Raw genomic sequence first — 54,818 nt, 5'->3', positions numbered from 1 at the left:
GCCATGTGACGGCAGGGCCCGGCCATCGGCGTGCGCGCGGGTCCGGCGTCTAGGCGTTTGGCCCGGCGGCTCCTACGATGGGTCCGCCATGCGTGTCCTCCTCGTCGAAGACGACAACCGGTTCGCCGACGCCCTCATGGTGGCGCTGCGCCGGCAGGGCTTCGACGTGCATCGGGTCGCCACCGCCGCCGAGGGCCTGGCGGCTCCTGCGGCCGATCTGGTGCTGCTCGACCTGGGGCTGCCCGACATGGACGGGATCGAGGTGTGCCGCCGCCTGCGCGGCGCCGGGGAGACCGCGATCATCGCCGTCACGGCGCGGGGCGAGGAGCGCGACCGGGTGATCGGCCTGCGCTCGGGCGCCGACGACTACCTGGTCAAGCCGTTCGGGATCGCCGAGCTGATGGCCCGCATCGACGCCGTCATGCGGCGGGTCCGGCCGGTGGCCCACCCGGTCGTGACCGCGCGCGGGCTGCGCATCGACCTCGACCGGCGCGAGGTCACCGGCGCCGACGGCGCGGCGGTCGCCCTGGCCCGCAAGGAGTTCGAGCTGCTCACGGCGCTCGCCCGGCAGCCGGGGACGGTGGTGGCGCGCGAGCGCCTCCTGCTGGAGGTGTGGCAGAGCGTGTGGCCCGGCGCCCAGCGCACGCTGGACGTGCACGTGGCGACGCTGCGCGCCAAGCTCGGCGATCCCCGGGTGATCCGCACCGTCCGCGGCGTCGGCTACCAGCTCGCCGTCGACGAACCGGCCCGGCCCGGGGACGGGGCGTGACGGCGGCCCGTCCGCGCCGCGTCCCGGCGCGGCCCGCGGCACGCCCCGCGGCACGGGGGTGAGGGCCGATGCTGCGGCGGCTGCTCGCGGTGTACGTCTCCCTGCTCGTGATGGTGCTGGCGGCGCTGGAGATACCGCTCGCGGTCACCTTCGCCGCGCACGAGACGCAGGCCATGTTCATCGACCGCCTGAACGACACCTCCCGCTTCGCCTCGCTCGCCGAGCCCGCGCTGTGCAGCGGGCGGACCGACAGCCTGCGGGCCGAGCTGGTCCGCTACGACGAGCTGTACGGCATCCCGGCGGCGGTCGCCGACCGGGAGGGCAACATCGTGGTGGCCTCGCGCCCGGGGCTGGTCCGGGAGGTGGGCCGTTCCCGGCTGCGCGCGGTGCTGTCGGGGGACCGGTCGGCGATCCAGAGCGTGACCTGGCCCTGGAACCACGATCCGATGATCGTGGTGGAGCCGGTCGGGTGCGGCGGCGAGGTCATCGGCGCCGCCGTCACGGTCTCGCCCACGCACGCCGTGCGCGCGAGCGTCGTGGAGCGCTGGAGCCAGCTCGCGGCGGCGGGCCTGGCGGCGCTGCTGGTGTTCGGCGCCGCCGCGATCCCGCTGAGCCGGTGGGTCCTGCGGGTGGTGCGCAACCTGGACCGGGTCACCGGCGAGCTGTCGGCCGGGCGGCTGCAGGCGCGGGTCCCGGTCGCCACCGGCCCGGCGGAACTGCGGCGGCTGGCCGAGCACTTCAACGCGATGGCCGAGGCGATGAGCCGCAATTTGGAGCTGCAGCGGTCGTTCGCGTCCTATGCCAGCCACCAGCTCCGCAACCCGCTGGCGGCGCTGCGGCTGCGGGTGGAGAACCTCGGCCCGCACATGTCGGCCGACGGGGCCCGCGACCTGGAATCGGCGATCGAGGAGACCGCCCGGCTCACCGGCATCCTGGACGGCCTTCTGGCGCTGGTGCGCGCCGAGGGCGGCAACTGCCGGGTCGCCGTCGTGGACTGCGGCCGGGTGGCCACCGAGCGGGTGGCCGCGTGGCGGGAGGCGGCGGCGGGCGTGCGGGTGCGGCGGCGGGGCGCGGCGCACGCGGGCGCGCTGGCCGCCGTCGACGGCGTGGGCCAGATCCTGGACGCCCTGATCGACAACGCCGCCAAGTTCGCGGGACCGGGCGCGACCGTCACCGTCACCGTGTCGCGCCCGCGCCGGCGGCCGCCGCCGGCCCCGGGCGCCGTGCCCGCGGGGGAGGGGCCCGCCGCGGAGCAGCGCGTGGTCTGCGTCGACGTCGCCGACGACGGGCCGGGACTGCCGGACGCCGAACGCGCCGCCGCCACCCAGCGGTTCTGGCGGAGCCCGGAGCACCAGAACATCGACGGCACCGGGCTCGGGCTCACCATCGCCCACGCCCTGGCCGAGGCGTCGGGCGGACGGCTGGAGCTGCTGCCGGTCGAGCCGCACGGGCTGTGCGCCAGGCTCGTGCTGCCCGCACCCGCCGGCGACGTGCCGCGGGCCCGGGACGGGCAGGACCGCGCGGTGTCCCCGGATCAGCCGGCGACCTTGGACTCCCGGTAGTAGCGCGCCGCCCCCGGATGCAGCGGCAGGGGCCCGGTCGAGATCGCCGCGCGCCGGTTCAGGTACAGCGCCTCCGGACGGGTGGCGACCAGGACGTCCTTCCGCGCGAACAGCATCCGTGTGAGCGCGAGGGCGCGGTCGGCCGGCATGGACGACGCCACGACGAGATAGCTCGGCACGCCGACGGTCCGGGGCGCGGCGAACAACCGGTAGGCCGACGCCGGGATCGAGCGCTCCTCGTAGAAGTCCCCGTGGAACCGGCGCAGCGGCCCCACGTACGCGCCGAGATCGACCAGCCGCACCCCCATCACGTGGGTCAGCTGCGTGATCGCCTCGTTGGGCACGCCGCCGGAGAAGAAGAAGGCGTCCACCCGCCGGTCCCGCAGGGCCGCCGCGGCCTCGCGCACGGGCAGGCGCAGCCGGCGGACCTCCTTGTCGGGGTCGATCCCGGCGGAGCCCAGCAGCCGGGTGGCGACCAGTTCGGTGTCGGTGCCCGGCGCCCCGGTCGACACCCTCCGGCCCCGCAGGTCGGGCAGCGCGTGGACGCCGCTGTCGGCGGGGACCACCAGGTGGGTGTGCTCGTCGTACAGCCGCGCCAGCGCCGCCACGCGCGGCAGTGCGGTGAACGGGGGTCTGCCCGCCGCCGCCAGCGCCGCCAGGTCGGCGGGCGCGAACGCGACGTCCGCCGTCCCCTCCGCGACCCGCCGCAGGTTGTCGGCCGCCGACGCCGTCGCGAGCACGCGCGGCCGCATCTCCTCCAGCTGGGCCGCCCGCGCCAGGCCCTGCGCGTAGGCGTGGTAGACGCCGCTGCCGCCACCCGCGGCGATCAGCAGGCGCCCTTCGTCCGGTGCCGACTCGCTGCACGCCGCCGCGCACGAGACCAGCACCGCGAGCACGAGGACCAGGGCCGGGACGCGCCTCACGGACGCAACCCTAAGAGTTCCTCAAATCGGAGGCCCGCCCCCTTCCCGTGTGCGCTGCATCACATTTACGTTTCCGTCAACCGAACGGGAGGTTGGCGTGTCCACACCCAGGCACAGCGACCCGCGCCCGGCGACCGGCGACGAGGCGCCCAAAGGCGAGGCGCCCGAGCTCACGCGGGCCGACGCCGAGGACCTCATCGCCGAGTACGACGCGGAACGTCCGGCCCGGCGGCTCACCGGCCCGGTGGCGTACGCGACCGGAGCGGTCGCGTTCGGCGTGTCCCTGTACGCGCTGTACGCCGTCTTCAGGCCCCTCCCCGCCCTGCAGTACCGCATGGGCTTCCTGGCGGCGGTGCTGCCGCTCACCTTTCTGGTGTACCGGCCCGGCCTGAACCTGCGGGGCCTGGGGCGGCGCCTCAAGGGCGGGCGGGACGGCGACGAGACCGCGCCGGACGGCGACCAGGACGCCGGCGAGGAGCCGAAGAAGAGCGCCCCGGGGCGCGACAACCCGGGCGTGGCCGACTGGATCCTGGCGGCCGTCTCCCTGGTCGTGTGCGCCTACCCGCTCATCGGCTTCGACGACTTCCTCCGCCGCACGGTCACCCCCTCCGGCCTCGACGTGGCGATGGCCACCGGCTGCCTGCTGCTGGTGCTGGAGGCGACGCGCCGCACCGTGGGGCCGATCCTGCCGGGCATCTGCGTCGCGTTCCTCGCCTACGCCTACTACGGCGGCTACCTGCCGGTGGACTGGACGCTCGGGCACCGCGGCTTCGAGTTCGACCGGATCCTCACCCAGCTCTACATGGGCACCGAGGGCCTGTTCGGGGTGCCGCTGGACGTCGCCGCGACCTACATCGTGCTCTTCACGATCTACGGCGCCGTGCTCGACCACTCGGGCGCGGGCCGCTTCTTCGTGGACGTCTCGTTCGCCGCCTTCCGCCGGTCGGCGGCGGCCCCCGGCCGCACCGTCACGCTGGCCGGGTTCCTGCTGGGCACGGTGTCGGGGTCGGGCACGGCCACGGCCGTCTCGCTGGGCAGCGTCTCGTGGCCGATCCTGCGGCGGGCCGGGTACCCGCCGGCCGCCGGGGGAGGCGTGCTGGCCGCGGCCGGGATCGGGGCGATCCTCTCCCCGCCCACGCTCGGCGCCGCGGCCTTCATCATCGCCGAGTACCTGCGGGTCTCCTACCTGACCGTGCTGCTGTACGCGACGATCCCGACGCTGCTCTACTACCTGGGGATCATCCTGGCGATCGAGATCGACGCCCGGCGGTTCGGGGTCCGCGCCGTCGAGGTGGACACCCCGTCGGTGTGGCGGCTGCTCGGCCGGTTCGGGTACCACTTCTCCTCGCTGATCGCGATCGTGGTGCTGATGGCGTTCGGCGTCTCGCCGTTCCGCGCGGTCGTGTACGCCACCGTCCTGGCCTTCGCGCTGTCGTTCCTGGACCGCCGCAACCGGCTCGGCCCGCGGCGCACCGCGCAGGCCCTGGCGGCGGGCACCCTCGGGGTGCTGCCGGTGGCGGCGACGACGGCCGCGGCGGGCATCATCGTGGCGGTCGTGACGCTCACCGGGCTCGGGCTGAAGTCCTCGCGGCTCATCGTCGACTTCGCCGGCGGGAACATGACGCTGACCGTCGTCCTGGCCGCCGTCGCCGTCCTGCTGCTGGGCCTGGCGGTGCCGGTGACCGCGTCGTTCATCATCGCCGCCGTCATCATCGGGCCGGTGCTGCAGACGCACGGCGTGGCCCCGGACGCCGCGTACATGTTCATCTTCTACTACGCGGTGCTGTCGGAGGTGACGCCGCCGACCGCGCTGGCGGCGGTCGCGGCGGCGGCGATCACCGGCGGCAACGCCTTCAAGACCATGATGCTGACCTGGAAGTACACCCTGCCCGCCTTCCTGGTCCCCTTCGCGTTCGTGCTGGCGCCGGAGGGCCGCGCGCTGCTGTGGCAGGCGCCGTGGCCGGAGGTGCTGACCGCGCTGGCGGTGTCGGCCGTCGCGGTGGCGGCGCTCGCGGTCGTCACCGGCGGCTGGATGCTCGGACCGGCGGGCCCGGTCGAACGGCTGCTCGCCGCCGGCGCCGCCCTCGCGCTCCTGCACCTCAGACCCGCCAGCGTGGCCGCCGGCCTCGGCCTGCTGGCGGCGGCCCTGCTCGTCCACCTGGTCCTGCGGCGCGGCCGGACCCTCCCCCCGGCCCCCGAACTCCAACCCACCCCAGCCCGGAAAGGACACTGATGCGCCCCATCATCCGGACCTGTGCCGCCCTCGCGGCCCTGGCGCTCACCGCGACGCTGGCCGCGTGCGGCGGCGAGCGGAACACCGGCGACGACGGCCTCTACAACCGGGGCCGGCTGGCCATCGCGACCGGCAACACCACCGGCGTCTACTACCAGCTCGGCGGCGGCTACGCCGACGTGATCAGCAGGAACGTGCGCGGGTACCAGGCCACGGCCGAGGCCACCGGCGCCTCCGTCGAGAACATCCAGCGCGTGGTGCGCGGAGACTCCGACATCGCCTTCAGCCTGGCCGACGTCGCCGGGGAGGCCGCCACCGGGAAGCACTCGTTCTCCAGCCCGCAGCCGATCCGGGCGCTGGCCCGCATCTACGACAACTACGTGCACGTCATCGCGCGGGCCGACGCGGGCATCCGCACGGTGGCGGACATGAAGGGCAAGCGGGTCTCCACCGGGTCGCCCAAGTCGGGCACCGAGACCATGGCGCTGCGCCTGCTGGAGGCGGCCGGCCTGGATCCCGGCACCGGGGTCAAGAAACAGGCCCTGTCGCTGCCCGAGACCGTCCAGGGCATGAAGGACGGCACCCTGGACGCCATGGTCTGGTCCGGCGGGCTGCCCACCAGCGGCATCACCGACCTGATGACCAGCATGAAGACCAAGGCCGTGTTCGTGCCCCTCGACCGGGAGCTGGCCCGGCTGGGCTCGACCTACGGCCCGATCTACAAGTCCACCACCATCAGGAAGAACGTGTACGGCACGCCGGGCGACGTGTCGACGATCGCGGTGCCCAACGTGCTCATCGTCTCGGCCAAGATGCCCGACACGCTGGCCCACGACCTCGCCAAGGTGATCTTCGACCACCAGCAGGAGCTGATCAAGGTGCATCCGGAGGCGAAGAACATCGACCGCGCCCAGGCGCCGAAGAGCGAACCGGTCGTGCTGCACCCGGGGGCCAAGAAGTTCTACGACGGCGCCTGATCCGTTGATCCGTGAGGCCCCGGGCCGGGCCCGGGGCCTCAGTAGTCGTCCTCGTCATACTCCCGGTCGGTGACGTAGTCGTAGAGCTCGTCGACCAGCGGGGAGCCGTCGGCCCACCAGAGCTTGGCCGCGGTCTCGCCGGAGCCGCCCGCGACCAGGGACGGGTCGACGGCGTCCATCCAGGGCGCCTCGCCGCTCTCCTCGACCTCCCACGGACCCTCGTCGGTGATCATGGGGACGGGGACGGCCGCCTGCCGGTGCTTCACCGTCCAGGAGTTGCGGAAGAAGTCGAACCGCAGGTGGTAGCCGGTGGCGGACTCGGTGAAGAGGATCGGCGGGACCAGGAAGTGCGCCACCCCGACGGTGGCGGCGACGTCGATGTAGTTCTCCGGTGAGCCGCCGCTGTTCCAGCACGCGGCGAAGTTGACGGGCGCGAGCGACTCCCCGCCCAGCACGTGGATCTGGTTGCCCCGGACCACGAACTTCTCCGGATCGAGGACCACGTCCTCGCCCATCATCATGATCGGCGCGGGCATGATGTGCGCCTTGGTGAAGAGCTGGGCGCGCTGGTAGAGATCGATGATCTCGTAGTGGCGCCGGGCCTCGAACCTGAAGCCGTGGAACGGGCAGCACTCGCCGTCGGATTCCTCCGGCTCGGGGAAGAGCATGGACTTGTCGAACGCCGGGACGGCCGAGCCGCCGCGCCGCTCCTCCAGGAAGCCGGGGATCCAGTCGGTGCCGTCGGCCTCGATCACCGTCGAGTCGCAGAGGGCGCGGAACGCGGTGTCGCCGACCTTGCAGTTGAAGTAGTCCAGAAGCGTGATCGCGGCGCACTCGGCGAGCGAGAGCGCGTCGCTCTTGGCGAACCAGAAGTCGTAGCCGTTGGCGACGAAGTCCACGCCCCGGAACCGCTTGTGGACGAACGGCTCGCGGGCGGCGCCGGGAGCGAGGCCGTCCCAGTGCGCGGCGGCCACCCGGTTGTAATGGTCGTCGGCGTGGCGGGCCAGCTCGGGCGCGAAGACGCTCTCACCGGTGAGGTAGCACGCCTTGCTGAACAGCGCGCCGATCTCGGGATCGTGGGAGACCTCGGGGTCGGTGAAGATCAGCTCGGTGCGCAGGAAGACCTTGCGGCCGTCGCGGTAGGGTGCGCCCTCGTGCTCGTACCGCTGATCGAAGATCACGCAGGTGAAGGGCCCGATGTCGGCGAGCGCGGCCCCTCCGGCGAGGTCGAGGGCGGGCTCCGCCGAACCGCCGGTGAGATAGAGCAGCACCGTGTAGCGCGAGACGTGCCGCCGCGCCGCGTCGTAATAGGGCGTGTCGCGGTGGCGGTGGAAGTTGGCGTCGCCGGGCTCGAAGCGGTTGCACCGGAACACCGGGTTCACGTGGGAGAAGCCGTCGAGCAGCGGCTCGGGCATCGCCGTGGCGACCGCTGCGCCGAGCGCCTCGGCGAGCAGGGCGGAGTGGAAGATGAAGCGGTCGCCGCCGCGCGAGGCGGCGTTGAGCGGCGGGACGTACAGGTTCAGCGCGTCGAGGCGTTCGAGGCGGGCCCGGTCGGCGTCGGGGAGCCGGAGCGCGAACGCGAACGCCTCGTCCGCGAGCTCCACGCGGTCGGTGAACTCGAACTCCAGCCCGGCCCCGGTGAACAGGTCGTCCAGCGGGAGGATGTTCTCGAACGTGCGGAACGACAGCTCGCGCGGATCGACGAAGACGGCCGCCAGGTGCGGCGCGGCCTCGCTGGGCCGGGCGAACAGCTCGCGCACGCCGGCGTCGATGCGCCAGGCGTCCACGAACCGCACCGCCTTGTGGCGCGCGGTCGGATGCCAGGAGATCGCCAGCCCGTCGAGCGTCGCGGCGGACTCGGCGTCGGTGGCGTCGACCTCGGCGCGGTAGCGGGCGACCTCGGCGGCGGGGGCGTCCCTCTCCGACAGGGCGAAGAAACGGTCGCGGAGCTCGATGCTCACACACTCCTCCAAAAGCTGCGCAGCGCGGGCGGGAGCTGGTCGGCGAGCGCCAGCTTCTTCACGCCGGCGTCGGAGAGGTCGCCGCGGTGCAGGAGCAGCCGCTGGAGCGACCCGATGAACGGCGCGGCGAGCAGGGCGTCCGCCCCGTCCGCGCCGATCCGGTTGTAGCGCAGGTCGAGGTCGACGAGCCGCCCGAAGCGGCCCAGCGAACGGACGCCCGCGGCGGTGAGCCCGTTGCTCTGCAGGCGCAGCCGCCGGAGGCGGTCGAAGTGCGGGGACGCGGCGAGGACCTCCAGGCCGTCGTCACCGATGCCGCAGTACCGCAGGTCGAGCGTCTCGACGCGGCCCTTCGCGATCGAGGCCGCGAGGGCCCTGGCGCCGGGGTCGCCGACGCGGAAGTAGGACAGGTCGAGCTCGGTGAGCCGGCCGAGGTCGAGCGTGGCGAGGGCGCCGGCCTCGACGGGCGGCGCCCCGAGCGGCATGCCGTCCTCGTCGAGCTCGATCCACTCCTCCTCCTCCTCTTCCTCGTCGTCGTCGGAGGGGCCGGCGGGGGGCCGGATCCGCAGCGCGGTCACGAAGGGGTCCCGCAGGGCGCGCTCGATCACCGCGGGCGCGTTCTCGGACCACTCGACGGCGATCTTCGTGGCGAAGCCGTACCGGCGTGCCAGCACGGTCACGCCCTCGGGCAGCGCCGCGTCCCAGCCGACCTGGTGCTCCCGCTCCAGGCCGGTGATCTCGTGGTCCAGGGCCACGCCCTCGACGGGGCCGCAGCGGGCGCGGCGCTCTTCCAACCGGATGAGCGTGCCGCGCGCGTCGCCCCGGTCGAGGAGCCGGTCGCCGTAGACCAGCCACGAGGCGCGGTCGCCGGGCCGGTCGCGCAGCCTCTGTTCAAGATCCGGAGTTTCCATCCCGGGCACCTTATGGGCGGCGACCGACATTCGAGGCGGGTCCGGCGAACGACGGTGCCGGCCGCCCCTCACCCGCGCGTGACCCCGGGGAACCCGCCGGGCCCCGGGGCCGTTCGCGGTGCTACAGGCGGGCCTTGGCCGGCATCGACGTCGCCGAGCCCTTGGCGTCGAAGGCGCGGATCATGCCGTCCTGCGTGAACGACGCCAGCAGGCGCCCCTCCGCGGTGAGGATCTGGCCGCGGACGTAGCTCATGCCCGCGCCCGCGAAGGTGCTCTCGTGGTGGTAGCGGAGCCAGCCGTCCCAGCCGACCGGGTCGTGGAAGCTCACGCCGATGCCCATGGGCGCGGTCGAGACCGTGTAATGCGCCTGGGACGTGCCGATTCCCGGATGGGGCCGCATGGTGGTGGAGATGGACAGGTGGCCGGTGAAGTGCGACAGCAGGGCGCGGCGCAGGTCGTCGCGCTCGGGCACGGCGTCGTAGCGCAGCCAGGCGTCGATGACCGGCGGCCCGACCTCGTCGGGGTTCCCGTAGTCGTCGATCCCCTCGATGCGCAGCTCCCTGCCGGGCAGCGGCATGTCGACGGCCTTCGCCGCCTCCGGGCCCTCGACCGGCGGGCCCGTCCACCGGTCGTGCCGGATGACGTCGGGCTGCGGATGGTCCAGCAGCACGGTGCTCGTCACGCAGGGCCGGTCGCCCTGCGCGACCAGCACCGTGGCGCTGGCGAACGAGCGTCCCGCGCGCACCGGCGTCACGGTGAACTCCAGCGGCCTGTCCGGGTCGGCGACGGCGGCGAACAGCGCGTGCGCGGAACGCACCGTCCGCCCCGGAAGGGCCTTGCTCGCGGCGACGATGGACTGGCCCAGGATCTGGCTGCCGTCGACGACCTGCCGGCCCCCGCCGTCGCTGTCCCCCTCGAACCGCGTCGAGGCGGAGTCGACCGGTGCCACGTCGAAGATGTCGATCATGCGCTCGAGGGACGACTCGCTCACGGGCGCACCCCGGTGAAGGTCCCCGTGCCGATGGCCACGCGGACCTGGTCCTGGTCGAAGGCGATGTAGCCGGCCAGCCGGGCCACCTCAGGGAAGGGCTCCGGATAGCTCCACGCGATGCCCGTCCCCTCACCGCCGGCGGCCCGCCAGTACGAGGCCTGCCCCTTGAACGGGCAGACGGTGTGATGGTCGGTCGGCTCCAGATGGGAGAAATCGACGGCGTCCCGGGGGAAGTACACCACCAGCCCGTGATCCTGCTCGTCGACGACGAAGCAGGCGTCGCTCTGGGCCAGGCGGGTCTCACCCAGCCAGGCGGTCATGACGTTGGTGCGGGCGAGCAGTTCGACGCGATAATCCGGCCGGTCGTGAAACGCCGACCGCACGGGTGTGGACCCCAAGGCTGCAACCTCACTCTCTTGCGCGAGCGGGGCCGGCCGTCGCCCGGCCGGCCCGGACAAGCCCGATCCCGTTAAGTGGATGGAGGCATCTCCGAAAAAGAGAGTGCCATATGCCGCTACGGCCGTGCCAGGCGCGGTCCGCCCCCGGCTAGCCGGACGTCCGGCGCGCCTCGATGTCCCGCCGCAGCACGAACTTCTGGACCTTGCCGCTGGCGGTGCGGGGGAAGTCGTCGACCGCGTGCACCTCCTCCGGCCACTTCTGCTTGGCCAGGCCCACCCGCTCGAAATGGGCCCGCAGCTCGTCCATCGTGGGCACGGGACGTCCCTCCCTGAGCCGCAGGACGGCGGCGGCGTGCTCGCCCAGCCGCTCGTCGGGCGCGGCCACCACCACCGCCTCCGCGACGTCCGGCAGGGTCAGCAGCGCCTCCTCGACCTCCAGGGCGCTGATGTTCTCGCCGCCGCGGATGATGATGTCGGACTTGCGGTCGGTGATCGTGATGTAGCCGTCCTCGTCCATCACCGCGATGTCGCCCGTGTGGTACCAGCCGTCCTCGTCGAAGGCCCGCTTCGTGAGGGCCTCGTCGGTGTAGCCCAGGCACAGGTCCGGGCCCCGGCTGAGGATCTCCCCGTCCTCGGTCAGCCGCACCTCCACGCCCGGCAGCGCCTTGCCGTCGGTGTAGACCCGCTTGGCCTCGGGCGCGGTGTGCAGCGAGGCCGTCATGGACGGGTGCTCGGTGCTGCCGTACGAGCGGTAGACCGTGATGCCGAGCCCGGTGAGCCGGCCGGTGATCGCCGCCGGGACGGCCGCGCCGCCCAGCCCCGCGTACTTCATGGACCGCAGATGCCGGTCGGCGAAGTCGGGGTGGTCCAGCAGGCTGGTGATGTAGTACGGCACGCCGCCGCCCACGATGAGGCCGTCGCTGTCCATCAGCGCCAGGACGCGGCCCGGGTCCCAGACGTCGGCGAGGTGGATCGGCCAGCCGTCCAGCACCGGGACCAGGAAGGCGCCCACCATGCCCATGAAGTGCCCCACGGGGGCCGAGGTGAGCTGCCGCGCCAGCTCGGGCGGGTAGCGCTCGGACATCTGGCGCGTCTCGCAGCCGAGGGTCCGGTGGCTGTGGATCACGCCCTTGGGGTCGCGGGTGGTGCCCGAGGTGAACGCGATCACCGCGGGCGCCGCCGGGTCCACCGGCAGCGTCCCGGCCATCGGGTCGGCGGCGAGCAGGCTGTCGAAGTCGCGCCCGACCACGCCCACGATCGGCACGCCCTCGAACAGGTCGTCCTGGAACTCCAGCCGCCCGAACTTCTCGGCGCCCACGAACACCCGCGGCCGGACCGCCTCCAGGATGTAGCCGACCTCCTTACGCCCGTAGAAGTGGACGATCGGCACCACCGTCGTCCCCAGCAGCGCCGACGCCCAGAACACCGCCGCCGCCTCCATCCAGTTGGGCAACTGGAAGGCGACCACGTCACCCGGCCCCACGCCCCGTTCCCGCAGCCCACCGGCCAGCCGCCGCGCCACCAGCTCCACGTCGGCGAAGGTGCCGCTCCACGGCCGCACGGAGGAGTGCACCCGGAACACCGCCTCCGGTGCCGCCGCCAGGCCCCGGGCCAGCAGCTCGCCGAGCGTGTCCCGCGTCCACCACCCCTCCGCCTCGTACCGCTTGACCAGCTCGCTGGGAATCGTGCGCATGGCGATGGCTCCAGAATCCGAGGCCCGCCCGGGGCCGGGCGGGGCGGAGGTCACTTGACCGCGATGGGGTTGACGGGCGAGCCCACGCCGCCGGGGATGTTCAAAGGGGACGCGACGAACATGCACTCGTAGACCCCGTCGGCCGCGCAGTCCTCGGCCAGGTCCTCGAAGTCGAACATCTCGCCGAGGAGCAGGCCCATGTCGCGGATCGCGAGCATGTGGAAGGGGATCATCGGGCCGTCGCCGTTCGCGCGGAGCGCCTCCACGGCCAGGTTGTCGGCGCACACGGCGGCGATCCCGTGGTCGCGGATCCAGCGGGCGCACTCCCAGGTGAGCCCGGGCGACGCGCCGGGGGCGACGTCGAGGCCGCGCCGCTGCCGGGGGTAGGTGCCCGTGCGCAGCAGCAGCACGTCGCCCGGCCGCGGCGTGACACCGGCCGCGCCGAGCACGGCGTCCAGGTCGGCGGGCCCGACCTGGGTCCCGGGGGCGAGATGGGTGGTGCCCAGATGGCGCGGGACGTCCACCAGGACGCCGCGCGACACGACCCCGTTCACCAGGTTCTGGATCGAGCCGTGCACGGCGCCCCACGCCGTCACCGCGGTGTCGTGGTGGCGGCCGTTGTAGAGCAGGTCGTCGTACCAGAGGTGGGCGAGCGCGTCGAAGTGCGTCGACGAGTGCGTCCCGATGATCAGCATGTCCTCGGAGGAGGCGAAGTCCCACGCGTCGCCCCGGGGGCTGTCGCCGCGGTACCGCGTCATCGTGTGGATCGGGTTGAAGCGCCCGCTGGTCTTCATGTCGTGGGGGCCGTTCTCGTCGGCGGGGACCGAGAGAGCGAAGGACACCCCGCGCCGTACCGTCGCCGCCGCCGCCGTCACCACCTCGGGGGTGATGAGGTTGAGCGTCCCGCGCTCGTCGTCCTCGCCCCAGCGCCCCCAGTTGCTCAGCTCGCGTCCGAGCGCCCGGACCCCGTCAAGATCGATCACCGGCATGGTTCGAGCCTCCCGCTGAGCTGTCGACAGGTGAGTCCGCGCGTCAGCCGGCCCCTTCGGCCGAGACCGGCTCGGCCCCCTCGGCCGAGACCGGCCCGGGTCCGTGCAGGGCCGTCAGGCAGAACCGCCAGACGTTGTCCGCCAGCAGCGCGCGGTCGGGCGGATCGCTCAGCCCGAGGACAAGGGTGTGGAACGACGTCGTGACCATCGAGGTGATGATGTGGACGTCCCATTCCAGGTCGGCCGGCCGCACCAGCCCGGCCGCGCGGGCGTCGGCGACCATCTCCCGGACGAGCTCGGCGTACGCCCGGTTCGTCTCGGCGATCCGCTCCGGATTGGTCGCGGCGATCCGCACGTGCTCGTTGGCGATCACGCGGTTCAGCCGCCCGTCGTCCCTGGGCCAGTCCAGCGGCCAGGTCACCGCCATCCGCAGCCGGACCAGCGGATCGCCGGAGGCGCCGAGGATGCGCTCCCGGATCCTCGGGATGGTGCCGTTGATGAAGGTCGTGAAGACCGTCTGCAGGAACTCCTCCTTGTTGGGGAAGCACCGGTAGAAGGTCTTGATCGCCACGCCCGCCCGGCGGACCAGCTCCTCGATCGTGTACGAGGAGTCGCCGTGCTCGAACAGCAGCTGCTGCCCGGCCAGGACGAGCTTCGTCCGCGGCCCGACGAAGGTCCCCGGCTCGGGGCGCGCGACCGCGTCCCGAGCGATGAGCTCGCTCCATCCAGGATCTCGCGTCACAGCGAAAGGGTAGCGTGCGATCGGCGGCCTCCCCCTTCCCCGGGGAACCCGGGAAGCCCTCCGCGGGGTCGGTCTCGGTCATGGCGGTTCGTCCTCTCGACTCAGACCACGCCGGAGTCCTTGAACTCGGTGATCGCGTCCCAGCCGTAGCCCAGCTCGAGGAGCACCTGCTCGGAGTGCTCGGCGTGCTCGGGCGCCCGGCCCAGCTCGGGCACCCGCTCGTCGAACTGCACGGGCGCGCTCATCAGCCGGACGTCGGTGCCGTCGTAGTCGACCGACACGGCGTACCCGTTCTCGACCACCTGGGGGTCCTCGGCCGTCTCCAGCATCGTGCGCTGGACGGCCCAGGGCCCGGCGAGCGTCGCGAGCCGCCGCTCCCATTCGGCCAGCGGCAGGGCGGCGAAGAGTCCCTCGAGCACGGCGACGCACTCGGTGAGGTTCTCGGCGCGCGCCGCGGCGTCGGCGAAGCGCCGGTCGTCGATCAGGTCCGGGCGGTCGAGATGGCGGCACAGGTCGGGCCACCACCGGTCGGACTCGATCATCATCAGCGCGATCCAGCGGCCGTCGGCCGTCCGGTAGCTCCAGCCGATGGGGTTCCTGGACCGCCCGGTCAGGATGGGGAACTCGCGGTCCAGCCCCCAGCTGTAGAGGACGGCGCTGGAGTGCTGCCACAGCGCGGTGCCCAGCAGGGAGACGTCCACGGTGGCGCCCTGGCCGGTGCGCTCGCGGCGGTAGAGGGCCGCGGCGATGCCGAACGCGAGGTTCATCGCGCCGGCCTTGTCGCCGAAGGCGGGCGGCTGGGGGAGCGGCCGGTCGGCGTCCTCGGCGGTGAAGCTCGCGGCGATGCCGCTGCGCATCCAGTAGGCGGTGAAGTCGTACCCGCCCCGGTCGGCGTCGGGGCCGCGCGCCCCCTGGCCCGTGGCCCGGGCGTAGATGATGCGCGGGTTGCGGGCCCGGACCGCGTCCTCGTCGAAGCCGAGCTTGGCCCGCGCCGGCCCCCGGAAGTTCGTCACGAAGACGTCGGAGCGGTCCACGAGCTCCATGAGCAGCTCCTGGCCGCGGGGATCGCGCAGGTTCAGCCCGATGCTGCGCTTGCCCCGGTTGGTCTGGGCGGTGACCACGTTGACCCCGCCGACCGCCGGCATCACGCCGGAGGTGGTGAGCGCGCGCTGCGGGTCACCGGTGACCGGGTCCTCCACCTTGATCACCGAGGCGCCGAAGTCGGCCAGCACCGCGGCCGCGGCGGGCGCGAACGTCCACTGCGCCACCTCGAGCACCTGGACGCCGTCGAAGACGGGCAGCGCGTCCGCCGGTCCGCCGGGCACGGGGCCCTCCCCCTCGCCCGCGCTCATGCCGCCGCCGCGCGGCGGGCGGCCTGGCGGGCGGCTCGGGGGGCCAGGGGGTCCCGGCCGGGTCGCAAGGCATGGCGAAATGGCGCCGTTGGCACGGTCGTCGCTCCTCCGCGCTAGAGGGCAAATGGTACTCGCTGGAGACGAGAAGACGCTTCTCCTAGATCGGAAATCAACCTTAACCAGGAGAAGAGCGTATGTCCATAAGCCGCCGGAAGATCGTTGCCGGAGGCGGGCGAGGCCCCCGCGCCTGGTCAGCGGGCCCTGGCGTCGCTCGGAGGTGGGCGCGGGGGTGGGAGTGGGGCTCCGCATTGATTATGGAGAAGCCCATTCTCCTGAGGGCGACGGCCTTGCCGACGTGCTGATCCGTATTACCGGGGCCGCTTCGTGTCCCTTTCCTGGCCGCCGTCCCGCTCGCGCCGGGCGCGCTTCTCGTGCCTGGCGACGTGGGTGTCGACCTGGACGCTGACCTTGGTCCCCAGCGGCCAGCCGATGTAGTGCGTCAAGAAGACGGCGATCTCGCGCAGCTCGTCCGGGGAGAGCTCGCCGTTGGCCAGGGCCGCGGGGATCTGGAGCTCCATGACGTCGGTCTGGCCCTGGCCGGCCAGGACGCCCAGGATCAGCAGGCGCCGGTCGCGCACGCTGAGGCCGGGGCGCGTCCAGATGTCCCCGAACAGGTGGTCCACGGTGATGCCGAAGAAGTCGCCGGGGGAGTCGCCGACCTCGAAGCCGTACACCCGGCGCATCATCTCCAGGCCGCGTTCCCGCCGCTCATCCATCGGCGCCGCCCCGTCCGGCGGACGCCTCCAGGCCGAGGCCGGCGGCGAGGCGGTCGAGGGCGAGCCGGGTCATCGGGACGTCCACGCCGAGCTCGCCGGCCAGTTCCACGGCGAGCGCCAGGTCCTTCTCTCCGAGGTCGCGCACGTTCCGCAGGACGTCGTAGAGGCCGTCGTCCGGGGTCAGCGGCGCGGCCGTCGGCCGCAGCATGATCGAACTCGGCCCGCCGGTGATCGCGTCGGTGTGCCGGACGACCCTGGCCAGCTTGCGCAGCGACACCCCGGACGCCTCCGCCAGCCGCTGCGCCTCCGCCGCCGCGGCGAAGGCCGCGAACTGCAGCAGGTTGCGGGCGAGCTTGGCCCGCGTGCCCGACCCGACCGGGCCCATGTGCAGGACGAGGCCCGCCCAGGCGCCGAACGGCTCGCGGCACCGTTCGAACGCCTCCTCGGTACCGCCGGCCATCACGGCGAGGTTGCCCTCCGCCGCCCCGATGAACGAGCCGCTGACCGGGGCGTCCACCACCTCGATCCCGTGCGGGGCCGCGCGTGCGGCCAGGTCTTCGGCGGTACGGGCGCGGATCGTGGAGTGGATCGCGAGCACGGTGCCGGGCCGGGCGGCGGCTAGGACCTCCGCGCCGACCTCGGCCACCTGCGCGTCGTCGCGGACCATGACCGACACGACCCGCGCCCGCTCGGCCACCTCCGCCACGCCGCCCGCGGCCCGGGCGCCCGCGGCGGCCAGCGGCGCCATCGCCTCGGGGCGCGCGTCGTACACGATCAGGCCCGCGCCGGCCAGGTGGCCGGCCATGGGCGCGCCCATCTGCCCCAATCCGATGAAGCCCAGTTCGACGGCGCTCATGCGCGGACCACCCTGCCCTCCACAAGCAAGCGATCGGTTGGTCACCTCTCCGTTGCAGAGTACCCGCCGGGGCGGGGGAGGGCGCAAGGACGGGCCCGCCACGGCCCGGCCCCGATGTGTGCATCGTGCATAACGTATGTAGAGTGCACATGGCATCCGAGCCGGTTCGGTGCCCGAGAGGAGAGAACGTGTCCCCAGCACCCCGGGCCGGGGCGATCGTCGGCGTCCTGGCGTGCGCCGGCATCGTGGCTTCCCTGATGCAGACCCTCGTGGTCCCGCTGATCGGCGAGCTGCCGCGGCTGCTGGACACCAGCCCGGCCGACGCCTCGTGGGTCCTCACCGCGACGCTGCTGGCGGGCGCCGTCGCCACCCCCGTCGTCGGGCGCATGGGCGACCTGTACGGCAAGCGGCGCGTGCTGCTGGGCTGCGTCGCGCTGCTGGTGGCCGGCTCGGTCGTCAGCGGGCTGGCCGACTCGCTGGTCCCGATGGTGGTCGGGCGGGCCCTGCAGGGCATGGCGTCGGGCATCATCCCGCTGGGCATCAGCATCATGCGCGACGTGCTGCCCGCCGAACGCCTCGGCTCCTCCATCGCGCTCATGAGCTCCTCGCTCGGCGTGGGCGGCGCGTTCGGCCTGCCGCTGTCGGCCGTCGTCGTCGACAACGCCGACTGGCACGCGCTGTTCTGGGGGACCGCGGTCCTGGCCGTGCTGATCGGCGTCCTGGTCTTCCTGTTCGTGCCCGAATCCGAGGTCCGCGCCCGCGGCCGCTTCGACCACCTCGGCGCGGCGGGCCTGTCGGCCGGGCTGGTGTGCCTGCTGCTCGCGGTGTCCAAGGGCGGCGACTGGGGCTGGGACAGCGGCACCACGCTCGGCCTGTTCGGGGCCGCCGCGCTGATCCTGCTGCTCTGGGGCTTCTGGGAACTGCGCGTCGCCGAGCCCCTGGTCGACCTGCGGACGACCGCCCGGCGCCAGGTGCTGCTGACCAACCTGGCCTCGATCGTCATCGGCTTCTCGATGTACGCGATGTCGGTGCTCTCCCCGCAGATCCTCCAGCTTCCCGAGGCCACCGGCTACGGGCTGGGCCAGTCGATGCTCGCCGCCGGTCTGTGGATGGCCCCCGCCGGGCTGGTGATGATGGTCGTGTCCCCGATCGGCGCCAAGCTGTCCGCGGTCGCCGGGCCGAAGATCTCGCTGCTGACCGGCGCGCTGATCATCGCCGCCGGGTACGGCGTCGCGCTGCCGCTGATGGGCGAGGCGTGGGGGATCCTCGCCTTCTCCTGCGTCTGCAGCGCGGGCGTGGCCTTCGCCTACGGCGCCATGCCCGCCCTGATCATGGGCGCGGTGCCCGCCTCGGAGACCGCCGCCGCCAACGGCTTCAACACCCTGATGCGCGCGGTCGGCACCTCGACCTCCAGCGCCGTCATCGGCGTCGTCCTGGCGCAGATGACCGTGCGCATGGGGCCGGTGTCCATCCCGTCCGAGAACGGGTTCCGCGTCGGCTTCCTCATCGGCGCGGGCGTGGCGGTCGCGGCCGCGCTCCTCACCCTGAGCATCCCGGGCCGCCGCCGCCGCGCCCCGGCCGCCCAGATCACCGCTCCGGCCGAGCTTGCCGGTCCCGCGGCCCCCGCTCCCGCGCCTGTGGCTCCCGCACCCGCGCGGGCCGCCGTCCCGGAGGTCCCCGCAGCGACGGGCTCGACCGTCGTCAGCGGGACCGTCCTGAGCGGGTCGCGGCCCGTCACGGGCGCCGCGGTGACGCTGATCGACGACGCGGGCCGCCAGGCCGCGCACGCCGTGAGCGGCGAGGGCGGCCGGTACGCCCTGAGCACCGCCAGGACCGGCCCGTTCCTGCTGGTCGGTTCGGCGGCCGGGTTCGAGCCGGCCGCTGTCCCGGTCCAGGCGGCCGGGGCCGCGATCGACGCCGACGTCCGCCTGACCGGGCCCGCCGGGGCGGGCGGCACCGTCCGCGACGCCGTGACCGGCGAGGCCGTGCCGGGCGCGACGGTGGTGGCCGTCGACGGCACCGGCGATGTGCTGAGTTCGACCGTCACGGGGGACGACGGCGCGTTCTTCCTGACCGACCTGGCCGCGCCGAACCACACCCTGGCCGTGCGCGCCGCCGGGTACCGGCCCCAGGCGTTCCAGAGCGAGTCGCCGGGCGCCGCAGGCTACTGGGCGATCGCCCTGGAGCCCGCGGCCACGCTGAGCGGGACGGTGCGCGCCACGTCCGGGAATCCGCTCCCGGACATCCGGGTCGCGGTGCTGGACTCCGGCGGCAACGTCGTCGCCGCCTCGGTCACCGGCGCCGACGGGTTCTACCGGTTCGACGACCTGGCCGCGGCCGACTACACGCTGGTGGCCAGCGGGTACGCGCCCGTCGCCGGGACCGTCAACCTGAACGGCACCGGAGTGGACGCCTTCGACCTGGAGCTGTCGCAGCACGTCGACCCGCAGTCGGCGGCACCCGTCCGGCAGGAAGACGCCGCCTCGCGCTGACGCGGCCCCGCCCGTGAGAACGCCCGGCCCTTCGGCCGGGCGTTCCGGCTTTCGCGCACCGACTCGGGCACGACCCGCTCACAGATTTGAGATCTCGGTATCTCACTTTTCCCGGAGCTTGTCCTGGATGCGGCTCGTGGTGCGTGTCAAGCCATCTGATGAGGTGTAACACGCCATTAACGTGAGGGGCTGGTCCGCGAACCGAGGGTGGAAGTTCCGTTCTCGGGCCCACCTCTTGACAAGGGGGCGGCCCCTCCTTGAGATTTGAGATCTCAGACATCGTCCCTGCTGGAGTGCTCATGACCGATAGGACACCGTGCGACATGATCATCACCGCGGGTTGGGTGATCACGGTCGACGCCGAACGCCGGATCTTCCAGGACGGTGCCCTCGCGGTCACCGGAACGAAGATCGTGGAGGTGGGCAAGGCCGCGGACCTCGACGGCCGGTACGCGCCCGCGTCCCGGATCGACCGGCCCGACGCGGTGGTCATGCCCGGCATGGTCAACGGCCATCGGCATCTGCTGTGCTGCGCCAAAGGCGCGATGCCCGAGGGCGGGACGACGCTGGAGTCCTTGCGGCGCTTCATCTACCCCTCCTTCTCCTCCCTCGAGCCGGAGGACATGAACGTCTACGCGCGGCACGCCACGGCGGAAATGGTCCGCAACGGCACCACGTTGTTCGAGGAGCCCGGCTGCGAGCACCTCGACGCGGTGCTGCCGGCGATCGCCGAGTCGGGCATGCGCGCGCGGATCGGCCTGTGGACCTGGGACCAGCAGGGCTCGGGCGGCACCGACGGGCTGCCGGACTGGCTGCGGCTCGACACCGCGGCCGCGATCCGGCGTCTGGAGACCGGCATCGAGACCGTGCAGAAGTTCGGCGACGAGCGCATCCGTCCCGCCGCCACGATCGAGGGCGTGACGACCTGCTCCGACGAGCTCACCGTCGCCGCGGCCCGCATCGCCGAAGAGACCCGGACCCTCGCGGTGCAGCACAAGTCGACCAGCGAGCGGGAGGTCGAACTCGAACTGAGGGTGTTCGGAGAGCGCCCGATCCAGCACTGCGCCAGCATCAAGGCGCTCAACCCCTACACCCTGCTCAACCACGTCACCAGCCTCGACGCCGACGATGTGGCGGCCATCGCCGACACCGGCGCGACGGTCTCGCAGAACCCCACGACCGCCCTCAAGCTGGCCAAGGGCACCACGGTGTTCGGGAAGTGGCCCGAGCTGATCGAAGCCGGTGTGCCGATGGGCCTGGGGACCGACGCCGAGAACTGCTCGAACCACCAGGACATCTGCCGCGCCATCTACCTGGCGGCGCTGCTGCCGCGTGACGCCCGCCGCGACCCCAACGCCGTCAGCGCGGAGACCGCCGTCGAACTCGGCACCCTGGGGGGCGCCCGGGCCCTGCGTTTCGACGACGTCACCGGTTCACTGGAAGCGGGCAAGGAAGCCGACATCGTCATCTTCGACACCGATGACTACGACTGGCGCCCGCTGCACAACCCGATCGCCAACCTGGCCTACGGCGTCACCGGCCACTCGGTCGACACCGTGCTCATCGGCGGGCGGATCGTCCTCAAGGACAAGAAGAGCACCATCTTCGACGAGGGCGCCCTGCGCGAAGAGGTCGAACGCACCGACCGGCGCATCCTCAAGAAGATCGGCATCGACCCCAAGCCCACCTGGCCGGTTCTCTGACGGAAAGAGGTCGTTCCCATGGACGGTGGCGTCACGCTCCAACCGGTCTACGAGCCGGACCGGTTCGTCTCGATGGTCCAGCACATCGAGCGGGCCGGAATGAAGAACCTGTGGCTGACCGACTCCTCACTGCACTCCCGGTACGCCTACGCGTATCTGACGCTGGCGGCGGTGAACACCGCGACCCTCAGGCTCGGCACGGCCGTCACCAATCCGGTGACCCGGCACCCCGCGCTCGGCGCCGTGGGCGTCTCCACCATCGACGAGATCTCCGGTGGACGGGCGATCTACGGCATCGGCGCCGGGGACCGGCCGCTGGAAGCCCTGGGGCTGCGGCCCGCGAGGCTCGCGCTGCTCGAGGACGCGATCGTCGCCGCGCGCCGGCTGTGGAGCGGCGAGCACATCACGATGCGGGCACGCGGGTTCGAGCTCGACGACGCGCACCTGCGCTTCGCCTCCCGACCGGACATCCCCGTCTACGTCTCGGCGAGCGGCCCGAAGACGCTCGAACTCGCGGGGCGGATCGCCGACGGCGTCATCCTGCTCGCGGGACTGCACCCGGACGGGATCGAGTACGCCCTGCGGCACATCGACCGCGGCGTCGACCAGGGCGGCCGCTCCGCGCGGCCCGAGATCACGGTGTTCGCCTACGGCGCGATCGACGAGGACGAGGACGCGGCCCTGGAGGCGGGCCGCACGATCGCCGCGTGGTTCCCGATGACCGCCCCGATGTACTGCGAGATCGCCGGCCTCTCCGCCGAGCTGGTGGCCCGGGTCCGCGAGGAGTACTCCGGCGGCGAGTTCCAGGAGGCGGCCAGGGCCGCCGAGCTGCTCCCCGCCGAGTTCGTCCGTCGCATGGCGCTGGCGGGCGACCGGGCGGCGGCGCGCGAACACATCCGCACCCTGGCCAAGCTCGGCATCGACAGCATGACCGTCTTCCCGATCGGGGGCGACGCCACCAGCCGCCTGGCCACGGTGACCGCCTTCGCCGAGTGCCTGCGCGAGGAGGGACACCTGACCGGGTGAATCCCGTAAGCGGAGAGCCCCGCGTCCCCGAGGGGACGCGGGGCTCTCCCGGCTCCACCGGCTCTCAGCGCCGGAGCGCCTGCAGGGGCCTGCCGATCATCGCCGGGGCGCGCACGTCGCGGGAGGAACCGGCGAGGGCGGCCAGGCTGAGGATGTAGGGAAGGCTCAGCCAGAACTGCGATGGCAGCTGTACGTCGGGCAGGGACATCGCGCCGACCAGCCCGGCCGTGACGCAGGCGGCGCCGGTCGGCACCAGCCACCGTGGCCGCGGACGCGACCTGCGTACCCGGAGCACCGCCGCCAGCGCGAGGGCGGCCCCGATGGCCAGCAGCGCGATCCAGACCTCCCTGGGCACCGACCCCATCGACTGCAGCCGCAGCTGGAGCGCGTCGGTGAAGCCGAAGACCAGGCAGGCCGCCACGACGCCGTAGGGCCGCCACTGGCCGAAGACCACCGCGGCGAGGGCCAGGAACCCGCGACCGGCCGTCATGTTCTCGGCGAACAGCCCGACCTGCCCGACCGACAGGAACGCTCCGCCCAGCCCGGCGAGCGCGCCCGCGGTCAGCACTCCGATCCACTGGACGCGTATGACGCTCGCGCCCGTGGAGTCGAGCACCTCCGGCTTCTCACCGGCCGCCCGGATCATCAGCCCGCGGCGCGTCCGGAACAGGACGAAGGCGACGGCCGGTCCCAGCACGTAGGCGAGATACACGAGCGGGAGCTGATCGAACAGGACCGGGCCGATCCCCGGGATGCCGGACAGCAGCGGTACGGCGAAGGGTTCCATCCGTACCGTCGTCGGCTGCGAGCCCTCGAACTGCAACCGGTAGAGGAACAGCGTCACGCCCGCGGCCAGCAGGTTGATCGCCACGCCCACCACGATCTGGTCCCCGCGCAGGTTCACCGCGGTGAACGCCATGATCGCGCCGGTCAGCAGGCCCACCGCCAGGCCGGCGGCGAGCCCGAGGAGCACGCTGTGGGTGCCGTAGGCGGTCAGGAACGCGGCGTAGGCGCCGAAGAGCATCATCCCCTCGAGGCCGATGTTGATGACCCCGGCGCGTTCGGAGACCAGCTCGCCCAGCGCCGCCAGCAGCAACGGGACCGACAGCCGGACGGCCGCGGCGAACAGCGCGACGTCGAAGAGGGTGGTGTCGAAGGGGATCACGAGGCGACCTCCTGAGCCACGGGAGGGGCGGCGGCATCGTCCTTGCGTGGCCGGGAGCGGGGCCGGCGGCGGTCGAGGTACCAGGCGGAGGCGGTGACGAGCAGGATCACGATGGCCTGGGTGGCGGTGACCAGACCCGAGGAGATGCCCACGCGGGCCTCGAGCAGTCCGCCGCCCTGGCGCAGCGCGGCCAGCAGGAACGCCGCGGGCACGCAGCCCAGCGGCGAGTTGCGGGCCAGCAGCGCGACGACGATGCCGTCGAAGCCGTACTCGGCCGAGAAGCCGGGCGCGAGATTGCCCGCGGGGGAGGCGAGGACCAGCGACGAGCCGGCGACGCCGGCCACTCCGGCGGACGCGCACAGCGCGCCGGCGCCGACCAGGGTGGTGCGGGTCCCGGTCGCCCGCGCGGCCTCGGCGTTGGCGCCGGTGAGCCGGAGCCGGTAGCCCACGACGGTGCGGCGCAGCACGAACGCGGCGGCGACCACCAGGGCGATCACCAGGATGATGTCGGCGCGGAGCGTCGTGCCCGGCAGCAGGATCGGCCACCGGGCGGACGGGGCGACCGGCGAGCTCTGCCCGAGCGTTCCCGTCGGCTCCTCCATCGGGCCGTTGGCCAGCCAGGACACCATCTGCGTCATGATCAGGGTGAGCAGCAGGGTGGCGATGAAGTCGTTGACCCCGTAGCGCGCCCACAGCCAGGCCGCGACGCCTCCCAGCGCGGCGCCGCCGACCGCGCCGGCGGCCACGGCGAGCGGAAGGTGCACGGCCCCGGGCAGCCCGGCCGCCCCGAGCCCCACGACGGCGGCGAGCGTGCCGCCGGCGAGGATCTGCCCCTCCAGCCCGACGTTGAGCCGCCCGGCCCGGGAGGCGATCACCCACCCGATGGCCGCGAGGACCAGCGGGACGAACTTGGTCAGGGTCGCGCCGAACTGCGCGCGGCTGCCGAAGGCGCCGTCCCACATGGCGCGGGCGGCCTCTCCCACCGGCGCGCCGGTGAGCGCGATGACCAGCAGGGACGCCGCCAGCGCGAGCACCACCGCGCCGAGGCTGACCAGCGGCCCGCGCACCGCGTGGACGCTCATCGCCACTCACCTCCGGCCGCCATCAGCTCCCCGAGGCGTTCCCGGGTGGCGGCGCCGGCGTCGAGGACCGCGACGATGGCGCCGCCCGACATCACGGCGACCCGGTCGGAGAGCGCGAGGATCTCGTCCAGCTCGGCCGAGAACAGCACCGTGGCACCGCCCGCGGCCTTGTGGGCGTTGATCCGGGAGTGGACGAACTCGATCGCGCCGACGTCCAGCCCGCGGGTGGGCTGCGAGGCGATCAGCAGGTCGGGCCCGCCGTGCAGTTCCCGGGCCAGGACGATCTTCTGCTGGTTGCCGCCGGACAGCCGTTCCACCGGGGTCTCGGGGGAGCGCACCCGGATCTGGAACTGCTCGATCAGCGACCGGCAGTGCGCGCGGACGCGTCGTGCGGACAGCGTGCCGTACCGGCTGAATCCGGGGTCGCCCACCGCCCGCATCATCAGGTTGTCCGCCACCGACAGCGACAGCGCCAGGCCGTCCTTGTGCCGGTCCTCGGCGATCACGCCGACCCGGGCCGGCCCGGCGCCCGCGGCCGGGGCGACCGTGACGGTGCCGGCCGTCGGCGCACGGACCCCGGCGAGCAGATCGGCCAGCTCGCTCTGCCCGTTGCCCTCCACTCCGGCGATGCCGAGCACCTCGCCCGAGCGCACCTCGAGGTCGATGGGACCGAGGGCGCGGACGCCCCGGTAGGCGGCCAGCGTGAGGCCCCGGGTCCGCAGCACGGGCGATCCGGTGGCGATCGAGGGGCGCTCGGTCCGCAGGACGACGTCGCGGCCGACCATCATCCTGGCCAGTTCTTCGGGCGGGGTTCCCGAGACCTCCACGGTGGACACCACACGTCCCGCGCGGATCACCGTGCAGCGGTCCGCGACCGCGGCGATCTCGCCGAGCTTGTGCGTGATCAGCACGATCGCCATGCCGGAGCGGGCGAGGGCGCGCAGCACGACGGCGAGCCGGTCCCATTCGGCGGGGGAGAGCACCGCGCTGGGCTCGTCGAGCAGCAGCACCCGCGCGTCGCCCATCAGGCACTTGAGGATCTCGATGCGCTGGCGCTCGCCGACCGGCAGGGTGTTCACCGGCTCGTCGGGCCGCACGGGCAGCCCGTGCCGCTTGCTCAGCTCGATCAGCCGGGCCTTGATCCGCCGGTCGTCGAGCCGCCAGGGCTGGGCGGCCCCGCGCGACAGCGCCACGTTCTCGGTGGCGGTCATGTCGGGCACCAGCATGAAGTGCTGGTGGACGACGCCGATCCCGCGCGCCCGCGCCGCGTCCGGATCACCGGGCGGGAGCGGGGCGCCGCCGACGAACACCTCGCCCTCGTCCGGCCGGGTCAGCCCGGCCAGGACGCGGACCAGCGTCGACTTGCCCGCCCCGTTCTCGCCGAGCAGGGCGAGGATCTCGCCGGAACGGACCTCCAGGTCGATGCCGTCGTTGGCGACGAGGTCCCCGTAGCGCTTGGTCACCCCGCGCAGCCGGAGGACGTGCTCCGCCATGGCCTCAGCCGCCCTGCGGCATCGTGACGGCGCCGGAGTTGATCTTCGCGGTGGTCTGGGTGACGACCTCCTGGTGCCCGGCCGACGACGGGCACAGCCTGAGCGCCTGGACGTCCGGGTCCTCCAGCGCGTAGAAGCGCGGCTCGGCGGGAAGGCTGCCGGCCTTGTAGTCCTTGAGCACGTGCTGGACCATGACCCGGGTGTTCTGGTAGGCGAACCCGATCAGGTGCGGCGACTCGGAGCAGCGGTCGGTGGTGGGGTTGAACACCTTGACGTCCTTGCCGGATTCGGCGACCGCGTCGAGCACGCCGGGCAGGCCGGCGTCCTGGAAGGCGTAGATGACGTCGGCCCCGTTGGCGATCTGGGCCGCGGTCGCCTCCTTGGCCTTGGCCGCGTCGCTCAGCGAGCCGACGGTGGTGGAGGCGACCTTGATCTTCGGATCGGCCGAGCGGGCTCCCGCGGCGAAGTCGATCGAGGACTGGGAGTTGGGCGGGATGTCGGTGCCGCCCACGTAGCCGATCGAGCGCGTCTTGCTCGCCCTGGCGGCGACGACGCCGGCGACGTAGGCGGGGACTCCCTGCCTGGTGGCGTAGGTGTGCAGGTTCCTGATCCCCTTCTGCACGACCCCGGACATCACGAAGGTGACGTCGGGGAACTGCGGGGCGACGGTGTTCCCCGCCGACACCAGCGAGCTCCCGCCCGCGATGATCAGGTTGTTGTCGGCCGCCAGATTGGTGAGCGCGTCGACCGCCGCCTGCGGTGAGTCGACGTTGTCGACGACCGAGACCTTCATGCCCTCCTGGGACGCCATGGCCTGCACGCCGTCCAGGTAGGACTGGTAGAACGCCTTGTCGTTGCGCGGGCCCGCCAGCACCACGCCGACCTTGGTGCCCTTGGCCGAGCCCGAGCCTTGGGCGGTCCCCCCGCTGCCCGAGCAGGCGGTGACCAGCAGCGCGGGAGTGACCACCAGGCCGAGCAGGCCGCGGCGCCAGGACGTTCGGTTCATGAGTTCTCCTCAAGGACGGTGCCCACACTGGCGACAGTTTGAGATCCTGAGATCGCACCTTGGTTCGCGAGCATCATCGCTGAGGGCTACAAGCCGGTCAAGACCGCTTGAACTGCTGTTACATCGAAGAAACATGCGGAGGAGGGGACTCGTGCCACGGCTTCACCTGGGCGGAACTTGACAGATGCCAGCTCGGTCGCGGAGATTTGAGATCGCATTTTCGGACCTGGGGGTGTGATGGAGAAGTCAGCCGCGGTCGCCAAGGCCATCGACAGCGTCGACGAGGACCGGGTGGTGTCGCTCGTCCAGGAGGTGTGCAGGATTCCCAGCGTGCTCGGAGACGAGCGGGGACTGGCGGAGTACCTGCTGGGCGTGCTGGAGGACTCCGGCTTCGCCGGTGCCGGGCTCCAGGAGGTGCTGCCCGACCGGCCCAACGCCGTCGGTGAGATCGATTTCGGCTCCGGGCCGCGGGTCGTCCTCACCGGGCACATGGACACCAAGCCGGTGTCGATCGGCTGGACCGACGCCGAGCCGTTCGGCGGCGAACTGATCGACGGGTTCGTCTACGGCCACGGCATCATGGACATGAAGGCCGCCCTGGTCTGCCAGATCGTGGCGGCCGAGGCGGTCCGCGCCTCCGGCGTGCCGGTGGCCGGACGTCTCGCCTTCGCCGCCGTCAGCGACCACATGGGCGACCAGCTCGGATCGATCCGCTACTTCGACGAGTACGACGCCGATCTGTGCGTGCTCGGCGAGCTGTCCGACAACGAGATCTACCTCGGCCACCGCGGCCGGTACTACTTCGACATCACCGCCCAGGGCCTGTCGGCGCACACCTGCCACAAGCCCCTGGCCGTCAACGCCAACGTGCTGGCGGCCAAGGCGATCCTCGAACTCGAGGCCTCCCGGCTGACGCCCGAACTCGAACCGTGGGTGCGCGACCTGTTCGGCGAGGAGACCTACATGGCGCCCGGCCGCGTGTACGGCGGCCTGCCGCCCGGCGGCCCCTCGATGATCCCGGACGAGTGCGTCATCCGGCTCGACTGCCGGCCCCAGCCCGGCGTGGACGTCGCGACCGTCCGGGGCGAACTGGAGCGGTGCCTGGACAGCGTCGTGCGCGCCGATCCGCGGTTCAAGGCCAAGGTCGAGCTCGCCGACGTCAAGTCCCCCTACGTCGCCGATCCGCACAGCACGGTCGTCCAGACCATGGTCGAGGCCGTCCGGCAGGTCCGCGGCACCGAGCCGCGGCTCAAGGCCGCCGGCTGGCTCGGCGACACCGCCAGCTTCGGCGAGCGGATCCCCACGGTGATCTTCGGTCCCGGCGGCGAGCCGGTCTACTGCCCCAACGAGCGGCTGTCGGTCGAGGACATCATCGAGGCCACGAAGGTCTACACCGCCTTCTCGACGCTGGCCCTGCTGTCATGACCGCGGCCTGGTCGTTCGAGTTCCTGCTGAACCGCCCGGGGGTTGCGTGGATGGGGCAGAACACCACGCATCTGGAGCCGCCGCCGGAGGTGCTCGACGCCCTGCTGCGCAGCACCCGCGCGCACGAGTTCCAGCTCTACGCCCCGGCCCTGGGGTTCGAGGAACTGCGTGAACTCATCGTGGAGGACCTCGGCCTGCCCGGCATGGCGGCGTGGATCACCGACGGCGCGGTCGGCGGCCTGCACCACATCTGCACCGCCCTGGCCGGCGACATCACCCGGCTGATCACCACCGACCCGGGCTGGCCGTGGCCGGGCCGGTTCGCCGGGCTGGAGAACGTCCCGGTGTCCACGGTGGAGGTCTACGGGGCCGGGCACGGCTGCAGGATGACGGCCGGGCAACTCGCGAACACGATCGAGGCGGGTTCCCTGATCTACCTGATCGACCCGCTGAACCCGCTGGGCAGCCGGTACGAGCGGGACGAACTCGCGGCGATCGCGGAGCTGGCGCGCGAGACCGGGTCGCTGATCGTCCACGACTGCACCTACCGCCACTTCGCCGACGGGCACACGCTGGCCGCCGAGCTCTACCCCGAGGGAACGCTGACCACCTACAGCTTCTCCAAGTGGCTGGGGCTGGCCGGGCTGCGGCTGGGCGCGGTGGTCGCCGCACCCTCGCTGCTGTCCCGGCTGACGGCGGTCCCGTCGAACCCCCTGGGCGCCAACATCCAGGCGCAGCGCGCGGCCATCGCCGGGCTGAAGGTCAAGGGGCCCTGGCTGGACCGGCTCCGTGCCACCAACCGGCACAACCAGGAGATCGTGTGCCGCGCCGTCGACGACAGCGGCCTGGGCTCGGTCGTGGTGCGTCCCTCGCACGGCAACTTCCTCGCCGTCGACATCGGCGCCGGCTCCCGGACGTCCGAGGAGATCTGCCGTGCCCTGCTCGACCAGGACATCTTCATCCGGCCCGGGACCTACCAGTCGCCGCGCTTCGGTGAGCGGTTCGTCAAGATCAGCACATCGGTGCCGACGGAATGGGCCGAGCGGTTCGCCGCGGCCTGGTCCGGGCTGCCGGCCCCCACCGGGACGGGGCGATGACGGCACGGTTCGCGGATCTGGGCCTGGAGGAGTACCGGGCGGCCAGCGGGGTCGAGCTGGGCCGCCGGGTGGCTCGGGGAGAGCTGTCACCGGTGCAGCTCACCGAGTGCGCCCTGCACCTCGCCCGGGCGGCGGAACCCGTGATCAACGCCTACGCGGCGCTGCTGCCCGAACGCGCCCTGCGCCAGGCCGCGGAACTGGAGGCCGAGGCCGCGGCCGGGCGCGTGCGCGGCCCTCTGCACGGCGTGCCCATGGCGGTCAAGGACAACATGCTCTACGAGGGGGAACCCACCGGCAAGGGCTCCCGGACCAGCCCCGGCACCCCGGCCACCGCCTCGTCCCCGATGGTGGAGCGGCTGCTGGCGGCGGGGACCGTCGTGATCGGGAAGACCACCACGCCCGAGTTCGGCTGGAAGGGCACCGGCATCTCGCCCCGCACCGGGGTGACCCGCAACCCGTGGAACCCGGCGCGCAACTCCGGCGGTTCCAGCGCCGGCGCGGGCGCCACCGTGGCCTCCGGCGCGGTGCCCATCGCCACCGGCACCGACGCCGGCGGCTCGGTCCGGATTCCTGCGGCGTTCTGCGGCGTCGTGGGACTGAAGCCCACGCTGGGCGCCATCCCGGTGTGGCCGGGCACGGTCAACGAGAACCTCTCCCACGCCGGTCCGCTCACCCGGCATGTCGATGACGCCCGGGCCGTCCTCGACATCACCCGGGGCCCCGACCCGCGAGACCCGCAGTCGTACCACGCCCGCCCGCCCGCCGGGAGCCCGTCCCGCCGCATGCGGGTCGGCGTCGTCCGCGCGCCCTTCGGAGTGCCTCCCGGCGCCGAGGTCGCACCGGCCGTCGACGCCGCGCTGGAGCTGCTCGCGGCCACGCTGACCGCCTCGGACGCCGCCGAGTTCCAGGACGTCGACCTTCCCGCGCGGCCGCCCCGCGAGATCTTCGAGGCGCTGTGGGTCACCGGTCGCGGCCTCGGCTTCCGCGACCTGATCCGCGAGCGGGCGGAGGTGATGGATCCGGGGCTGGTGCGGCTGGCGACGCTGGCCGAGGGCTACGACCTGGCGGCCTACTACGCCGCCCTCACGCGCCGGCGCGAGTTCAACGCCGAGCTGCACCGCTGCCTCGACGAATGGGACCTGCTGGTCATGCCGACCATGCCCATCGCCGCCTTCGCGGCCGACGCCGAGGTCCCCGAGGGAGGCGAGATCGGCGCCCCGCTGCCGTGGATCACCTGGACGCCCTACACTTATCCGTTCAACATCACCGGCCAGCCCGCCATCACCCTCCCGGTCGGGCTCGGCGCGGGCCGGATGCCCGCGGGCGTGCAGATCGTCGGCCCTTGGGCCCACGACGACGCGCTGCTCGCGTTCGCGCGGCTGTGCGAGCGGGCGCTCGCCCCCCTGAATGAGACGACCGTTGTTCCGGCGGGCTGGTGACGCTGTGAAAGGCGTGGGTGAGTTCGCCCGTGGAAATTCCGCTCGTTCCGCGACCGACCTGAGGAATTGGCGGCCAGGGCGCCGCCGTTCGGTTGAAACGGCTGCCGCCGGGCGTCTCGGCGTTATCGGATGAGTGCGGCACCCGGGCCCGGGTCCGTCGGGCAAGATTGTAGGCATTGCTGTCCGGGACGCGGACGCGGCCGGACAAGGGATAACGAAAGCGAAGGTCATATCGATGGCTAGGGCACAGGTCGGGAAAAGCCCGGGCGAGGGGGCGCTCGCCGACATCCTCGCCATCTCCGCAAACGAGACCGACCCTGATCATCATCTGCAGATCAAGGAGGTCGTGTACCGGAGGCTCGTGCGCGCCATCGTCGAACTCCACCTGCGCCCCGGGCAGCAACTGCGCGAACGTCAGCTCGCCGAGCAGATGAGGGTGTCGAAGACCCCCATCCGGGAGGCTCTCGTACGGCTGGAGAAGGAAGGGCTGGTGACGGTGGCGCCCTACCGGGGCGCGATCGTGCGCGGCTACACCCATACCGACGTGCGCGAGATCTACGAGCTGCGCGAGCTGCTCGAAGGCTTCTGCGCCCGGCGGGCCGCCATGCAGATCAGCGACGCCGACGAGGCGGAGCTGCGCGCGAACGTCCGGCGCAGCCGCGAACTGCTCGACGCGGGGGCCTCCGACGAGCTTCCGGCCCTGTTCGACGAGTTCGACCGCATCCTCTACCGGCAGGCGGCGGGTCATCGCATCGGCGGCCTGCTCGTCGAGCTGGACCTGCACCTGGAGCGGCTCGGCAATCTCACCGTCGAGGTGCCGGGACGCCTGGACGCCTCGGTCCGGCAGCACGAGGCGATCGTGCACGCGATCATCAAGCGGGACCCGCCCGCCGCCGAGTCGGCCTGCCGGGACCACATCCGCAGCGTCTACGCCGATCTCATCAGCGAGCTCCCCGAGGGCTGGTGAGCGACGGGGGCGCTCGGCGGAGCAGCCCCCGCACGGGAAGCCGCCTGCCAGGGCAAGATCCGGCAGGCGGCTCGTCGGCACGATGATCGTCCTGGTGGAGCACCGCACCCGGGCGGGTGCGTCCAAGATCGTGGAGATCTGCACGCTCCCGCTCACCGGCGCGTCCTGCGTCCACCGGATCATCACCGGCCTCGCCGTCATCGACGTGCCCGGCGGCCTCGTGCTCGCCGAACGCGCCCCGGCGTCACGCCCGCGGAGGTCCGGGACGCGACCGGCTATCGTGCGGCCGTGACGGGTTCCGCGCAGCGTCCGCTGCTCTTCCTCGATGTCGACGGGCCGCTCATCCCGTTCGGGACGCCCCCGCCGGGGCGTCCGGACGGCCACCCGACCTACGAGACCGATGACCGGCCCCTGCCGGCCGGTTCCAATCCGCTCCTCGGCAGGATCGACCCCGCCCACGGGCCGCGGCTGATGGCCCTGGGCTGCGAACTTGTGTGGGCCACGACGTGGGGAGAGGACGCGAACGACTGCGTCGCGCCGTGGATCGGCCTGCCCCGGCTGCCGGTCGTGGACTGGCCCGAGCCGTCCGCCGCCGACGAGCGGGACGGACTGCACTGGAAGACCCGCGCGCTCGTCGAGTGGGCCGCGGGACGCCCCTTCGCCTGGGTCGACGACGAGATCACCGACATCGACCGGGCCTGGGTGACGGCGCACCACGCGGGAAGCGCTCTACTCCACCGGGCCGACCCCCGCCAGGGCCTCACCGGAACCGACCATGCCGCACTCCACCGGTGGGCGCGCACGGTCATGGACAGGGTCTGACCTCAGCGGTGCAGGCCGCGCGCGATCCGCAGCAGTTCCTCTTCGGAGAGCGGGGGAGCGGCTCGCGAGATGACGGCGAAGCCGATGCCGTCGGCGCTCCAGCCGATCTCGCGTCCGAGCCGGTCGCCGTCGCTCCTGATCTCGGCGACGTGACCGTTGACGTCGGCTCTGCCCCGGGAGGACATGCCGGACAGCGGCGGTGCGGGTGACGCGCTCTGCACGATGAGCAGCTCGGCGTGGTCCCCGGCCGAACGCGCATGGTCGCGGGACCAGGTGACGGGCGCCCGCCGCGACATCAGGGGAGCGCCCGCGGGCGCGAGGAGGCTGTCCCGCAGGAACCGGTACCGCGGTGGAAGGTGGCCGATCCGCCAGAGCCGGCGGCCGTCGAAGTAGGGGACGGGCGCCGAGGACGAGGTGTCGGTCAGCGTCCGGCCGGAAAGCGGCCGCTTCAACGTCGTGCTCACCTGCACGATGTGCAGCGCCTGGGCGCATGTCTCGTCGGTGCCGATCTCGTTCAGCGTCAGCGCCACGCGCCGGCCGTCCTCGTCCGCGGACAGTTCGAACCGGGGGCAGGAGGCCCGCGCCGGAACGGCGGGCACGATGACGCGTCCTTCGGGCGTGACCAGCGCCCGGACAATGGGCTGAGGGAACGCCTTCTCGCCGACGATCCCGCAGCCGGCCGCGATCACGGTGCACTGGAGGGACAGGCCCGAGGCCACCATGGCCCGCCGACGACCTGAACCCCGTCCCATGGCTCGATGCTCGGTCAGCGTCCCCGCCGAGGCAATACCCCCGGCGCCCGCTTTCACCGGTCGTGCACTGCTACACGCGTAGTAACGTGTGGGCGGATCCGGGTCCGTCGAGCGGTGGGAGGTGTGGGGTGGCGCGACGACAGCTCGGGCAGTTGGAGGCCGAGGTCCTGGCCGCGCTGGCAGCGGCCGGCGACTTCGTCGGCACCGCCGACCTGCGCTCCGGCCTCGCCGGTGATCCCGCCTACACGACGGTCAACACGATCCTGTTCCGGCTGCACGACAAGGGCCTGGTCACCCGCAAGCGGGTGGGGCGCCAGTTCCGCTACCGGCTCATGGTCGACGAGGCGCGGCTGGTGTCCGACCGGATGCACGACCACCTGCGCTTCGCCAGCGACCCCTCCAGCGTGCTGAGCCGGTTCGTGCAGGATCTCAGCCCCGAGCAGGCGCGCCGTCTGCGGGAACTCCTGGACGGCCCGGAGGAGTAGGGATGATCGAGTACACGTTCCTGCCCGCGGCGATCGCGCTGCTGCTGGGCCTGGTCCTGGGGTGGGCGCCGCTGCCGCTGCACCCGGTGTGGTCGGCCCGGCTGGCGGCCACCACGGCGGTCACGGCGGCGCTGGCCACGGCCGGCACACTGCTGTTCGTCACGGTGAACTACGCCGCGACGCTGTTCCCCGACGCCGCCGACCGGCTTCCGGAGTGGACGCTGTTCGGCGACGACACCCCGGTGCCGGCCCCGCTGGGCGTCCCGGCCACGGTCCTCACCGTCCTCGTCGCGCTGGTCGTGGTGCGCTCGGCGGTGCGGTGGACGCGCGAGGTCCGCACCGCCCGCGAGTTCTCCCGGTCGGTGCTCGACACCGACCTGCCGATCGCGGTGGCCATCCCCGGCCGCCACGGCGGGGTACTGGTCTCGCGCGGGCTGCTGAAGGTCCTGGACGCCGGGGAGCTGCAGGTCGTCTTCCGGCACGAGCTGGCCCATCTCCGCCACCGCCACCACCGCTACCTGGCGGCGGGCTCGCTGGCGGCGGCCGTGGTGCCGCTGCTGCGGCCCCTGGACCGCCGGCTCCGGTTCGCCACCGAGCGCTGGGCGGACGAGGAGGCGGCCGAGGCGGTCGGCGACCGGGCCCTGGTCGCGCGGACGATCGCGAAGGTGGCGCTGGCCCGGCCGACGAGCCCCGCGCCGCTGCCCTCGTTCACCGACTCGGTCGTGGTGCAGCGCGTCGCCGCGCTGCTGGCCACCCCGCCCCGCAAGAACCCCGTGAGCGGCCCGGTCATCCTCGCCGGCAGTGGCCTCACCACCGGCGCCCTGGCAGCCGCGGCCTTCCAGCTCGACCACGCCCTGGCCTCGACGTTCCTCTGAGCCCCGAGGCGGCTCCCGCTTCGACCTCCCGCGGGGACCGGCCGAACCCGATGGCCCGCAACGCGTCCGCGGCCGGACGGTCCAGGAGCACCGCCATGGTGCATCCCCGGGGCGGCCGTCCCCGCTCGGTGCGTGCGATGAGCCGGCCGGTCGTGCGGCAGTGACGGGCGAAGGCCCGCCCGGAGACCCTGCGCCCCCGCGACGCCTGGCCCGCCAGCGCCACATCGGGCGGTACGTCCAGCAGCAGCAGGGTGAGGGCGCCGCCGCGGAGCCGCGCCTCCCTCGCCAGCCACCGCCTGATCCAGGCGTGGGCGCCGCTGTCGTGCACGAGAACGCTGTCACCGGAGCGCAGGGCCCGCCAGAGGCGCACGTAGTGCATGGCCCGGACCAGCGGCCGGTACGCGCCGTACGGCAGGAGCGGCAGCCGCCGTTCCCAGTCCTCCCGGGCGTCCTGGGAGTCGACCCAGCGCACCCGGGCGCCGTGCTGGATCGTCCGCTGGATCAGGGTGCTCTTGCCGCTGCCGGGCAGCCCGGACACGGCGACCAGGTCGCCGGCCGGGAACCGCAGCTCCGTGACGGCCGTCCAGGGCTCCGGGCCGCCCGCGCGCAGGTCCAGGGGCGTCGGCTGGGAGGTCGACCGGGTCAGGTGCAGCCGCAGGCCGGTGCCGGCGACCGGCCGCGGGGGCGCCGATGTTCCGGCCCCTCGGACCGCGGGGTGACGCGGGGCGTCGTCCAACCGGCTCGCCGCCTTCCAACTACTCTCGTAATAGTTGGAAACGTAGCACCCCGCCGCGCGCCGGGCGCGCACCGGGACCGAACCGCCTAGCATGCGGGACGTGCCTCGAATCTCCGGCTCCCTGGACCAGCACCGCGCCGCCGTGCGCGGGCGCATCCTCGTGGCGGTGCGGGAGATCATGGCCGCCGAGGGCGTCGACCGGCTGTCGATGGCGGAGGTGGCGGCCCGCTCGGGGCTCGGCCGCGGCGTCGTCTACAACTACTTCGCCGACGTCCGGGCGCTGCTGATCGCGCACGCCGAGCACGAGACCACGCGGTTCACCGAGGAGCTGCACCGGGCGCTGGAGCCGGCGACCACGCCGACCGAGCGGATCGTGGTGTACGTCCGGCGGCAGCTGGCCGACTTCGCCGCCTGTCCGCAGCCCGCCGGTCCGGAGCTGGCCACGCTGCTCGGCCCCGACGGCTACCGGCGGATGCAGGCCCACGTGGAGCCGCTGGGCCGGATCCTGGCCGGCATCATCGCCGACGGCGTGGCCACCGGGGAGTTCGCCCCCTGCGACCCGGCGGCCACGGCCCACCTCCTGCACGCCTGCCTGGGCGCCGAGCGCCACCCCCTAGGACAGGGGAGCCGCGACCTGGAGGAGACCACCGGCAACGTCACCACCTTCGTCCTAAGAGGCCTGGGCGCCTCCCCCCGCCACTGATCTTGAAGGGGCGGCATTCCGCTGCGTGACCGCATAGATGTGTTTCTGCTGTACAAGCGGGTGGTGTGCGGTACTCCGAGGGGCTGGGCCGAGCGTGAACAGGTCCGGTACCGGGCGGCCGGAGGTGGCGCGCAGGCTGCGGGTGACGCGGCAGTGGGCGAACCCTGGCGTCGGGCGTGGCGGGCCGGGGCCGAGTTGGGGCGGGGCTCTGCCACCCATGGGTGGGATGTGGATCGCCGCCCTGATTCACCAGTTGTTCGGGGTGGACGACACCCTGCGCGGGGTGTCGTGCCTGATGCACCGGATCGGATGGTCCCCGCAGGTGGACCGTGCCGCTGAATGCGATGAGGAGGGAGACCTGGCCGCGTGTACAAGCACGGCTGCCAGCGCGGGGCGTGGATCTGCTTTGCCGATGAGTCCGGCCGGTCGCTGAGGCCGTCCAAGGGGCGGACCTGGGCTCCGGTCGGGCAGACCTCGATCGTGTAGGTCACCGGCAAGGGCTCGGAACGGGTGTCAGTGGCTGGGCTGGTGCGCACCCACCCGAGCAGCGCACCCGGCTGATCCACCGCGCCGTCACCCACCGCCACCGCAAGGGCGAGAAAAAGGGCTTTGGCGTCGCCGAGCTCAAAGCGCTGCCGCGCTCTGCGCACCAGCAATTGCCCGGCGGGAACATCGTGCTGGTCTGGGACAACCTCATCACCCACATCGGCCCGGCCATGTGTGCGTTCATCGACGCCCACTACCGGCTGACGGTGTTCCGCCTCCCCGGCTACGCCCCCGAACTCAACCCCGCGAGGGCGTGTGGGCCAACCTCAAAGCAAAGCTCCGCAACCTCGCCGTCCGCGGCATCGATCAACTCGCCCTGGCCATCAAAAGCCACCTCAAACGGGTGCGGTACCGGCCCGCCCTCCTGGACGCCATCATCGCCGGGACCGGTCTCAATCTCGCCCGGCCACCGTAAGACTGCCAACCTCGGTAGCTTGTGCGCCTGTGAAGTTCTTTGGGCAGAAGCACCACCAGGTACCGCCGAAGGGTGGCGAGGCTGGGACCGTCAGCGTTGCCGGAGACGGCTCGGCCGCAGCAGGAACGACCCCGGTCGGCTTCGGCTACAAGATCGCCTGGCTCGCGATCCGCGCCGAGGACACCGAGGCCGCTGCCGAAGCACTCCGCGTGACCGATGCGCAAGCCGCGTCGTGGGCTGAGGGCATCGACACGGCATACGGAGCGGAGCAAGGCCGGGCGCCGGTCTTCCTGACGCCTGTCGTCGACGGCTGGACGCTGGGCGTACTTGGCGGAGGTGAGTTGTTCGAGGACGATGGCGTCGGATGCGGCGCTCTCGACCTACCGTCCTTGAGCCGTCGCTTCGGCGAGGTACAGAAGTTCGCGACGCACCGGGTCGTGGAGCACCACGAGTGGCAACGGTGGGTCAACGGCTCGCCCGTCCGCCGCTACCGCTGGATCGGCGAGTCAGGAGAGATCCGCTTCGACGAGGGCGAGCCGATCAGCGCGGAGGGGAACCTGCTGCGCGCGACGAACCTGGACGGCGACTGGGATGCCTTCGACTTGGCCAACGAAGAAACCGTTATGGCGGTCGCGGCGGAATGGAGTGTCAATCCGACGATGCTCGACGAGCGCGACGACCTTCCGCCGCACGGACTCTTGGGTTTTCTTGCTTAGTGTCGCTGGTCCAACGCCATCATCGCCGATACCGGCCTCGACCTCGCCCAGCCCCGTAAAGACGACCTTTCAACCTCGGTGGCTTCCACTGCCCAAGCGGACCTGGAGCCTGGCGGCACGTGCAGAAAAGAAGGTCAGTGCCATCTCAAGGCGATGTCGCGGCGCGTTCCGAGTCAATGGATAGGTATGGACAGCATCAAAGATGTCGAAGGTCTCAGAAGTCTGTTGTGGAATGAAGTTCCTGAAGCGCGATCAGCGATAAAGGCGCTTGATCAAAGATGTGCCGAGATTGCTTCGGAGTATGGCGAGGAGCCGTTTGTGGGTGTGTACGAATACATCTCGGAGATATTTTGGTGGGAGGTGTTCGAGCCTGCTCTGAAGCGTGGCGAGCGGCAAGTCGTTGATCGATGTTTTCGTATAGTAGAGATTCTGTTGGAAAAGTCGGACAACTTTATTCGTGAAGCTGTGCTCATTCGCGTAGTGGTACATCTGCAAGAGCTCCCCAGTGTGCGGATTCTCGCAGGTGACAACCTGCTGAAGGAACTGAGAGGGTAGTCTGGTCCTCTCCGATGGCGACGTATGAGTAGTCCGACTACATGGACGAGTTGGCGAGCCATTTCAACTCCGTTGCGGACCATCGCACGCTGATCAGCGTAAAACGGCTGCGTCAATGTCCTCCGGGTGTTCGGTTCAAGCTCCTACTGGTGGAGTATGTTCGGCGTGCCGCCGACGCGGTGCCGGTCGAGGAGATCCAGCAGATCCATGGCCGCAGCTCACCGCCCCACTTCAAAGTCTGCTCCGGGACCGGCTGGGACGGTCACACCACCCTGGTCGCCGCAGCCCACCTGTTCTGCATCGAATTGCGTACCGTCAGTCCAGAAGCGCCTTCAACGGTTTGCCGCTTACACGATCGTCCGCGAGGTTCTACATCTCTGGCCACCCGGGCAGACTGTTGCGCCGCCTGCCAACCCGGCAGCAGGATGGGGGGGAGCGCGGCGTTGTCTCGGGACCTCTTGGACGCCGATTCATTCAAAGGCGGCTGATGAAATGGTCTGCGCGGACATGTGATTCTGGCTTCGGTCTCTGGACACGACGCACTCGCCGACCACCTGGTCCTCCACAGCGACCGCCGGATCGAGGAGGTCACCCGCCGATTCCCGGACCGATTTTTCGCCTTCGACTAGTTCGGGCCGTTGTCGATCCGGCCCTGCCACGGGGCGGGATGGGGTGAGCGCAACTGGCCGGACCGGTTGCCGGCGACCTACCGGCGCACCCACGGCGTGCGGTACTTCCATGGCTGCTACAGCCTGGGCGGGTGACTCCGCCGTGGGCGTCACCCGCCGCCGCAAACAACCTGTCGGCCAACAAGACTCCGGCCATACCGGAGAGGCAGGCCTACCTGCGCTGGCGCAACGCCAACGCCCGCCACCCCGACGTGCCGGCCGCCCAACGCCGCGAACGCGCCCATGGGCCGGGAGCGGCGGGCCCGGTTTCGTGATGGTGGGGTGGAGTACTACGGTTTGTAGTGTCAGAGTGTCCGGGGCCTGTGGGCGCCCGGCCCGCCCCCCCCTCGGTCCGGAGGTCGCCGTGGAATTCGTCCGGCTCCTGCTGCTCTTCTTCCACTTCGTCGGCCTGGCGGTGCTGATCGGCGGTTTTCTCGCCCAGTTGCCGGCCGTGCGGGAGGGCCGGGCCAGGCCCGCGACGGCCATGCTGCACGGAGCCCTCACCCAGGTGGTCACCGGTGTCGCCCTCGTCGGCGTCGCCCAGGGCGCCCTGGACAAGGAGGTCGACAACGCCAAGATCGGCGTGAAGCTGCTGGTGGCGCTGATCATCCTGGTGCTCATCCTCGTCGGCCGCCGCCGCCCGCTCAGCACCCCGGTCTTCATGACGATCGGCGCGCTGGCCCTCGTCAACGTCGGGGTCGCGGTGTTCTGGACGTGACCGTCGGGTTGAAGCGGGACGGGACCGGGTCGCTCCAGCGCAGCGGGCTCGCCCCGGGGATCTCGACGGCGGCGGTGACGGTGAACTCCACGAGCCGTTCGGCGCCCGGCACGGCCGCCGCGTGCCCGGGATCCCAGTCCGTTCGTGCGGTGCCGGTGAGCTGCAGGACGGCGCCGGTGCGCCAGTCGGGGAACAGCAGCCCGGCCCTGGGTTCCACCTCGAGGTTGCCGAGGGTGTTGAACATGGCGTTGCCGGTGTAGTCGGGCCAGCGCAGCACCGTCGGCGACAGCACCTGGACGAATCCGGGGGCGCCGCCGCGGTGGGAGGCGTCGGCGTTCCCGTCCCGGTCGGCGGTGGCGATGAAGAAGGTGTCGGCGCCGGCCACCAGCCGCTGCTGCCCGGTGGTCAGGGCGGTGGAGTGCCGGGCCTCGCCGGGAGTGCCGGGCGCCCGGTGTGGTTCGCGCTTCTGGATGTACTTGGGGCAGTTGGAGTACACCTGGTCGAGCGTGACGCGCAGGCCGTCCGCGGTGGGGACGGCGCGGCCGTTCATCCGCATCCGGCGGTGCCGCGCGGGCTCGATGGCGAGCATGCCGACCGGGACGGGGGCCGTCAGGGGGCCGCGGAGCGGGTCGCCCGGGACGGGCCGCGCGTCGACGGCGACGGTGCGGGCGTCCTCGGCGCGCAGGAAGCCGGGCCGCCCGGTGAGCAGCGTCGCCCACATCCTTCCGTCCGCGTCGGCGGCGCCGAGCACGACCATCGGCTGCTGGACCAGGAACCGGCGTGCCACCTCGGGGATCTCCGCGCGGACGGAGAACCCGCCCTGGTCGAGCAGCCCCGCGCGCCGCCGGGCGGCCCGTTCCCCCTCGTGGTAGATGTCGACCGCCACAGCGGCCTCCTTTCGTGTTAGAAGAAGCCGCAGGTCGGGGCGGTTCCGCCGGGGGCGGGCGCGGTGTCGGCGCCGGTGGGCGCGTAGATCTCCAGGCGGATCCCGTCGGGGTCGGTGAAGAAGATCCCTCCGGAGGCGGCGCCCTCGCCGTGCGGGACGACGCCGTCGTAGGCGAACCCGGCGTCCAGTTCGCGCAGCACCGCTTCGGCGGCCCTCACCTCGTCGACCGACTCCACCTGGAACGACAGGTGGTGCAGCCCGGCGGAGCGGGTGGGGAAGGGCGTGTCGCTCTGCTGCCACAGGGTGAGCACCAGGCGCCCGTCCCGTCCCAGGAACGCCCAGCGGCGGCCCTCCTCCTGGCCTTCCGCCTGCACCTCGAACCCGAAGACCCGCAGGTAGAAGGGCAGTGACCGGTCCAGATCGGTCACGTTCAGGCCGACGTGCCCCGTCCGCAGCGCCTTGACGGCGACCGTTCCCATGACGCACCTCGCATTCTCGATGGCCTAACTGGCTATTTGAAGATAGACAGTTAGGTGATGAGGCGTCAACCGGCAAAGTGTCGATAGGTGGATAGACTGGGGGCATGGAACCGGCAGTCCCGGACCCTCGTCCGCTCGTCGGCGAACCGCTGTCCCTCGACCTGCTCAACACCCGGTGGATCGAGGCCGGCCGCGGCCGCGACCTGCTCGACTCGACCGGCGGCCTGGCCGTCTGGCTGCGCTCGGCCGGTCTGCGCGACCGCGCGGAGGCCGACCGGGCGACCCTGGACGCGCTCCTGGAGACCCGCCGGATCCTGCTGGCGCTCGTGGACGGCGACCCGTCCGCCGACGCGCTCAACCGCGTCCTGGCGCACGGCGCCGTGCGCTACCGCCTCGGGGTGGACGGCCCGGAGCGGCGTCCGGAGACCGACGACCCCGCGTGGCTGCCCGCCTGGCTGGCCGCCGCCGACTACCTGCGGCTCCTCGGCGACAGTCCGGGTCGCGTCAAGGCGTGCGCCCACCCCGACTGCGTGCTGTACTTCCACGACGCGACCAAGAACGGCACCCGGCGCTGGTGCTCGATGGCCGCCTGCGGCAACCGCGCCAAGGCGGCCCGCCACTACGAGCGCGCCAAGACCCGCGACTGATCAGGTCAGCGGTCGGACAGGACCGACTGGATGGACTTGATCACCACGTCGGCGGCGTCGTGCGCGGCCAGGCGTCCCTCCCGCACCTCGCCCGCCGCGCCGTGCAGGATGTAGTGGACGACGCCGACCAGCCAGGCGGGGGGCAGGTCGAGGCGGAACGCCCCCTGCTCCCGGCCGCGGCGGATGAGCTCGGCCATGCGCCGGTCGGGTTCGCCGTGCAGCTCCCGGACCCGGCCCGCGGGGAGGACGCCCTCGGCGGCGGTCAGCAGGGCCGCGGACTCGGCCACCAGTTCCCAGCTCGACTCCAGTAGCCGGGTCAGGGCCTCGCGGGCGTCTCCCGCCAGGTCGACGGACGCCAGGGTCTCCTCGCCCGCCCGGAGCGCGTCCATGAGCGCGGCCTCGACCAGGTCGGCCCGGGTGCGGAAGTGCCCGTAGAGGGTCATCCGCCCGACGCCCGCGGCCTGCGCGATGTCGTCGGTGGTCGCGTTGGGGTTCGAGCGCAGCTGCGCGCGCGCCGCGGACACGATGCGGGCGATGTTGCGCTCGGCGTCGGCGCGGCGGCGGGGACGGGCGGTGGATCCGGCCATGGCCCCAGCATAACCCGTATGGCGATGTACGAGTTATCGTCTACAGTGCAACTCGTACATTGGAGTACGAGTTATGGCGTGGAGGATCCGATGACCCGATCGCAGGAGACCGGCGCACCCCAGGCGGCGCCCGACGACCCGCACCCGGCGCGATGGCGCGTCCTCGGCTTTCTCGGGGTGGCCCAGCTCATGCTGATCCTCGACGTCACCGTCGTGGCGATCGCGCTGCCCCACATGGAGACCGACCTCGACCTCAGCCGCCAGGCGCTCACCTGGACGGTCAGCGCGTACACGCTCACCTTCGGCGGCCTGATGCTGCTCGGCGGGCGGATCACGGACCTGCTGGGCGCCAAGCGGGTCGTGCTCGCCGGGCTGCTCCTGTTCACCGCCGCGTCGCTGGTCACCGGGCTCGCCGGGACGGCGGCCATGCTGGTCGGCGGGCGGATCGCGCAGGGCGCCGGGGCGGCGCTGCTGTCCCCCGCGGCGCTGTCGCTGGTGGTGGCGCTGTTCGACGGTGACGAGCGGAACAAGGCCCTGGGCGTGTGGTCGGCGCTCGGCGGCGGTGGCGCGGCGCTCGGCGTCCTGCTGGGCGGCCTGCTGACGGCCGGTCCAGGGTGGCCCTGGGTGTTCCATGTCAACGTGCCGATCGGGCTGGTGATCGCCGCGGTCCTCGCCGTCCTGCTGCCGGCGTCGCAGGCGCCCGCCGACCGGCCCCGGCTCGACGTCCTGGGCGCGGTCCTGGTCACGGCCTCCTCGGCGTCGCTGATCTACGCCCTCATCGCCGCCGGTGAGCGGGGATGGCTCACCGTGCTCACCGGGGTGCTCGTCCTGGCCGCCGCCGCGGGCTATGTGCTGTTCGTGCTGTGGCAGCGGCGGGCCCGGTCGCCGTTGATGGACGTGCGGCTGCTGGTCCGGCGGCCCGTGGCGACCGGCGCGTTCCTCATCCTGATGGCGACCGCGCTGATGATCGCGGTGTTCTTCCTGGGCACGTTCTACTTCCAGCACGCCCAGGGCTATGGCGCGCTGCGGACGGGGCTGCTGTTCCTGCCGGTGGCGCTGGCGACGATGGTCGGGGCCAATGTGACCGGGCGCGTGATCGGCCGGTGGGGCGGGCGCGTGCCCGCCGTCGTCGGATTGACGGCGGCGGCGGTCGGCATGGCCGTCCCGGCGGTGTCGATGCGTCCCGTCAGCGTCGTGATCGGCGTGGCGGTGGCGGCGGCGGGGACCGGCGCGATGTTCGTCATCGCCTCGGCGACCGCGCTCGGCCAGGTGGCGCCGCACGAGGCGGGGATCGCCTCGGGAATCGTGAGCACCTTCCACGAGTTCGGCGCCTCCCTCGGCGCCGCCGTCGTGTCGAGCGTCGCGGCGGCGAGCCTGGTCGGGACCACGCTGGACGGCTTCGGCAGGGGGTTCACCGTGGCGGCGATCGCGGCGGCGGCCGGCGTGGTGGCCGCCGCGCTGCTCACCCCCGGCCGTCCGAAATCCTCCTGACCGGCGGCGCCGTTACCGGACCGCGGTCTGTGAGGCGTAGACGATGATGTTGTCCTGATAGCTGCGCCGGTCCTTGTCGAACGAGCCGCCGCAGGTGACGAGCCGGAGACCCGCGTGGCCGATCGGACCGTACATGCGCCGGGTCGGGAACCGGTCCTTGGGCACCCGCTCCACGGACTCGACGGTGAACACGGCCACCCTGCCGTCCGCGCGGCCCACCTCGATGCGGTGCCCGGGCCTCAGCCGGCCCAGCTCGTAGAAGACCGCGGCCCCCTTCGCGGAGTCGACGTGTCCCAGGAGCACGGCCGGGCCGCGTTCCCCCGGGGTGGGCCCGCCGTCGTACCAGCCCGCCTCGCCCGGCCGGTCGGCGGCCGGGACCTGCACCGAGCCGTCGGGCTCGAGGCCCAGCCGGACCAGCGGCGCCCTGACCCCGAGCGACGGCACGTCCACCCGGACGGGCACCGAACGGGCCATGACCGGCGCGTGGTGAGCGACCGGCCGGGCGGTCGCCGCCCAGGCCGGCGGCTGCGGCGGACCGGCCGGACCGCGCAGGCCCAGGCCGACCGCCACCAGCCCGGCGGCCAGCATGACCGCCGCCAGCGTCCACAGGAGCCTTCCCGGCATTGTCCCTTCACCCGTTCGGCGAGAATTCACTGCCATTCGCTGAGCCGTTCGCGCATTTTCTTGATCGCGAATTCTGTGTCTTTTACCGTGGCGCGGAAAGCGCAGGCCCTGAACGGCCGGGTGGCCGCCCCCGGCAGGAGGCGGCCACCTTTCGGCCCGTCGTCACGCGGCCGCGTCGTTGCGGCGGCGCACGGCCACGGCGCCGATCCCGCCCGCCCCCAGCAGCAGGACGAGCCCGCCGGCCAGGAGAACGGTGCCGGAGTCCCCGGCGCCCCCGCCGATGCCCGTCTTGGCGCCGCCCTTCGGGGCGGTGTGCGGCTTGCTGCCGGCCTTGCCCTCCACCACGTCGAACTGCCCGACCGCCCGGAACTTGCCGCACCTCACCAGCACCGTGTAGGTGCCGGGGGTCGTGTCGCTCTTGATGGTCGCCAGGCCCGCCCGGCCGTCGACCTCCTCGGCCCCGTCCAGCGGGACCGACCCGTTCTCGAAGGCCAGCGAGCCCGCCGTGCCGTCGCGGTCGCACTTCGTGCTGGAAACGGTGACCTTGTCACCGGGGCGCGCCTTGCCCGGCTTCACGACCACGTCTCCGGTCTCGGCCATCGCGGGCGCCGCGAGGCCGATCGTCATGGTGCCGGTGACGACACCGAAGACGGCCGCTTTTCCGAGTCGCATATCTCCCCCAAGTGGCACGGCGGCTGACTCCCGTTTCAGCTCCTGGCACCGTGTCCCTTACGCCCTTATGTGATGGGGCCGGAGCCGGGTCGGTTCGGGGGATTTGCGTTTCTTGAGAATTGGGTCCCTCGGGGCTCCGCGGGGGCTTCGAGCCAGCTTTCGATCAGGTCGGCGGTCGCCCGGCCGGAGACGTCGGGCAGCTTGCGGGCGAGGAAGGCGGCCCCGGCCGGGGACGTCGCGTACCGGAAGTCCGGATCGCGGGCCGCCAGCACGTCCCTGATCACCGCCGCGACCGCGTCCGCCGGCTGCCGGGACGGCAGGCCCGGAAGCACGCGGGCGGCGTTCGCCGTGTACTGGCGGAGCGCTTCGCGATAGGGGCCCGACTCGGCGTCGAGCCGTTCCCGGTCGCCGATCCCGCCCAGGCCGGTGGCCGTCGGGCCCGGTTCGACCACCGACACCGCCACCCCGAGGCGCCGGGCCACCGGGGCCAGGCTCTCCAGCACGCCTTCGAGGGCGAACTTCGAGCCGCTGTAGGCGTGCTGGAAGGGCAGCCCCACCACCCCGCCGATGCTGCCGACGGCCACGACCCGCCCGCCGCTCGCCCGCAGGAACGGCATGGCCTGCCGGATCAGGGCGACCGGCCCGAAGACGTTCACCTCGAAAAGCCGCCGGTAGTCCTCCGGCGTCTCCCTCTCGAAGGTGTCGAACCGGTTGACGCCCGCGTTGCTGACGACGGCGCGCAGCGACCCGTAGGCCGCGGCGACGTCCGCCACGCAGGCTGCCGTCGCCGCGGCGTCGGTGACGTCCAGTTCGCGGACGTCGAGTTCCACGCCCGCCTCGGCGCTCCGCTCCGCGAGCTCGGACATGCGGTGGAAGGAGTGGACGGAGGCCACGACGCGGTGGCCCGCGGCGGCCAGGGTGACCGCGGTGGCGGCCCCGATCCCCGAACCGCAGCCGGTGATCAGCGTCGCGCCCCGCCGGGACGCGTCCTGCCGGGACGAGGTCATGAGGTGATCCCCTCAGTCCCCCTGGACGAACCGGGTGCGGATCTCGCCGACGCCCTCGACGGCCGACACCAGCTCGTCGCCCGGCGCCAGGAAGCGCGGCGGCTTGCGGGCCCCGCCGATGCCGCCCGGCGTCCCGGTGAAGACCAGGTCGCCGGGCAGCAGCGGGGTGACCGACGACAGGCGGTGCACCAGGGCCGGCACGCCGAAGATGAGGCTCTTCGTGCGCGCCTCCTGCACCTGCTCGCCGTTGAGGCGGCAGCCGATCGCCAGGTCGTCGGGGTCGGGCAGCTCGTCGGGCGTCACGACCCACGGGCCGGTCGGCCCGAAGCCGGGGAACGACTTGCCGAGGCTGAACTGCGGCATCGGCGGCCGCATCTGGACGGTCCGCTCGGACAGGTCCTGCCCGACGGTCACGCCCGCGACGTGGGCCCAGCCGCGGTCCTCGGGGACCCGGTGGGCGCGCCGCCCGATGACCACGACCAGCTCGACCTCCCAGTCGACGGTGCCGCCCGGCAGCGCGACGGTGGCGTCGGGCCCGGTCAGGCAGGTGGGGAACTTGGTGAACGTGGGCGGGAACCCGGGGTCGGCCACGCCCGCCTCGGCCGCGTGGTCGGCGTAGTTCGTCCCGATCGCGAAGATCTGGCGGGGGCGGGGGACCGGTGCCCCCAGGTCGCCGGGCGAGAACGGCTCGCCCGGTCCGGACGGGCCGTCCGCGGCCCACCGCGCGAACTCCTCCCAGCGGTCGTACACCGCCTGCGGGTCCGGGGAGAAGCGCCCGTCCGACGCGGTCGCGACGTCGATCGCGCCCGCCGCGGTGACGATCACGAGCCGGCCGTTCCTGTTGGCGATCCGCATCGTCACCGGGCCCCTGACAGGTCGACGCCGGTGAAGAACTCGTGCAGGATCCGGCTGACCGCGGCGGGGGACTCCAGCACCGGGAAGTGGGTCTCGCCCGGCAGCCGGTGCGGGACGAACCAGTCGTGCGCCGCCGCGAACTCCAGGTTGGCCCGGACGTAGCCGGCCTCGTGCGGCAGCGTGTAGATGTGCGTCACCGGGCGGGGCTCGCCGAGGGCGGCGAGCCGGTCCGCGACGGTCGGCCACTTCCGGTAGGAGGCGCCGATCTCCCGTCCGGTGCGGTTCCAGTAGCCGGCGCCGAACGAGGACATCTCGTCCCGGACGTGGTGGGCGACGTCGGCGTTGCCGCTGTCGCCGAGCGCGTAGGCGAAGAACCCGGCCCGCGCCTCCTCCCAGGCGTCCTCCCGCTGCCAGTCGTCGCACCAGGTCAGGAGCGCCTCTCCGGGGTCGTCCAGCTTCCAGCTGACGAGGGCGATCTTGGCGGCGCGGTCCGCGCCGAGCCGCTGCGCGGCCTCCACCGCCGCCCAGCCGCCGTGCGAGGACGACACGGTGTACACCTGGTCGAGGCCGAGGGCGTCCACGAAGGCGACGATGTCGCCGGCCATCTCGTCGATGGTGAAGTCGCCGTCGTGGGCGCGGTCCTCGCCGTGGCCGCGCCAGTCGAGGGCGAGGACGCGGTGGCGCCGCGCGAGGATCGGCGCGACGTGCTTGTACATGCGGTGGTCCTCGTTCCAGCCGGGCAGCAGCACCACCGCGGGCCCGTCGCCGGCGCCGGTCTCGTGGTAACTGATCGGGTTCCCGTTGAGGGTGATCGTCGTCATCGGGGCGGTGCCTCTCGTTCAGTTCAGGTATCAGTTCAGGAATGCGGTGAGGTCGGGGCGGCGGGCGGGGCCGAGGGCCCGCTCCACCGCGAGGGCGACGGCCAGCAGCCGCGCGTCGGCGCCGCCCGGGCACGCGATCTGCAGCCCGGCGGGCAGTTCGCCGGCGGCGCGCGGCAAGGGGAGGCTGACCGCGCACTGGCCGAGGTAGTTGACGGGCTGGGTGTTGCGGGTCATCGCGAGGGCGAGGGCGAGCCCGGCCGCGGGGTCGGCGGCCTCCGCCGCGGCGGGTGCGGTCACGGTCGTGGTCGGGCTCAGGCAGGCGTCCCAGCGGGCGAGCCTGGCCGCCGCGCTCTCGACGGCGCGGGCGCGCCGCTCCTCCAGCGCCTCCAGCCTGGCCGGGAGGACGTCGAGACCGGTGGCGGCGCGGGCCGCGATCACCGGGTCCATCCGGTGCCGTTCCCGGTGGAAGCGCTCGGCGCCGAGGGTGCCCACCAGGCGTGCGGGCAGGACGGCCGTGAAGTACTCCTCCCGCTCGGCCGCCTCGGGCAGCGCCGCGTCCGTGACGGTCGCGCCCCGCCGCCGGAGCGCGGCCGCGGCTTCGTCGACGGCGCGTTCCAGTTCAGGCTCGGCGCCGAAGGAGCCGGTCAGGCGCCCGGCGCGCAGCCCGTCCAGCGCGGCGGCGCGGATCCGCCGGCCGCCGGTGAGGGCGGTGAAGACCGTCGCGGCGTCCTCGGCGGTGCCGGTCAGCAGCCCGACCGAGTCCAGGTGCGGGGCGAGCGGGAAGGCGCCCTCGGCCGGCCACAGGCCGTGCGTCGTCTTCAGCCCGACGACGCCGCACAGCGCGGCGGGCACGCGGACGGAACCGCCCGTGTCCGCGCCGACCGCGAACCCGCACAGGCTGGCGGCGACGGCGACGCCCGCGCCCGAGCTCGATCCGCCGGGAAGGCGGGGCGTCCGCGCGTCCCACGGGTTCACCGGGGTGCCGCGCGGCGCCGACGCCCCGGTGATCCCGAGCGCGAACTCGACCGTCCGGGTCTTGCCGAGCAGGACGCAGCCCGCCGCCCGCAGCCGCCGGACGAACGGGCCCTCCGCGCCGACGGCGTCGCCGACGTCGACGAGGGAGCCCGCCGTCGTCGGCATGCCCTCGACTGCGAACAGGTCCTTCACCGACACCGGGACGCCCATCAGCGGGCCCAGGTCCGTGCCCGCGGCGAGCGCCTGGTCGACGGCGCGGGCCGCCGCGACGGCCGGGCCGGCGGCGACGTGCTGGTACGCGCCGAGCGCGCCGTCCAGGGCGGCGATGCGGTCGAGGTAGGCGCGGGTCGCCTCCACCGCGGTGATGTCGCCGCGGCGCAGCCGGGCCGCGAAGCCGGTGACGCCGCCGTCGGCGAGCGGGTCAGGGGCGAGGGGCATGATCCCCCACCGGGGTCGAGTGCAGGGCCAGGAACCGCCAGGCGCCGTCGCCGGCCTTCGACCAGACGGCGAGCACGTGGTTGTCGAGCGCCTTCCGGACGCCGGAGACGTAGATGTCCATGCGGCAGCGGTTGGACACCAGCGCGTGGTCGCCGCGGACCAGGATCGTCTCGTCCGAGCGCACGATGCTCCGGTAGTCGAACGTCGCGTCCCGGACGCCCTCCAGGTAGGTCTTCTTGCCGTCCACGAGCCCGCTGGAGTGCGTGTAGACCAGCGCCTCGTCGAAGAGGCGGTCGAGGGTGGCGATGTCGGCGTCGAGCATCGCCTGGTAGCGGATGTCCTCCTGCGCGCGGATCTGCTGGGACGTCATCGTTCTCTTCTCCTTCGGTCTGCCGATCCGCCGGTCGGCCGGTCGGTGGCGGTCAGGGCGGTCACGCCCGCGCCGGCGAGCGCGGTGATCGCGTCCTCGCCGTGGCCGAGGGCCGCGAGGATCGCGCGCGAGGCGGCGCCGGGCGCGGGGGCGGGCCGCGGCGGCCCGGACGGCGTGGCCGAGAAGCGCGGCGCCGGCGCGGGCTGGCGGACGCCGCCGACACCGGTGAAGGTGCCGCGGGCGGCGAGGTGCGGGTGGTCCGGGGCCTCGGTGAGGGAGAGGACGGGCGCGGCGCACGCGTCGCCGTCCAGGACGCGCGCCCACTCGTCCCGCGTCCTGGTGGCGATGATCGCGGCGATCCGCTCGCGCGCCCCCGGCCACGACGCCGGGTCGGCCATGTCCCGGCGGAGCGGGTCGCCGGCGGCGACGCCCAGCTTGTCGAGCAGCTCGGCCCGGAACCTCTCCTCGATCGCGCCGACCGCGAGGTGGCGGCCGTCGGCGCAGCGGTAGGTCCCGTAGAAGGGGGCGCCGCCGTCGATCAGGTTGGCGCCGCGCTCGTCCCGCCACCAGCCCGCGGCCAGGCGGCCGTGGAACAGCGTGGTCAGCAGCGACGCGCCGTCCACGATCGCCGCGTCGACCACCTGCCCCGCCCCGGTGGCGCGGGCGTGCGCGACGGCGGCGAGGACGCCGAGGGCGAGCAGCATGCCGCCGCCCGCGTTGTCGCCGACGAGGTTGAGCGGCGGCGGAGGCGGTTCCTCGGCGGGGCCGATCGCGTGCAGCGCCCCGGTGACCGCGATGTAGCCGATGTCGTGCCCGGCTGTGCTCGCGAGGGGGCCGTCCTGGCCCCAGCCGGTGACGCGGCCGTAGACCAGCGCCGGGTTGGCCGCCAGGCAGGCGTCCGGGCCGAGCCCGAGCCGTTCCATGACGCCGGGCCGGAAGCCCTCGATCAGCACGTCGGCGCGCGCCGCCAGGTCGAGGGCGAGCGCGCGGCCCGCCGGCGACTTCAGGTCCAGGACGATCGAGCGGCGGCCGCGGTTGACGGCGTCGTCCTCGGGTGCGGGACGGGACGGGTCGGACCCGGGCCGGTCGACCCGGATGACGTCGGCGCCCAGGTCGGCCAGCAGCATCCCGGCGAACGGCCCCGGGCCGATCGAGGCGATCTCCAGCACCCGCAGGCCGCGCAGCGGCCCGGGGCGCCCGTCCCGGTCGAAGGGGGTCGCGGTGGTCGTCATGCCGTCAGCCACTCCCAGAACTCGGTCTCCGGAGCGGCCAGGGCCAGCGCGCCCAGTTCCGCCGCCCACTCGCGCTCGCTGCCGTCGGCGTCCCGCCAGGCCCACAGCCGCCGGGTGAGCCGGTGCAACGCGTACTCGGCGGTGACGCCCAGGGCCCCGTGCAGCTGGTGGGACAGCCGGGCGGTCTCCGACGCCGTCCGCGCGGCGACCACACGGCCCGCCGCGGCGGCGGGCAGGGCGCCGTCCGCGCCGCGCTCCCGGACGGCCTCCAGCGCCCGGTCCTGCGCCGCCTCGGCCTGGATCAGGCCGGTCCGGATCACGCCGAGGGCGGTCCGGACCGCCGGGATCGCGGCCAGCGGACGGCCGAACTGGTGCCGCCGCCGCACGTGGGCGCGGGTCAGGTCATAGGCGCCGCGGGACGCGCCGATCAGCGCGGCGGCCCGCAGCACCGCCACGCGCGAGCGCACCGCGGTCCGCGACGGCAGGCCGGGCAGGGGCTCGGCGGCGTCCGCCGCGATCGTGTCGGCCGGCTCGCCGGCGATGTTCTCCGCCTCGGCCAGGACGGCGCCGGGCGCGAACCGCACCAGCCGCGGCGCCGGCTCGGGGCCGAGCACCAGCGCCCACCGGGCGAGCCGCCCCCACGGGGCCTCCGCCCGCCCGTCCGGCCGCAGCCGCGCGATCGTGCCGATCCCGCCGGGCGGGTCGGGCAGCCGGCTGACCGCCCACGCGGCGGTGGCCGCCTCCACCAGCGGGCTGCTGTGCCCGTACGACGCCAGCGCCCGCACGATCACGGCCAGCTGGTCCAGATCGCCGCCGGCGCCGCCGTCCCGCTCGGGCACGCCGATCATGTGCAGGTCCAGGCCGGTGAGCGTGGACCACAGCGACAGCTGGGCGCCGGTCTCGGCCGCGCCGGGGGCGGGCGCGGCCAGGGAGCGCCGGTTGATGTCGTCCACCAGCGCGAACAGCTCGCGCGCGAGAGCGTCCGCCGTGTCGTTCGCCGGGTCGTCCACCGGGTCGCTCACCGCGGGTCCCGGCCGCGGTCGAAGAAGGCGGCGAGGGCGTCGCGATGCTCCCGCGTGGAGAACATGAACGACTGGCCCAGCAGCTCGTGGAGCATCGTGCTCTCCATCGAGCTCTCGAACGACCGCGCGAGGATCGCCTTCAGCACCGCGACGGCCCTGGCGGGACGCTCCGCGAGCCGGGCGGCCAGCGCGGCCGCCTCCGCGGCGAGCTCCCCGTGCGGGACGACGCTCCCGAAGATGCCGAGCTCGGCGGCGGCGTCCGCGCCGAGGACCTCGCCCGTCAGGCACATCCGCCGGGCCCGCTGGAACCCGACGACGCGCGGGAGCAGGAACAGCCCGCCCAGGTCGGGGACCAGCCCGAGCCTGACGAACGTCTCCCCGAAGCGGGCGCGCTCCGACGCCACGGACAGATCGCAGGCCAGCACCATGTTCGCGCCGCCCCCGGCGGCCACCCCGTTGACCGCCGCGATCGTGATCTGGGGCAGGTTCCACAGCGTGCCGAACCAGTGCTGGCTGGTGTACCGCATGAGGTCGTGCAGGTCCTCGTGGTCGGTCCCGACGAAGTCGCGGGCGTCGGCGCCCATGCAGAAGTGGTCGCCCGCGCCGGTCAGGACGACGACCTTCAGCGCCCGGTTCCGCCGGATCCAGTCCAGGCAGGCGACCAGCTCGGACCGCATGGTCAGGTCCATCGTGTTGCCCGACCCCGGACGGTTCAGCGTCACGGTCGCGATCGGCCCTTCGACGTCCAGCAGGAGCGTGGCGAAGGACGGGATCTCAGTCATGCGAGCCCTCCTGGCGCGAGATCAGGTCGAGGAGCAGGTCGGCGGCGCCGCCGCGCAGCGCGAACGCGGGCGCGGCGAGCAGCGTCGGCCGGTACAGGGGTCCGTCGGAGAAGCCCAGGTCGCGGGCCAGGTCCACGGTGTCCTGCTCGAACCGGTTGCCGAGGTACTTCAGCGTGGCGGCCTCCTGGACGGGCACCTCGCCGCGGTCGAGCGCGTCGGCCACCGTCCGGCACAGCCTCCGCAGCGCGGCCAGGCGCGCGGTCAGCTCGCCGATCCGCGCCGCCGTCGCCGGATCCGCCGGGCCGCCGGAGGCCCGCGCGAGGATCTCCACGACCAGCGGGTAGGTCGACAGCACCCGTTCCGGGCCGCCGCGTTCGAGGGAGAGCTGCTCGGTCACCTGCCGCCAGCCGTTCCCGGGCTCGCCGAGCAGCCCGTGCGCCGGGACGAACACGTCGGTGAGCGCCACCTCGTTGAAGTGGTGCTCGCCGGTCATGTCCACGATCGGGGTGACCTCGATGCCGGGGGTGGCGGTGTCCACGACGAACTCGCTGAGCCCCTGGTGCCGTCGTTCGCCCCGCGACGTGCGGGCGAGGACGTACAGATGGGTCGCGTGGTGGGCGTGGCTCGTCCACGTCTTGCGGCCGTTCAGCAGCCAGCCGCCCTCGGCGGGGCGCGCGGACGTCCGCACCGACGCCAGGTCGGACCCGGCGTCCGGCTCGCTCATCCCGATCGCGCACACCACCTCGCCGGCGGTGATGCGCGGCAGCAGCTCGGCGCGCAGCCGGTCGCTCCCGTACCGCAGCACGACCGGCCCGACCTGGCGGTCGGCCGTCCAGTGCGCCGCGACCGGCGCGCCCGCGCGCAGCAGTTCCTCGGTCACCGCGAGCCGGACCCGGTAGGTCGCCCCGCCCCCGCCGTAGGCGCGCGGCCAGCTCACGCCGATCAGCCCGAGCGCGCCCAGCTCGCGGCTGAACCCGGGGTCGAACGAGCGCAGCCAGGCGTCGCTGCGCGGCCGGTAGCGGCCCTCCTCGCGCCACCGCGCGCACAGGTCGCGCACCCGCTCCCGGTAGTCGGCCTCGGTCGCGGCGGCCGGCCCGTCCCGCAGTACCCGCATCGCCGGCCCCGTCACCGACCGGGAAGGAGGGCGGCGAGCGTGTCGGCGGACCAGGGTTCGGCGGTCTCGAACGTCCGCTCGGGCCGCCATCCCCCGAGGGGTGAGATGCGGTCGCCGCGCAGCGTGAACACCTGTCCGGTGAGCTCGCAGGACGGGCTCGCGAGGTAGGCGACCAGCGGGGCGAGGTTCTCGGGCGCGAAGGGGTCCAGCGAGCCGTCCTCCGGTCCGGCGACCGTGTCCGCGATCGCGGGCGTGGCGAGCGTCAGGCGGGTCCGCGCGGCGGGCGCGATCGCGTTGGCGCGGACGCCGTAGCGCTCCAGCTCCGCGGCGGCCACCAGCGTGAGCGCGACGATCCCGGCCTTGGCGGCGGCGTAGTTGGCCTGGCCGGGCAGGGTCTTGGTGACGCCGGACGCGGACGTGGTGTTGATCACCGACGCGCGGACCCGGTGCCCCGCCTTGTGCAGGGCCTTCCAGTAGGCGGCGGCGTGGTGCAGCACCCCGGCGTGGCCCTTGAGGTTGACCGACAGGACGGCGTCCCACTGCTCCTCGGTGAGGTTCGCGAGGAACGCGTCGCGCAGGATCCCCGCGTTGTTCACCACGATGTCCAGGCCGCCGAAGGCGTCGACCGCCGCCGCGACGAGGCCGCCCGCCGCCGACCAGTCGGAGACGTCGGAGGTGTCGGCGACCGCGGTGCCCCCGGCCGCCTCGATCTCGGCGACGACCGCCTTGGCCGGGCCCCCGTCCGCGCCGCCGCCGTCGTTCGCGGTGCCGGCGTCGTTGACGACGACCTTCGCGCCCTC

56 protein-coding genes (1 of these 56 running past the window's edge) are annotated in these 54,818 nt (G+C 73.1%); 24 read left to right on the top strand and 32 right to left on the bottom strand.

Translation table 11 applies throughout. The features are described from left to right. Window positions 1-88 precede the first annotated feature (88 nt). Both ACFPZN_RS17925 and ACFPZN_RS17920 read left to right on the top strand, forming a co-directional pair. Complete coding sequence (locus tag ACFPZN_RS17925) at window positions 89-769, top strand: response regulator transcription factor (protein ID WP_378283130.1); 681 nt, start codon at window positions 89-91, stop codon at window positions 767-769. 68 nt (window positions 770-837) lie between these two features. Continuing rightward, window positions 838-2,331: a sensor histidine kinase gene (locus ACFPZN_RS17920; protein ID WP_378283129.1), complete on the top strand. Its 1,494-nt coding sequence runs from the start codon at window positions 838-840 to the stop codon at window positions 2,329-2,331. Here ACFPZN_RS17920 and ACFPZN_RS17915 read toward each other — a convergent pair. Continuing rightward, a complete protein-coding gene (locus tag ACFPZN_RS17915) occupies window positions 2,304-3,254 on the bottom strand; it encodes a TAXI family TRAP transporter solute-binding subunit (protein ID WP_378283128.1) in 951 nt (316 codons plus the stop codon). The two genes, ACFPZN_RS17920 and ACFPZN_RS17915, sit on opposite strands and share 28 nt — an antisense overlap. 97 nt (window positions 3,255-3,351) lie before the next feature. Between ACFPZN_RS17915 and ACFPZN_RS17910 the strand changes: the two genes are divergently transcribed. Continuing rightward, window positions 3,352-5,487: a TRAP transporter permease gene (locus ACFPZN_RS17910; RefSeq protein WP_378283127.1), complete on the top strand. Its 2,136-nt coding sequence runs from the start codon at window positions 3,352-3,354 to the stop codon at window positions 5,485-5,487. Continuing rightward, entirely contained in the window at window positions 5,487-6,464 is a 978-nt protein-coding gene (locus ACFPZN_RS17905) for a TAXI family TRAP transporter solute-binding subunit (protein ID WP_378283126.1), read from the top strand. The genes ACFPZN_RS17910 and ACFPZN_RS17905 overlap by 1 nt, the downstream gene beginning before the upstream one ends. A gap of 38 nt (window positions 6,465-6,502) precedes the next feature. On the opposite strand, the gene ACFPZN_RS17900 is transcribed toward ACFPZN_RS17905, so the two are convergent. From ACFPZN_RS17900 to ACFPZN_RS17855, 10 genes are all read right to left on the bottom strand, one after another. Then, the gene (locus tag ACFPZN_RS17900; protein ID WP_378283125.1) at window positions 6,503-8,425 is read right to left on the bottom strand and encodes a hypothetical protein; all 1,923 of its coding nucleotides are present in this window, start codon (window positions 8,423-8,425) and stop codon (window positions 6,503-6,505) included. Continuing rightward, window positions 8,422-9,333: a leucine-rich repeat domain-containing protein gene (locus ACFPZN_RS17895; RefSeq protein WP_378283124.1), complete on the bottom strand. Its 912-nt coding sequence runs from the start codon at window positions 9,331-9,333 to the stop codon at window positions 8,422-8,424. The genes ACFPZN_RS17900 and ACFPZN_RS17895 overlap by 4 nt, the downstream gene beginning before the upstream one ends. 121 nt (window positions 9,334-9,454) lie before the next feature. After that, a complete protein-coding gene (locus tag ACFPZN_RS17890; RefSeq protein WP_378283123.1) occupies window positions 9,455-10,324 on the bottom strand; it encodes an acyl-CoA thioesterase in 870 nt (289 codons plus the stop codon). Continuing rightward, a complete protein-coding gene (locus tag ACFPZN_RS17885) occupies window positions 10,321-10,722 on the bottom strand; it encodes a DUF427 domain-containing protein (protein WP_378283122.1) in 402 nt (133 codons plus the stop codon). The genes ACFPZN_RS17890 and ACFPZN_RS17885 overlap by 4 nt, the downstream gene beginning before the upstream one ends. A gap of 148 nt (window positions 10,723-10,870) precedes the next feature. Then, a complete protein-coding gene (locus ACFPZN_RS17880) occupies window positions 10,871-12,415 on the bottom strand; it encodes an AMP-binding protein (protein ID WP_378283121.1) in 1,545 nt (514 codons plus the stop codon). 50 nt (window positions 12,416-12,465) lie between these two features. Then, on the bottom strand, window positions 12,466-13,404 hold the full coding sequence (locus tag ACFPZN_RS17875; RefSeq protein WP_378283120.1) for a cyclase family protein: 939 nt from the start codon (window positions 13,402-13,404) through the stop codon (window positions 12,466-12,468). A 43-nt stretch (window positions 13,405-13,447) separates the two neighbouring features. Further along, on the bottom strand, window positions 13,448-14,146 hold the full coding sequence (locus ACFPZN_RS17870) for a TetR/AcrR family transcriptional regulator (RefSeq protein ID WP_378283119.1): 699 nt from the start codon (window positions 14,144-14,146) through the stop codon (window positions 13,448-13,450). Window positions 14,147-14,247: 101 nt separating this feature from the next. Beyond that, a complete protein-coding gene (locus tag ACFPZN_RS17865) occupies window positions 14,248-15,471 on the bottom strand; it encodes a CaiB/BaiF CoA transferase family protein (RefSeq protein ID WP_378283118.1) in 1,224 nt (407 codons plus the stop codon). Between the two features lie 395 nt (window positions 15,472-15,866). After that, window positions 15,867-16,274 carry a carboxymuconolactone decarboxylase family protein gene (locus ACFPZN_RS17860; RefSeq protein ID WP_378283117.1) on the bottom strand — a complete coding sequence of 136 codons (408 nt, stop codon included), beginning with the start codon at window positions 16,272-16,274 and terminating at the stop codon, window positions 15,867-15,869. Beyond that, window positions 16,267-17,130 (bottom strand): NAD(P)-dependent oxidoreductase, encoded by an 864-nt coding sequence (locus ACFPZN_RS17855; RefSeq protein WP_378283116.1) that lies wholly within the window; start codon window positions 17,128-17,130, stop codon window positions 16,267-16,269. The genes ACFPZN_RS17860 and ACFPZN_RS17855 overlap by 8 nt, the downstream gene beginning before the upstream one ends. A gap of 188 nt (window positions 17,131-17,318) precedes the next feature. Here ACFPZN_RS17855 and ACFPZN_RS17850 point away from each other — a divergent pair, with 188 nt between their 5' ends. The 3 genes from ACFPZN_RS17850 to ACFPZN_RS17840 all read left to right on the top strand — a co-directional run bounded on the left by ACFPZN_RS17850 (window position 17,319) and on the right by ACFPZN_RS17840 (window position 22,351). Further along, window positions 17,319-19,622, top strand: coding sequence for an MFS transporter (locus tag ACFPZN_RS17850; RefSeq protein WP_378283115.1), 2,304 nt, complete (start codon window positions 17,319-17,321; stop codon window positions 19,620-19,622). A 299-nt stretch (window positions 19,623-19,921) separates the two neighbouring features. Further along, window positions 19,922-21,325, top strand: a complete 1,404-nt coding sequence (locus tag ACFPZN_RS17845; RefSeq protein ID WP_378283114.1) for an amidohydrolase family protein — start codon at window positions 19,922-19,924, stop codon at window positions 21,323-21,325. An 18-nt stretch (window positions 21,326-21,343) separates the two neighbouring features. Then, window positions 21,344-22,351, top strand: coding sequence for an LLM class flavin-dependent oxidoreductase (locus tag ACFPZN_RS17840; protein ID WP_378283113.1), 1,008 nt, complete (start codon window positions 21,344-21,346; stop codon window positions 22,349-22,351). A 64-nt stretch (window positions 22,352-22,415) separates the two neighbouring features. Here the strand turns inward: ACFPZN_RS17840 and ACFPZN_RS17835 are convergent, their stop codons facing one another. Genes ACFPZN_RS17835 through ACFPZN_RS17820 form a run of 4 tightly spaced genes read right to left on the bottom strand, consistent with a single transcriptional unit; the run spans window position 22,416 to window position 27,097 of the window. Then, the gene (locus ACFPZN_RS17835; RefSeq protein ID WP_378283112.1) at window positions 22,416-23,516 is read right to left on the bottom strand and encodes an ABC transporter permease; all 1,101 of its coding nucleotides are present in this window, start codon (window positions 23,514-23,516) and stop codon (window positions 22,416-22,418) included. Continuing rightward, on the bottom strand, window positions 23,513-24,598 hold the full coding sequence (locus tag ACFPZN_RS17830) for an ABC transporter permease (RefSeq protein ID WP_378283111.1): 1,086 nt from the start codon (window positions 24,596-24,598) through the stop codon (window positions 23,513-23,515). Before ACFPZN_RS17830 ends, ACFPZN_RS17835 begins: the two co-directional genes overlap by 4 nt. Further along, window positions 24,595-26,091, bottom strand: coding sequence for an ABC transporter ATP-binding protein (locus tag ACFPZN_RS17825; protein ID WP_378283110.1), 1,497 nt, complete (start codon window positions 26,089-26,091; stop codon window positions 24,595-24,597). The genes ACFPZN_RS17830 and ACFPZN_RS17825 overlap by 4 nt, the downstream gene beginning before the upstream one ends. Before the next feature lie 4 nt (window positions 26,092-26,095). After that, window positions 26,096-27,097 (bottom strand): BMP family protein, encoded by a 1,002-nt coding sequence (locus tag ACFPZN_RS17820; protein ID WP_378283109.1) that lies wholly within the window; start codon window positions 27,095-27,097, stop codon window positions 26,096-26,098. 237 nt (window positions 27,098-27,334) lie between these two features. Here ACFPZN_RS17820 and ACFPZN_RS17815 point away from each other — a divergent pair, with 237 nt between their 5' ends. From ACFPZN_RS17815 to ACFPZN_RS17790, 6 genes are all read left to right on the top strand, one after another. Then, window positions 27,335-28,522, top strand: a complete 1,188-nt coding sequence (locus ACFPZN_RS17815; protein ID WP_378283108.1) for a M20 family metallopeptidase — start codon at window positions 27,335-27,337, stop codon at window positions 28,520-28,522. After that, window positions 28,519-29,619: a pyridoxal phosphate-dependent aminotransferase gene (locus ACFPZN_RS17810; protein WP_378283107.1), complete on the top strand. Its 1,101-nt coding sequence runs from the start codon at window positions 28,519-28,521 to the stop codon at window positions 29,617-29,619. The genes ACFPZN_RS17815 and ACFPZN_RS17810 overlap by 4 nt, the downstream gene beginning before the upstream one ends. Beyond that, complete coding sequence (locus tag ACFPZN_RS17805) at window positions 29,616-31,058, top strand: amidase (protein ID WP_378283106.1); 1,443 nt, start codon at window positions 29,616-29,618, stop codon at window positions 31,056-31,058. Before ACFPZN_RS17810 ends, ACFPZN_RS17805 begins: the two co-directional genes overlap by 4 nt. A 235-nt stretch (window positions 31,059-31,293) precedes the next feature. Further along, the gene (locus tag ACFPZN_RS17800) at window positions 31,294-32,025 is read left to right on the top strand and encodes a GntR family transcriptional regulator (protein WP_378283105.1); all 732 of its coding nucleotides are present in this window, start codon (window positions 31,294-31,296) and stop codon (window positions 32,023-32,025) included. Between the two features lie 82 nt (window positions 32,026-32,107). Then, window positions 32,108-32,317 (top strand): sugar phosphate isomerase family, encoded by a 210-nt coding sequence (locus ACFPZN_RS17795; RefSeq protein ID WP_378283104.1) that lies wholly within the window; start codon window positions 32,108-32,110, stop codon window positions 32,315-32,317. Then, window positions 32,314-32,847, top strand: a complete 534-nt coding sequence (locus tag ACFPZN_RS17790) for an HAD domain-containing protein (RefSeq protein ID WP_378283103.1) — start codon at window positions 32,314-32,316, stop codon at window positions 32,845-32,847. Before ACFPZN_RS17795 ends, ACFPZN_RS17790 begins: the two co-directional genes overlap by 4 nt. A gap of 2 nt (window positions 32,848-32,849) precedes the next feature. Here ACFPZN_RS17790 and ACFPZN_RS17785 read toward each other — a convergent pair whose 3' ends face one another. Then, the gene (locus tag ACFPZN_RS17785) at window positions 32,850-33,599 is read right to left on the bottom strand and encodes a hypothetical protein (protein WP_378283102.1); all 750 of its coding nucleotides are present in this window, start codon (window positions 33,597-33,599) and stop codon (window positions 32,850-32,852) included. Between the two features lie 128 nt (window positions 33,600-33,727). Between ACFPZN_RS17785 and ACFPZN_RS17780 the strand changes: the two genes are divergently transcribed. Then, window positions 33,728-34,084: a BlaI/MecI/CopY family transcriptional regulator gene (locus tag ACFPZN_RS17780; RefSeq protein WP_378283101.1), complete on the top strand. Its 357-nt coding sequence runs from the start codon at window positions 33,728-33,730 to the stop codon at window positions 34,082-34,084. 2 nt (window positions 34,085-34,086) lie between these two features. Next, window positions 34,087-34,959 carry a M56 family metallopeptidase gene (locus ACFPZN_RS17775; RefSeq protein ID WP_378283100.1) on the top strand — a complete coding sequence of 291 codons (873 nt, stop codon included), beginning with the start codon at window positions 34,087-34,089 and terminating at the stop codon, window positions 34,957-34,959. On the opposite strand, the gene ACFPZN_RS17770 is transcribed toward ACFPZN_RS17775, so the two are convergent. Then, window positions 34,892-35,788 (bottom strand): AAA family ATPase, encoded by an 897-nt coding sequence (locus ACFPZN_RS17770; protein ID WP_378283099.1) that lies wholly within the window; start codon window positions 35,786-35,788, stop codon window positions 34,892-34,894. The two genes, ACFPZN_RS17775 and ACFPZN_RS17770, sit on opposite strands and share 68 nt — an antisense overlap. A 7-nt stretch (window positions 35,789-35,795) precedes the next feature. On the opposite strand from ACFPZN_RS17770, the gene ACFPZN_RS17765 reads away from it, so the two are divergent. The 7 genes from ACFPZN_RS17765 to ACFPZN_RS17735 all read left to right on the top strand — a co-directional run bounded on the left by ACFPZN_RS17765 (window position 35,796) and on the right by ACFPZN_RS17735 (window position 40,016). Beyond that, window positions 35,796-36,398: a TetR/AcrR family transcriptional regulator gene (locus ACFPZN_RS17765; protein ID WP_378283098.1), complete on the top strand. Its 603-nt coding sequence runs from the start codon at window positions 35,796-35,798 to the stop codon at window positions 36,396-36,398. 37 nt (window positions 36,399-36,435) lie between these two features. After that, on the top strand, window positions 36,436-36,831 hold the full coding sequence (locus tag ACFPZN_RS17760) for a helix-turn-helix domain-containing protein (RefSeq protein ID WP_378283097.1): 396 nt from the start codon (window positions 36,436-36,438) through the stop codon (window positions 36,829-36,831). Window positions 36,832-37,197: 366 nt separating this feature from the next. Continuing rightward, the gene (locus ACFPZN_RS17755) at window positions 37,198-37,359 is read left to right on the top strand and encodes a hypothetical protein (protein WP_378283096.1); all 162 of its coding nucleotides are present in this window, start codon (window positions 37,198-37,200) and stop codon (window positions 37,357-37,359) included. Window positions 37,360-37,388: 29 nt separating this feature from the next. Continuing rightward, complete coding sequence (locus ACFPZN_RS17750) at window positions 37,389-38,075, top strand: hypothetical protein (protein ID WP_378283095.1); 687 nt, start codon at window positions 37,389-37,391, stop codon at window positions 38,073-38,075. A 186-nt stretch (window positions 38,076-38,261) separates the two neighbouring features. Then, window positions 38,262-38,630 carry a hypothetical protein gene (locus ACFPZN_RS17745; RefSeq protein WP_378283094.1) on the top strand — a complete coding sequence of 123 codons (369 nt, stop codon included), beginning with the start codon at window positions 38,262-38,264 and terminating at the stop codon, window positions 38,628-38,630. Between the two features lie 41 nt (window positions 38,631-38,671). Further along, a complete protein-coding gene (locus tag ACFPZN_RS17740) occupies window positions 38,672-39,118 on the top strand; it encodes a hypothetical protein (protein WP_378283093.1) in 447 nt (148 codons plus the stop codon). 544 nt (window positions 39,119-39,662) lie between these two features. Further along, entirely contained in the window at window positions 39,663-40,016 is a 354-nt protein-coding gene (locus tag ACFPZN_RS17735; RefSeq protein WP_378283092.1) for a hypothetical protein, read from the top strand. Here ACFPZN_RS17735 and ACFPZN_RS17730 read toward each other — a convergent pair. Both ACFPZN_RS17730 and ACFPZN_RS17725 read right to left on the bottom strand, forming a co-directional pair. Further along, window positions 39,985-40,902 carry a pyridoxamine 5'-phosphate oxidase family protein gene (locus ACFPZN_RS17730; protein ID WP_378283091.1) on the bottom strand — a complete coding sequence of 306 codons (918 nt, stop codon included), beginning with the start codon at window positions 40,900-40,902 and terminating at the stop codon, window positions 39,985-39,987. The two genes, ACFPZN_RS17735 and ACFPZN_RS17730, sit on opposite strands and share 32 nt — an antisense overlap. A gap of 17 nt (window positions 40,903-40,919) precedes the next feature. Next, window positions 40,920-41,381, bottom strand: coding sequence for a VOC family protein (locus ACFPZN_RS17725; RefSeq protein WP_378283090.1), 462 nt, complete (start codon window positions 41,379-41,381; stop codon window positions 40,920-40,922). 104 nt (window positions 41,382-41,485) lie between these two features. Here ACFPZN_RS17725 and ACFPZN_RS17720 point away from each other — a divergent pair, with 104 nt between their 5' ends. Then, entirely contained in the window at window positions 41,486-42,028 is a 543-nt protein-coding gene (locus ACFPZN_RS17720) for a CGNR zinc finger domain-containing protein (RefSeq protein ID WP_378283089.1), read from the top strand. Window positions 42,029-42,033: 5 nt separating this feature from the next. On the opposite strand, the gene ACFPZN_RS17715 is transcribed toward ACFPZN_RS17720, so the two are convergent. Further along, window positions 42,034-42,615 carry a TetR/AcrR family transcriptional regulator gene (locus ACFPZN_RS17715; protein WP_378283088.1) on the bottom strand — a complete coding sequence of 194 codons (582 nt, stop codon included), beginning with the start codon at window positions 42,613-42,615 and terminating at the stop codon, window positions 42,034-42,036. 90 nt (window positions 42,616-42,705) lie between these two features. Here ACFPZN_RS17715 and ACFPZN_RS17710 point away from each other — a divergent pair, with 90 nt between their 5' ends. Next, window positions 42,706-44,106, top strand: coding sequence for an MFS transporter (locus ACFPZN_RS17710; RefSeq protein WP_378283087.1), 1,401 nt, complete (start codon window positions 42,706-42,708; stop codon window positions 44,104-44,106). Between the two features lie 12 nt (window positions 44,107-44,118). On the opposite strand, the gene ACFPZN_RS17705 is transcribed toward ACFPZN_RS17710, so the two are convergent. The 12 genes from ACFPZN_RS17705 to ACFPZN_RS17650 all read right to left on the bottom strand — a co-directional run. Further along, window positions 44,119-44,730 carry a class F sortase gene (locus ACFPZN_RS17705; protein ID WP_378283086.1) on the bottom strand — a complete coding sequence of 204 codons (612 nt, stop codon included), beginning with the start codon at window positions 44,728-44,730 and terminating at the stop codon, window positions 44,119-44,121. A gap of 162 nt (window positions 44,731-44,892) precedes the next feature. Beyond that, window positions 44,893-45,402, bottom strand: coding sequence for a hypothetical protein (locus tag ACFPZN_RS17700; RefSeq protein WP_378283085.1), 510 nt, complete (start codon window positions 45,400-45,402; stop codon window positions 44,893-44,895). Between the two features lie 65 nt (window positions 45,403-45,467). Continuing rightward, on the bottom strand, window positions 45,468-46,409 hold the full coding sequence (locus ACFPZN_RS17695; protein ID WP_378283084.1) for an SDR family NAD(P)-dependent oxidoreductase: 942 nt from the start codon (window positions 46,407-46,409) through the stop codon (window positions 45,468-45,470). A 12-nt stretch (window positions 46,410-46,421) separates the two neighbouring features. Continuing rightward, window positions 46,422-47,264 (bottom strand): fumarylacetoacetate hydrolase family protein, encoded by an 843-nt coding sequence (locus ACFPZN_RS17690; protein WP_378283147.1) that lies wholly within the window; start codon window positions 47,262-47,264, stop codon window positions 46,422-46,424. A 2-nt stretch (window positions 47,265-47,266) separates the two neighbouring features. Then, window positions 47,267-48,085, bottom strand: coding sequence for an alpha/beta fold hydrolase (locus ACFPZN_RS17685; protein ID WP_378283083.1), 819 nt, complete (start codon window positions 48,083-48,085; stop codon window positions 47,267-47,269). Between the two features lie 30 nt (window positions 48,086-48,115). Further along, window positions 48,116-49,498, bottom strand: a complete 1,383-nt coding sequence (locus ACFPZN_RS17680; protein WP_378283082.1) for an amidase — start codon at window positions 49,496-49,498, stop codon at window positions 48,116-48,118. Continuing rightward, window positions 49,482-49,868 carry a nuclear transport factor 2 family protein gene (locus tag ACFPZN_RS17675; protein WP_378283081.1) on the bottom strand — a complete coding sequence of 129 codons (387 nt, stop codon included), beginning with the start codon at window positions 49,866-49,868 and terminating at the stop codon, window positions 49,482-49,484. The genes ACFPZN_RS17680 and ACFPZN_RS17675 overlap by 17 nt, the downstream gene beginning before the upstream one ends. Next, on the bottom strand, window positions 49,865-51,100 hold the full coding sequence (locus ACFPZN_RS17670) for a CaiB/BaiF CoA transferase family protein (RefSeq protein ID WP_378283080.1): 1,236 nt from the start codon (window positions 51,098-51,100) through the stop codon (window positions 49,865-49,867). The genes ACFPZN_RS17675 and ACFPZN_RS17670 overlap by 4 nt, the downstream gene beginning before the upstream one ends. Beyond that, window positions 51,097-52,122 carry an acyl-CoA dehydrogenase family protein gene (locus tag ACFPZN_RS17665; protein ID WP_378283079.1) on the bottom strand — a complete coding sequence of 342 codons (1,026 nt, stop codon included), beginning with the start codon at window positions 52,120-52,122 and terminating at the stop codon, window positions 51,097-51,099. Before ACFPZN_RS17665 ends, ACFPZN_RS17670 begins: the two co-directional genes overlap by 4 nt. Further along, window positions 52,119-52,904, bottom strand: a complete 786-nt coding sequence (locus ACFPZN_RS17660) for an enoyl-CoA hydratase/isomerase family protein (RefSeq protein WP_378283078.1) — start codon at window positions 52,902-52,904, stop codon at window positions 52,119-52,121. The genes ACFPZN_RS17665 and ACFPZN_RS17660 overlap by 4 nt, the downstream gene beginning before the upstream one ends. Next, window positions 52,897-54,018: an acyl-CoA dehydrogenase family protein gene (locus tag ACFPZN_RS17655; RefSeq protein ID WP_378283077.1), complete on the bottom strand. Its 1,122-nt coding sequence runs from the start codon at window positions 54,016-54,018 to the stop codon at window positions 52,897-52,899. The genes ACFPZN_RS17660 and ACFPZN_RS17655 overlap by 8 nt, the downstream gene beginning before the upstream one ends. Window positions 54,019-54,029: 11 nt before the next feature. Then, on the bottom strand, window positions 54,030-54,818 hold the 3' portion of the coding sequence (locus tag ACFPZN_RS17650; protein WP_378283076.1) for an SDR family oxidoreductase. Its footprint extends 84 nt past the window's final position; the window shows 789 of its 873 coding nt (coding positions 85-873); its start codon lies beyond the right edge, outside the window — the gene reads right to left on this strand; the stop codon is at window positions 54,030-54,032.

The sequence above is a fragment of the Actinomadura rugatobispora genome (genome assembly GCF_042656285.1).
Classification (GTDB): Bacteria; Actinomycetota; Actinomycetes; order Streptosporangiales; family Streptosporangiaceae; genus Spirillospora; species Spirillospora rugatobispora.
Note: the sequence above shows the minus strand (reverse complement) of the source record. Positions and strands in the feature narration are given on the sequence as shown.

Bases quoted from the DNA above. Each gene is read 5' to 3' on its own strand.
- ACFPZN_RS17925 (WP_378283130.1), top strand. From the start codon at position 89: ATGCGTGTCCTCCTCGTCGAAGACGACAACCGGTTCGCCGACGCCCTC.
- ACFPZN_RS17920 (WP_378283129.1), top strand. From the start codon at position 838: ATGCTGCGGCGGCTGCTCGCGGTGTACGTCTCCCTGCTCGTGATGGTG.
- ACFPZN_RS17905 (WP_378283126.1), top strand. From the start codon at position 5,487: ATGCGCCCCATCATCCGGACCTGTGCCGCCCTCGCGGCCCTGGCGCTC.
- ACFPZN_RS17895 (WP_378283124.1), bottom strand. From the start codon at position 9,333: ATGGAAACTCCGGATCTTGAACAGAGGCTGCGCGACCGGCCCGGCGAC.
- ACFPZN_RS17880 (WP_378283121.1), bottom strand. From the start codon at position 12,415: ATGCGCACGATTCCCAGCGAGCTGGTCAAGCGGTACGAGGCGGAGGGG.
- ACFPZN_RS17875 (WP_378283120.1), bottom strand. From the start codon at position 13,404: ATGCCGGTGATCGATCTTGACGGGGTCCGGGCGCTCGGACGCGAGCTG.
- ACFPZN_RS17860 (WP_378283117.1), bottom strand. From the start codon at position 16,274: ATGGATGAGCGGCGGGAACGCGGCCTGGAGATGATGCGCCGGGTGTAC.
- ACFPZN_RS17855 (WP_378283116.1), bottom strand. From the start codon at position 17,130: ATGAGCGCCGTCGAACTGGGCTTCATCGGATTGGGGCAGATGGGCGCG.
- ACFPZN_RS17845 (WP_378283114.1), top strand. From the start codon at position 19,922: ATGACCGATAGGACACCGTGCGACATGATCATCACCGCGGGTTGGGTG.
- ACFPZN_RS17840 (WP_378283113.1), top strand. From the start codon at position 21,344: ATGGACGGTGGCGTCACGCTCCAACCGGTCTACGAGCCGGACCGGTTC.
- ACFPZN_RS17830 (WP_378283111.1), bottom strand. From the start codon at position 24,598: ATGAGCGTCCACGCGGTGCGCGGGCCGCTGGTCAGCCTCGGCGCGGTG.
- ACFPZN_RS17825 (WP_378283110.1), bottom strand. From the start codon at position 26,091: ATGGCGGAGCACGTCCTCCGGCTGCGCGGGGTGACCAAGCGCTACGGG.
- ACFPZN_RS17820 (WP_378283109.1), bottom strand. From the start codon at position 27,097: ATGAACCGAACGTCCTGGCGCCGCGGCCTGCTCGGCCTGGTGGTCACT.
- ACFPZN_RS17815 (WP_378283108.1), top strand. From the start codon at position 27,335: ATGGAGAAGTCAGCCGCGGTCGCCAAGGCCATCGACAGCGTCGACGAG.
- ACFPZN_RS17810 (WP_378283107.1), top strand. From the start codon at position 28,519: ATGACCGCGGCCTGGTCGTTCGAGTTCCTGCTGAACCGCCCGGGGGTT.
- ACFPZN_RS17805 (WP_378283106.1), top strand. From the start codon at position 29,616: ATGACGGCACGGTTCGCGGATCTGGGCCTGGAGGAGTACCGGGCGGCC.
- ACFPZN_RS17800 (WP_378283105.1), top strand. From the start codon at position 31,294: ATGGCTAGGGCACAGGTCGGGAAAAGCCCGGGCGAGGGGGCGCTCGCC.
- ACFPZN_RS17795 (WP_378283104.1), top strand. From the start codon at position 32,108: ATGATCGTCCTGGTGGAGCACCGCACCCGGGCGGGTGCGTCCAAGATC.
- ACFPZN_RS17785 (WP_378283102.1), bottom strand. From the start codon at position 33,599: ATGGGACGGGGTTCAGGTCGTCGGCGGGCCATGGTGGCCTCGGGCCTG.
- ACFPZN_RS17775 (WP_378283100.1), top strand. From the start codon at position 34,087: ATGATCGAGTACACGTTCCTGCCCGCGGCGATCGCGCTGCTGCTGGGC.
- ACFPZN_RS17770 (WP_378283099.1), bottom strand. From the start codon at position 35,788: ATGCTAGGCGGTTCGGTCCCGGTGCGCGCCCGGCGCGCGGCGGGGTGC.
- ACFPZN_RS17760 (WP_378283097.1), top strand. From the start codon at position 36,436: ATGTGTTTCTGCTGTACAAGCGGGTGGTGTGCGGTACTCCGAGGGGCT.
- ACFPZN_RS17745 (WP_378283094.1), top strand. From the start codon at position 38,262: ATGGACAGCATCAAAGATGTCGAAGGTCTCAGAAGTCTGTTGTGGAAT.
- ACFPZN_RS17740 (WP_378283093.1), top strand. From the start codon at position 38,672: ATGGACGAGTTGGCGAGCCATTTCAACTCCGTTGCGGACCATCGCACG.
- ACFPZN_RS17725 (WP_378283090.1), bottom strand. From the start codon at position 41,381: ATGGGAACGGTCGCCGTCAAGGCGCTGCGGACGGGGCACGTCGGCCTG.
- ACFPZN_RS17720 (WP_378283089.1), top strand. From the start codon at position 41,486: ATGGAACCGGCAGTCCCGGACCCTCGTCCGCTCGTCGGCGAACCGCTG.
- ACFPZN_RS17715 (WP_378283088.1), bottom strand. From the start codon at position 42,615: ATGGCCGGATCCACCGCCCGTCCCCGCCGCCGCGCCGACGCCGAGCGC.
- ACFPZN_RS17710 (WP_378283087.1), top strand. From the start codon at position 42,706: ATGACCCGATCGCAGGAGACCGGCGCACCCCAGGCGGCGCCCGACGAC.
- ACFPZN_RS17705 (WP_378283086.1), bottom strand. From the start codon at position 44,730: ATGCCGGGAAGGCTCCTGTGGACGCTGGCGGCGGTCATGCTGGCCGCC.
- ACFPZN_RS17700 (WP_378283085.1), bottom strand. From the start codon at position 45,402: ATGCGACTCGGAAAAGCGGCCGTCTTCGGTGTCGTCACCGGCACCATG.
- ACFPZN_RS17695 (WP_378283084.1), bottom strand. From the start codon at position 46,409: ATGACCTCGTCCCGGCAGGACGCGTCCCGGCGGGGCGCGACGCTGATC.
- ACFPZN_RS17690 (WP_378283147.1), bottom strand. From the start codon at position 47,264: ATGCGGATCGCCAACAGGAACGGCCGGCTCGTGATCGTCACCGCGGCG.
- ACFPZN_RS17685 (WP_378283083.1), bottom strand. From the start codon at position 48,085: ATGACGACGATCACCCTCAACGGGAACCCGATCAGTTACCACGAGACC.
- ACFPZN_RS17680 (WP_378283082.1), bottom strand. From the start codon at position 49,498: ATGCCCCTCGCCCCTGACCCGCTCGCCGACGGCGGCGTCACCGGCTTC.
- ACFPZN_RS17675 (WP_378283081.1), bottom strand. From the start codon at position 49,868: ATGACGTCCCAGCAGATCCGCGCGCAGGAGGACATCCGCTACCAGGCG.
- ACFPZN_RS17670 (WP_378283080.1), bottom strand. From the start codon at position 51,100: ATGACGACCACCGCGACCCCCTTCGACCGGGACGGGCGCCCCGGGCCG.
- ACFPZN_RS17660 (WP_378283078.1), bottom strand. From the start codon at position 52,904: ATGACTGAGATCCCGTCCTTCGCCACGCTCCTGCTGGACGTCGAAGGG.
- ACFPZN_RS17655 (WP_378283077.1), bottom strand. From the start codon at position 54,018: ATGCGGGTACTGCGGGACGGGCCGGCCGCCGCGACCGAGGCCGACTAC.